The sequence below is a fragment of the Sphingomonas sp. Ant H11 genome (assembly GCF_000797515.1).
Lineage (GTDB): Bacteria > Pseudomonadota > Alphaproteobacteria > Sphingomonadales > Sphingomonadaceae > Sphingomonas.
This window is the reverse complement of sequence record NZ_JSBN01000017.1, coordinates 1-57,671: the sequence shown is the minus strand read 5'-3', so window position 1 is coordinate 57,671 and position 57,671 is coordinate 1. Positions and strand designations below refer to the sequence as shown.

General features: G+C 63.6%; 47 protein-coding genes and 6 pseudogenes (1 of these 53 running past the window's edge). 28 read left to right on the top strand and 25 right to left on the bottom strand.

Features of this window, described 5'->3' with window-relative positions:
* The 6 genes and pseudogenes from NW75_RS04810 to NW75_RS04785 form a co-directional block, all read right to left on the bottom strand.
* Positions 1-1,167, bottom strand: partial view of a CaiB/BaiF CoA transferase family protein gene (locus tag NW75_RS04810; RefSeq protein ID WP_033964083.1) — the 5' portion only. The gene continues 54 nt to the left of window position 1, outside the view; the window shows 1,167 of its 1,221 coding nt (coding positions 1-1,167); the start codon lies at positions 1,165-1,167; its stop codon lies off the left edge, out of view.
* On the bottom strand, positions 1,164-3,104 hold the full coding sequence (locus NW75_RS04805) for an acetyl/propionyl/methylcrotonyl-CoA carboxylase subunit alpha (protein ID WP_033964082.1): 1,941 nt from the start codon (positions 3,102-3,104) through the stop codon (positions 1,164-1,166). Before NW75_RS04805 ends, NW75_RS04810 begins: the two co-directional genes overlap by 4 nt.
* Position 3,105: 1 nt before the next feature.
* Positions 3,106-3,594 carry a nuclear transport factor 2 family protein gene (locus NW75_RS04800; RefSeq protein ID WP_033964081.1) on the bottom strand — a complete coding sequence of 163 codons (489 nt, stop codon included), beginning with the start codon at positions 3,592-3,594 and terminating at the stop codon, positions 3,106-3,108.
* A 9-nt stretch (positions 3,595-3,603) separates the two neighbouring features.
* A pseudogene (locus NW75_RS04795) lies at positions 3,604-5,204 on the bottom strand (carboxyl transferase domain-containing protein).
* A gap of 169 nt (positions 5,205-5,373) precedes the next feature.
* A pseudogene (locus tag NW75_RS04790) lies at positions 5,374-6,524 on the bottom strand (acyl-CoA dehydrogenase family protein).
* 602 nt (positions 6,525-7,126) lie between these two features.
* On the bottom strand, positions 7,127-8,221 hold the full coding sequence (locus NW75_RS04785) for a DUF3800 domain-containing protein (protein ID WP_033964080.1): 1,095 nt from the start codon (positions 8,219-8,221) through the stop codon (positions 7,127-7,129).
* 96 nt (positions 8,222-8,317) lie between these two features.
* Between NW75_RS04785 and NW75_RS04780 the strand changes: the two genes are divergently transcribed.
* The 6 genes and pseudogenes from NW75_RS04780 (at position 8,318) to NW75_RS04760 (ending at position 15,904) form a co-directional block, all read left to right on the top strand.
* Positions 8,318-8,956, top strand: a complete 639-nt coding sequence (locus NW75_RS04780; protein WP_137903314.1) for a DUF2026 family protein — start codon at positions 8,318-8,320, stop codon at positions 8,954-8,956.
* Positions 8,957-9,009: 53 nt separating this feature from the next.
* Positions 9,010-9,654 carry an abortive infection system antitoxin AbiGi family protein gene (locus NW75_RS04775; protein WP_033964078.1) on the top strand — a complete coding sequence of 215 codons (645 nt, stop codon included), beginning with the start codon at positions 9,010-9,012 and terminating at the stop codon, positions 9,652-9,654.
* A 167-nt stretch (positions 9,655-9,821) separates the two neighbouring features.
* The gene (locus NW75_RS04770; RefSeq protein ID WP_033964077.1) at positions 9,822-11,843 is read left to right on the top strand and encodes a hypothetical protein; all 2,022 of its coding nucleotides are present in this window, start codon (positions 9,822-9,824) and stop codon (positions 11,841-11,843) included.
* Positions 11,844-11,966: 123 nt separating this feature from the next.
* Positions 11,967-12,077, top strand: a pseudogene (locus tag NW75_RS28110) (hypothetical protein); the annotation flags it as partial.
* A 234-nt stretch (positions 12,078-12,311) separates the two neighbouring features.
* Positions 12,312-13,940, top strand: a complete 1,629-nt coding sequence (locus NW75_RS04765) for an ATP-dependent nuclease (protein WP_231564954.1) — start codon at positions 12,312-12,314, stop codon at positions 13,938-13,940.
* Entirely contained in the window at positions 13,937-15,904 is a 1,968-nt protein-coding gene (locus tag NW75_RS04760) for a UvrD-helicase domain-containing protein (protein WP_033964075.1), read from the top strand. The genes NW75_RS04765 and NW75_RS04760 overlap by 4 nt, the downstream gene beginning before the upstream one ends.
* Here NW75_RS04760 and NW75_RS04755 read toward each other — a convergent pair.
* The 4 genes and pseudogenes from NW75_RS04755 to NW75_RS04745 all read right to left on the bottom strand — a co-directional run bounded on the left by NW75_RS04755 (position 15,864) and on the right by NW75_RS04745 (position 20,257).
* Positions 15,864-17,010, bottom strand: a pseudogene (locus tag NW75_RS04755) (IS3 family transposase). The gene NW75_RS04760 and the pseudogene NW75_RS04755 sit on opposite strands and share 41 nt — an antisense overlap.
* A 200-nt stretch (positions 17,011-17,210) precedes the next feature.
* Positions 17,211-17,909, bottom strand: coding sequence for a TonB-dependent receptor (locus tag NW75_RS27220; RefSeq protein WP_443024441.1), 699 nt, complete (start codon positions 17,907-17,909; stop codon positions 17,211-17,213).
* Between the two features lie 48 nt (positions 17,910-17,957).
* Positions 17,958-18,080 (bottom strand): annotated as a pseudogene (locus NW75_RS27665) (hypothetical protein); the annotation flags it as partial.
* Positions 18,068-20,257, bottom strand: a complete 2,190-nt coding sequence (locus tag NW75_RS04745) for a TonB-dependent receptor domain-containing protein (protein WP_331385987.1) — start codon at positions 20,255-20,257, stop codon at positions 18,068-18,070. The pseudogene NW75_RS27665 and the gene NW75_RS04745, both read right to left, overlap by 13 nt.
* 423 nt (positions 20,258-20,680) lie before the next feature.
* Here NW75_RS04745 and NW75_RS04740 point away from each other — a divergent pair, with 423 nt between their 5' ends.
* The 4 genes from NW75_RS04740 to NW75_RS24940 all read left to right on the top strand — a co-directional run bounded on the left by NW75_RS04740 (position 20,681) and on the right by NW75_RS24940 (position 22,493).
* Positions 20,681-21,205 (top strand): RNA polymerase sigma factor, encoded by a 525-nt coding sequence (locus NW75_RS04740; protein ID WP_033964073.1) that lies wholly within the window; start codon positions 20,681-20,683, stop codon positions 21,203-21,205.
* Positions 21,202-21,993 carry a FecR family protein gene (locus NW75_RS04735; protein ID WP_033964069.1) on the top strand — a complete coding sequence of 264 codons (792 nt, stop codon included), beginning with the start codon at positions 21,202-21,204 and terminating at the stop codon, positions 21,991-21,993. Before NW75_RS04740 ends, NW75_RS04735 begins: the two co-directional genes overlap by 4 nt.
* 71 nt (positions 21,994-22,064) lie before the next feature.
* A complete protein-coding gene (locus NW75_RS24945; protein WP_197057713.1) occupies positions 22,065-22,229 on the top strand; it encodes a hypothetical protein in 165 nt (54 codons plus the stop codon).
* A 66-nt stretch (positions 22,230-22,295) separates the two neighbouring features.
* Positions 22,296-22,493, top strand: a complete 198-nt coding sequence (locus NW75_RS24940) for a hypothetical protein (protein ID WP_033964064.1) — start codon at positions 22,296-22,298, stop codon at positions 22,491-22,493.
* Positions 22,494-22,524: 31 nt separating this feature from the next.
* Here the strand turns inward: NW75_RS24940 and NW75_RS04725 are convergent, their stop codons facing one another.
* The 4 genes and pseudogenes from NW75_RS04725 to NW75_RS04710 form a co-directional block, all read right to left on the bottom strand.
* Positions 22,525-23,667, bottom strand: coding sequence for a serine hydrolase domain-containing protein (locus NW75_RS04725; RefSeq protein WP_081988634.1), 1,143 nt, complete (start codon positions 23,665-23,667; stop codon positions 22,525-22,527).
* A 236-nt stretch (positions 23,668-23,903) separates the two neighbouring features.
* The gene (locus NW75_RS04720; RefSeq protein WP_033964062.1) at positions 23,904-26,312 is read right to left on the bottom strand and encodes an ABC transporter permease; all 2,409 of its coding nucleotides are present in this window, start codon (positions 26,310-26,312) and stop codon (positions 23,904-23,906) included.
* 1 nt (position 26,313) lies between these two features.
* A pseudogene (locus NW75_RS04715) lies at positions 26,314-26,995 on the bottom strand (ABC transporter ATP-binding protein).
* A gap of 9 nt (positions 26,996-27,004) precedes the next feature.
* The gene (locus NW75_RS04710; protein ID WP_231564953.1) at positions 27,005-28,282 is read right to left on the bottom strand and encodes an efflux RND transporter periplasmic adaptor subunit; all 1,278 of its coding nucleotides are present in this window, start codon (positions 28,280-28,282) and stop codon (positions 27,005-27,007) included.
* 126 nt (positions 28,283-28,408) lie between these two features.
* Here NW75_RS04710 and NW75_RS04705 point away from each other — a divergent pair, with 126 nt between their 5' ends.
* Together NW75_RS04705 and NW75_RS04700 are read left to right on the top strand one after the other, a co-directional pair.
* The gene (locus NW75_RS04705) at positions 28,409-29,644 is read left to right on the top strand and encodes a sigma-54-dependent transcriptional regulator (protein WP_033964061.1); all 1,236 of its coding nucleotides are present in this window, start codon (positions 28,409-28,411) and stop codon (positions 29,642-29,644) included.
* The gene (locus NW75_RS04700; protein ID WP_033964059.1) at positions 29,634-30,821 is read left to right on the top strand and encodes a sensor histidine kinase; all 1,188 of its coding nucleotides are present in this window, start codon (positions 29,634-29,636) and stop codon (positions 30,819-30,821) included. The genes NW75_RS04705 and NW75_RS04700 overlap by 11 nt, the downstream gene beginning before the upstream one ends.
* Positions 30,822-31,051: 230 nt before the next feature.
* On the opposite strand, the gene NW75_RS04695 is transcribed toward NW75_RS04700, so the two are convergent.
* The gene (locus NW75_RS04695; protein ID WP_443024440.1) at positions 31,052-31,552 is read right to left on the bottom strand and encodes an FMN-dependent NADH-azoreductase; all 501 of its coding nucleotides are present in this window, start codon (positions 31,550-31,552) and stop codon (positions 31,052-31,054) included.
* Positions 31,553-31,726: 174 nt separating this feature from the next.
* On the opposite strand from NW75_RS04695, the gene NW75_RS04690 reads away from it, so the two are divergent.
* Positions 31,727-32,134 carry a winged helix-turn-helix transcriptional regulator gene (locus NW75_RS04690; RefSeq protein WP_033964057.1) on the top strand — a complete coding sequence of 136 codons (408 nt, stop codon included), beginning with the start codon at positions 31,727-31,729 and terminating at the stop codon, positions 32,132-32,134.
* Between the two features lie 77 nt (positions 32,135-32,211).
* Here the strand turns inward: NW75_RS04690 and NW75_RS04685 are convergent, their stop codons facing one another.
* Positions 32,212-32,919, bottom strand: coding sequence for an SDR family oxidoreductase (locus NW75_RS04685; RefSeq protein WP_033964056.1), 708 nt, complete (start codon positions 32,917-32,919; stop codon positions 32,212-32,214).
* Positions 32,920-33,050: 131 nt separating this feature from the next.
* On the opposite strand from NW75_RS04685, the gene NW75_RS04680 reads away from it, so the two are divergent.
* Complete coding sequence (locus NW75_RS04680; RefSeq protein ID WP_033964096.1) at positions 33,051-33,983, top strand: LysR family transcriptional regulator; 933 nt, start codon at positions 33,051-33,053, stop codon at positions 33,981-33,983.
* On the opposite strand, the gene NW75_RS04675 is transcribed toward NW75_RS04680, so the two are convergent.
* The gene (locus tag NW75_RS04675) at positions 33,953-34,864 is read right to left on the bottom strand and encodes a LysR family transcriptional regulator (protein ID WP_033964054.1); all 912 of its coding nucleotides are present in this window, start codon (positions 34,862-34,864) and stop codon (positions 33,953-33,955) included. The two genes, NW75_RS04680 and NW75_RS04675, sit on opposite strands and share 31 nt — an antisense overlap.
* A gap of 89 nt (positions 34,865-34,953) precedes the next feature.
* Here NW75_RS04675 and NW75_RS04670 point away from each other — a divergent pair, with 89 nt between their 5' ends.
* Positions 34,954-35,826: an aldo/keto reductase family oxidoreductase gene (locus NW75_RS04670; RefSeq protein ID WP_033964052.1), complete on the top strand. Its 873-nt coding sequence runs from the start codon at positions 34,954-34,956 to the stop codon at positions 35,824-35,826.
* 6 nt (positions 35,827-35,832) lie between these two features.
* Here the strand turns inward: NW75_RS04670 and NW75_RS04665 are convergent, their stop codons facing one another.
* Positions 35,833-37,092: an MFS transporter gene (locus NW75_RS04665; protein WP_033964051.1), complete on the bottom strand. Its 1,260-nt coding sequence runs from the start codon at positions 37,090-37,092 to the stop codon at positions 35,833-35,835.
* 149 nt (positions 37,093-37,241) lie between these two features.
* Between NW75_RS04665 and NW75_RS04660 the strand changes: the two genes are divergently transcribed.
* From NW75_RS04660 to NW75_RS25900, 3 genes are read left to right on the top strand one after another with little or no spacing between them, the layout of a single operon-like run.
* Positions 37,242-39,407, top strand: a complete 2,166-nt coding sequence (locus NW75_RS04660; protein ID WP_033964049.1) for a glycoside hydrolase family 65 protein — start codon at positions 37,242-37,244, stop codon at positions 39,405-39,407.
* Positions 39,408-39,439: 32 nt separating this feature from the next.
* Positions 39,440-39,733, top strand: a complete 294-nt coding sequence (locus NW75_RS25905) for a hypothetical protein (protein ID WP_231564952.1) — start codon at positions 39,440-39,442, stop codon at positions 39,731-39,733.
* Entirely contained in the window at positions 39,676-40,071 is a 396-nt protein-coding gene (locus NW75_RS25900; protein ID WP_231564951.1) for an HAD-IA family hydrolase, read from the top strand. The genes NW75_RS25905 and NW75_RS25900 overlap by 58 nt, the downstream gene beginning before the upstream one ends.
* Here the strand turns inward: NW75_RS25900 and NW75_RS04650 are convergent.
* Positions 40,062-41,069, bottom strand: a complete 1,008-nt coding sequence (locus NW75_RS04650) for a LacI family DNA-binding transcriptional regulator (RefSeq protein WP_231564950.1) — start codon at positions 41,067-41,069, stop codon at positions 40,062-40,064. The genes NW75_RS25900 and NW75_RS04650 overlap by 10 nt on opposite strands.
* Before the next feature lie 344 nt (positions 41,070-41,413).
* On the opposite strand from NW75_RS04650, the gene NW75_RS04645 reads away from it, so the two are divergent.
* Entirely contained in the window at positions 41,414-43,726 is a 2,313-nt protein-coding gene (locus NW75_RS04645) for a TonB-dependent receptor (RefSeq protein ID WP_033964046.1), read from the top strand.
* A 66-nt stretch (positions 43,727-43,792) separates the two neighbouring features.
* Here the strand turns inward: NW75_RS04645 and nikR are convergent, their stop codons facing one another.
* Positions 43,793-44,266: a nickel-responsive transcriptional regulator NikR gene (nikR, locus tag NW75_RS04640; protein ID WP_010406720.1), complete on the bottom strand. Its 474-nt coding sequence runs from the start codon at positions 44,264-44,266 to the stop codon at positions 43,793-43,795.
* A gap of 174 nt (positions 44,267-44,440) precedes the next feature.
* On the opposite strand from nikR, the gene NW75_RS04635 reads away from it, so the two are divergent.
* Positions 44,441-46,597: a TonB-dependent receptor gene (locus NW75_RS04635; protein WP_052192212.1), complete on the top strand. Its 2,157-nt coding sequence runs from the start codon at positions 44,441-44,443 to the stop codon at positions 46,595-46,597.
* Between the two features lie 160 nt (positions 46,598-46,757).
* Here NW75_RS04635 and NW75_RS04630 read toward each other — a convergent pair whose 3' ends face one another.
* From NW75_RS04630 to NW75_RS04620, 3 genes are all read right to left on the bottom strand, one after another.
* Entirely contained in the window at positions 46,758-47,006 is a 249-nt protein-coding gene (locus tag NW75_RS04630; protein WP_126845155.1) for a hypothetical protein, read from the bottom strand.
* Positions 47,007-47,032: 26 nt separating this feature from the next.
* Entirely contained in the window at positions 47,033-48,610 is a 1,578-nt protein-coding gene (locus NW75_RS04625) for a DUF4331 domain-containing protein (RefSeq protein ID WP_033964039.1), read from the bottom strand.
* Between the two features lie 135 nt (positions 48,611-48,745).
* Positions 48,746-49,444: a hypothetical protein gene (locus NW75_RS04620; protein WP_137902755.1), complete on the bottom strand. Its 699-nt coding sequence runs from the start codon at positions 49,442-49,444 to the stop codon at positions 48,746-48,748.
* Between the two features lie 238 nt (positions 49,445-49,682).
* Between NW75_RS04620 and NW75_RS04615 the strand changes: the two genes are divergently transcribed.
* Positions 49,683-50,150, top strand: a complete 468-nt coding sequence (locus tag NW75_RS04615) for a cupin domain-containing protein (RefSeq protein WP_197057712.1) — start codon at positions 49,683-49,685, stop codon at positions 50,148-50,150.
* A gap of 119 nt (positions 50,151-50,269) precedes the next feature.
* Positions 50,270-50,854 (top strand): RNA polymerase sigma factor, encoded by a 585-nt coding sequence (locus NW75_RS04610; protein ID WP_052192209.1) that lies wholly within the window; start codon positions 50,270-50,272, stop codon positions 50,852-50,854.
* 13 nt (positions 50,855-50,867) lie between these two features.
* On the opposite strand, the gene NW75_RS04605 is transcribed toward NW75_RS04610, so the two are convergent.
* A complete protein-coding gene (locus tag NW75_RS04605; protein ID WP_033964035.1) occupies positions 50,868-51,350 on the bottom strand; it encodes a hypothetical protein in 483 nt (160 codons plus the stop codon).
* Positions 51,350-51,859 (bottom strand): HupE/UreJ family protein, encoded by a 510-nt coding sequence (locus NW75_RS24935; RefSeq protein ID WP_197057711.1) that lies wholly within the window; start codon positions 51,857-51,859, stop codon positions 51,350-51,352. The genes NW75_RS04605 and NW75_RS24935 overlap by 1 nt, the downstream gene beginning before the upstream one ends.
* A 274-nt stretch (positions 51,860-52,133) precedes the next feature.
* Between NW75_RS24935 and NW75_RS25895 the strand changes: the two genes are divergently transcribed.
* The 6 genes from NW75_RS25895 to NW75_RS04570 all read left to right on the top strand — a co-directional run.
* Positions 52,134-53,414, top strand: a complete 1,281-nt coding sequence (locus NW75_RS25895) for a DUF4198 domain-containing protein (protein WP_231564949.1) — start codon at positions 52,134-52,136, stop codon at positions 53,412-53,414.
* Complete coding sequence (locus tag NW75_RS25890; protein WP_231564948.1) at positions 53,302-53,649, top strand: lytic transglycosylase domain-containing protein; 348 nt, start codon at positions 53,302-53,304, stop codon at positions 53,647-53,649. Before NW75_RS25895 ends, NW75_RS25890 begins: the two co-directional genes overlap by 113 nt.
* Positions 53,646-53,981, top strand: a complete 336-nt coding sequence (locus NW75_RS04585; protein WP_033964034.1) for a TrbC/VirB2 family protein — start codon at positions 53,646-53,648, stop codon at positions 53,979-53,981. Before NW75_RS25890 ends, NW75_RS04585 begins: the two co-directional genes overlap by 4 nt.
* Positions 53,978-54,265 carry a type IV secretion system protein VirB3 gene (locus tag NW75_RS04580; RefSeq protein WP_033964033.1) on the top strand — a complete coding sequence of 96 codons (288 nt, stop codon included), beginning with the start codon at positions 53,978-53,980 and terminating at the stop codon, positions 54,263-54,265. Before NW75_RS04585 ends, NW75_RS04580 begins: the two co-directional genes overlap by 4 nt.
* A 3-nt stretch (positions 54,266-54,268) precedes the next feature.
* The gene (locus tag NW75_RS04575; protein ID WP_033964032.1) at positions 54,269-56,641 is read left to right on the top strand and encodes a VirB4 family type IV secretion/conjugal transfer ATPase; all 2,373 of its coding nucleotides are present in this window, start codon (positions 54,269-54,271) and stop codon (positions 56,639-56,641) included.
* A partial coding sequence (locus NW75_RS04570; protein ID WP_033964031.1) for a type IV secretion system protein occupies positions 56,617-57,671 on the top strand: 1,055 nt, incomplete at its 3' end. The genes NW75_RS04575 and NW75_RS04570, both read left to right, overlap by 25 nt.

Sequence of the window (57,671 nt, the reverse complement as noted above, 5' to 3'; positions counted from 1 at the left end):
CCCCAACGTCTCGCTCAACGCCGCGCGCGTATCCGCCCCGGCACGCGGTGGCGCGCGATCGTAACGGGCTGGGGTCCCCGACAATTTGACCGGGAAAGCGACGACATTCAGCGCAGTGCCGTCCTGCCGCGCCATCGGCTGGACGATCGCGCGGTGCACGACATGGGCATCGGCCAGAATTTCGGGCAGGCCGTTGACCTTGCCCGCCGGGAGCTTGGCTGCCTCCATCGCCGCGACCAGATCGTCCGATCGCCACCGCGCAACGGCGGGGGCGAGGTGCGCGTGCAGCGCCGCACGATTGGCGCTGCGCAGCGCCACGCTGGCGAAGCGCGGGTCCTCACCCAGCGTGTCCAGCCGCAACACGCGCAGGAAATCGCGAAACTGCCGATCATTGCCGAGCGCGACGACGATCTCGCCGTCGGCGGTCGCATAGTCGCGATAGGGCACGATATTGGGGTGGTCATTGCCCATCCGCCCGGGCACCGCGCCGCCGTTGAGATAGTTGGACGCCTGGTTCGACATCATCGCCAATTGCGTGTCGAGCAAGGCGCAGTCGATATGCTGCCCCTGCCCTGTGGCGTCGCGGTGGCGCAAAGCGGCGAGGATCGCGACGGTCGCATAAGTGCCGGTGAACAGATCGACGATCGGCACGCCGACCTTCATCGGCGGGCCGTCCGCTTCGCCGGTGACGCTCATCAGCCCGCCCATCGCCTGGATCAGGAAGTCATAGCCGCCCTTGTCCTTATACGGCCCGTCCTGGCCGAAGCCGGTGATCGAGCAATAGACCAGGCGCGGGTTGATCGCCGAGAGCGCGGCATAATCGAGCCCATATTTGGCAAGCCCGCCGACACGAAAATTTTCGACCACCACATCGCTCTCAGCGACAAGGCGGCGGATCAGATCGGCCCCCTCCGGCTGGGCGAGATCGATCGCGAGCGAGCGTTTGTTGCGATTGGCGCACAGGAAATAGGCAGAATCGCCGGAGTCATCGGCGAGCGCAGGTGGCCCCCAGCGGCGGGTGTCGTCGCCCTGCCCCGGCTGCTCGATCTTGAGCACCTCCGCGCCCAGATCCCCCAGTATCTGCGTCGCCCACGGACCGGCGAGCACGCGCGACAGATCGAGCACCTTGACGCCGGCCAGCGCGCCGGGTTTCGGGCCCTCGGTCATACGCCGGTGTCGAGCCGCACCAGCACGACGCCCTCCTGCACTTGCCCGCCAATCTCTGCGTTCAGCTCGGCAATCGTGCCGTCGAACGGGGCGGTGAGGCTATGCTCCATCTTCATCGCTTCGAGCGTGACGAGCTTCTGGCCCTTGGTGACGGTGTCGCCTGCGGCCACGTCCACCGCGATGATGCGGCCAGGCATCGGCGAGAGGATCGCGCCGTCGGCGGCGGTGCCTGCTACATTACCGCGCGTCGCCGATGCCGCAAACCGCCACGTTGCGCCCTGCAGCGTTGCAAAGACGGCTTCGCCTGAAACGTCGAGAATCGGGTAGGCGCGCTGATCGTAGGTTATCAGGCCATCGGTAGCACCGACATATTCACGGTCGCGGTCCATCATTCGGACGCTGTGACACTCATGCCCATTCAGGCGAAACCCAGTGGGCGCGATGTTATGTCTCGCTGGCGCTATCAGTTCAACGGCGACTTGATCGAGTATCCACTGTGGAGGATCAACCTCATAGATCACGTCGTCCTGATGTTGCTCGATAAAACCAGTGTGAACTCTTCCGCGCATAAAGTCGGGGTTCACCAATAAGGCATGAAGAAACGTCGCGTTGGTACGCAGCGGCCAAACCTGTGCGTCACCAACCAATATTGCCAAACCTAGCGCCGCGTCGCGCCGACCTTCGGCGTGGCAGACGATCTTGGCGATCATCGGATCGTAAAAGGAAGAGACCTCGCCTCCTTCAGCAACGCCGGTCTCGATTCGGCCAACGAAGGGATAATCGTTTTCATATTCGACACCGCGCACGGGGTGCCGCCAGCGAGTGGATCGCACTTTATTTGGCAAACGGAAGCGATCCAATCTCCCCACGGACGGCAAAAATCCTTTTAAGGGATCCTCCGCATATAGCCGCGCTTCCATCGCCCAGCCATTGATCGACAGCTCGTCCTGCCGCTTCGGCAGCGCCTCGCCGCTCGCCACGCGTAGCTGCCATTCGACCAGATCGACGCCAGTGATTTCCTCGGTCACCGGATGTTCGACCTGCAACCGCGTGTTCATTTCCATGAACCAGATGCGGTCGGCGCGGAGGCCCTCGCTCGCATCGGCGATGAACTCGATCGTGCCCGCCCCGACATAATCGACCGCTTTGGCCGCCTTCACCGCCGCCGCGCAGATCGCTTCGCGGGTCGCGACGTCCATGCCCGGCGCGGGGGCTTCCTCAATCACCTTCTGATGGCGACGCTGAAGCGAGCAATCGCGCTCGAACAGATGGACGACATTGCCGTGCGTGTCGCCGAACACCTGCACTTCGATATGGCGGGGCGAGAGGATGTATTTCTCGATCAGGACATCGGTATTGCCGAAGGACGACGCCGCCTCGCGCTGACACGACGCAAGCGCATCGGCGAAATCGGCGGGATTATCGACGCGGCGCATGCCCTTGCCACCGCCGCCCGCCACCGCCTTGATCAGCACCGGATAGCCGACCTGTGCGGCCTCCGCCGCCAGCCGTTCGGGGGCCTGATCCTCGCCGAGATAGCCCGGCGTCACCGGCACGCCCGCCGCGATCATGCGTTCCTTGGCGGCATCCTTCAGCCCCATCGCGCGGATGCTGTCGGGCTTGGGGCCGACCCACACCAGCCCGGCATCGAGCACCGCCTGCGCAAAGTCCGCATTTTCGGAGAGGAAGCCATAGCCGGGGTGGATCGCCGCCGCACCCGTCGCCTTGGCTGCGGCGATGATCTTCTTGCCCACCAGATAGCTTTCGCGCGCCGGACTGGGGCCGATATGCACGGCGTCATCGGCCTGGCGGACGTGCAGCGCGTGCGCATCGGCATCCGAATAGACCGCGACCGTGCGGATTCCCATCGCGCGCGCGGTGCGGATGATGCGGCAGGCGATCTCGCCGCGATTGGCGATGAGCAGCGACTGGATCACCTTAGCCCTCGCAACCGGTGGTGCGCGACGACCAGGTCAAATTCTGAATTTTCCAATGGCCGTTTTCGCGCACCAGATCGAAATGGTCGTATCCGCAATGGTGCACCTTGCCGTCGATCAGGAAGGTGTAGGGCCCCCACACCATCGCGATGTCCCCGTCGATTTCGATCGCGGGGTCGCCAAGCCGCTCCTGAAAGCGCTCGGGCCCGGGCGTGAAGCGCGCCAGCAACTCTGCGCGAGTCTTGTGCGTGATTGTCGAAGCGCCCGCTTGTTCGGTCGCGATCGTCGCCGTCGCATCGGGGCGCAGTGCCTCGCCGATCGCCGTCGCATCGCGCGCGGCGATGCCGTTGAGGAGCGCCGTGACCGGGGCCATCACTTGCGCTTCCTCGGTTCCGGGCGGCGGCAGGCCGGTGCCCTTGGGCAGCGGCTGCACCGGCGTCGTCATCGGCGACATTTGCGCGGCGAGGGCGAGGGCAAAGATCAGGGGCATGAAGAGTCCTTACATCCGGAACACGCCGAACGCCGGGCGCTCGGGGATGGGGGCGTTGAGCGTGGCGGCAAAGGCGAGGCCGAGCACGTCGCGCGTCTGCGCCGGGTCGATGATGCCATCGTCCCACAGCCGCGCGGTCGCGTACCAGGGGTTGCCTTCGTCCTCATATTTCTGGCGGATCGGAGCCTTGAAAAACTCGGCCTCTTCCTCGCTCCAGCCATCAGCATCGCGGTGAACCGTCGCCAGCACCGACGCGGCCTGCTCCCCGCCCATCACGCTGATCCGGCTGTTGGGCCAACTGAACAGGAAGCGCGGGCTATAGGCGCGCCCGCACATGCCGTAATTGCCAGCCCCAAAGCTGCCGCCGATCAGCACGGTGATCTTGGGCACGGTGGCGGTGGCGACGGCGGTGACGAGCTTTGCGCCATGTTTGGCGATGCCCTCGGCCTCATATTTACCCCCGACCATGAAGCCCGAAATGTTCTGCAGGAACAGCAACGGAATGCGCCGCTGGCAGGCGAGTTCGATGAAATGCGCGCCCTTCTGCGCGCTCTCGGAGAACAGCACGCCGTTATTGGCGAGGATCGCCACGGGGATGCCCCAGATATGCGCGAAACCGCAGACCAGCGACGTACCGTAGAGCGCCTTGAACTCGTGGAACTCACTGCCATCGACCAGCCGCGCGATGATCTCATGCACGTCATAGGCGCGCGCACGTCGCTCGGCACGATGCCGTACAGCTCCTCCGCGTCGAATTTCGGCGGGCGCGGGTCCTTGAGGTTCACCGCCGCCTGGACTTGCGGCTGAAGCGTGGAAACGATGTCGCGCACGATCGTCAGCGCATGGTCGTCATTCTCGGCGACATGATCGACCACGCCCGAGTGGCGACCGTGGGTGTCGGCACCGCCCAGTTCCTCGGCCGAGATCACCTCGCCGGTGGCGGCCTTGACCAGCGGCGGGCCGGCCAGGAAAATGGTCCCCTGCCCGCGCACGATGATCGTCTCGTCGGACATGGCGGGCACATAGGCACCCCCGGCGGTGCAAGACCCCATCACGCAAGCGATCTGCGGGATGCCCTTGGCGCTCATATTGGCCTGGTTGAAGAAGATCCGCCCGAAATGGTCGCGATCGGGAAAGACCTCGGCCTGGTGCGGCAAGTTCGCGCCGCCCGAGTCGACGAGGTAGATGCACGGCAGATGGTTCGCCTCGGCGATTTCCTGTGCGCGCAGATGCTTCTTGACCGTCAGCGGGTAATAGGTGCCGCCCTTCACCGTCGCATCGTTGCACACGATCATGCACTGGCGGCCCGAAACGCGCCCGATTCCGGCGATCATGCCCGCGCCGGGGACTTCATCGTCATACAGGCCATTGGCGGCGAGCTGGCCGATTTCGAGAAAGGGCGAGCCGGGGTCTAGCAGTCGCTCGACCCGGTCGCGCGGGAGGAGTTTGCCGCGCGCGGTGTGGCGCTCGCGGCTCTTCTCATTCCCGCCCAGCGCGGCCCGCGCAACGTCGGCGCGGAGGCGTTCGACCAGTGCGCGGTTATGCGCGGCGTTGGCGCGGAAGGTCTCGCTTTCCGGCGAGAGCGCGGAGGTGAGGACGGGCGCGGTCACAGACCCTCTCCCATCGGGAGAGGCAGGGAGCCGCGAAGCGGCGGAAGGGTGAGGGTGACCGACGCCATGTTCCGATCGCCCTCACCCTTCCCCCTCGGCTGTGCCGAGCGGGCCCCTTCCCTCTCCCAAAGGGAGAGGGAGTGTACGTCCGTGCGCATCGCACTCCCCATCACGCCGCCCCGATCAGTTCGCGGCCGATGAGCATACGGCGGATTTCGTTGGTGCCAGCGCCGATATCGAGCAGCTTCGCATCTCGATAATAGCGTTCCACCGGCCAATCCTTGGTATAGCCCGCGCCACCCAATGCCTGCACCGCCTCATTCGCCACGCGCACGGCATTCTCGCTCGCCAGCAGGATCGCGCCGGCCGCATCGAAGCGCGTGGTCTTGCCCGCATCGCAGGCACGCGCAACGGCATAGACATAGGCGCGCGCCGAATTGAGCGCGACGTACATGTCGGCGATCTTGCCCTGCATCAGCTGGAACGCGCCGATCGGTTTGCCGAATTGCTGGCGCTCCCGGACATAGGGCACGACCACGTCGAGGCACGCCTGCATCAGGCCGAGCTGGATCCCGGCGAGCACGGTGCGCTCATAATCGAGCCCGCTCATCAACACGCCGACCCCGCCATTGACCGGGCCCATCACATTCTCTTCGGGCACTTCGCAGTCGGTGAAGACGAGTTCGGCGGTGGGGCTGCCGCGCATCCCCATCTTGTCGATCTTCTGGCCGATCGCGAAACCGGGCATGTCCTTTTCGATCAGGAAGGTGGTGATGCCACGGCTGCCCTCGCCGGTCTTGGCGTAGACGACCAGCGTGTCGGCATACGCCGCGTTGGTGATCCAGAATTTGGTGCCGTTCAGGACATAGCCGCCCTGCACCTTGTCGGCCTTCAGCTTCATGCCGACGACGTCCGACCCCGCGCCGCTTTCGGACATAGCGAGGCTGCCGACATGCTCGCCCGAAATCAGCTTGGGAAGATATTTGGCCTTCTGCTCAGGCGACGCCCAGCGCGCGATCTGGTTGACGCACAAATTGGAATGCGCGCCATAGCTGAGGCGACCGAAGCCGAAGCGCGGCTGACCTCTTCGCACGCCACGACATGTTCGAGATAGCCGAGACCCAGCCCGCCATCCGCTTCCGGCACGGTCACGCCGTGCAGGCCGAGCGCGCCCATTTCGGGCCACAGGCTTTGCGGGAACCAGTCCTCGGCATCGACCCTGGCCGCGATCGGCGCGATCCGGTCGGTCGCGAAGCGCTGGGTCGTGTCGCGGATCATGTCCGCAGTTTCGCCCAGCGCGAAATCCATCTGGCCTATCATGTGCCTCTCCTCATCCTCGCTTTGCGCCTCCGATAGCGCGTGTCGATTCAAATCGTAAGGCCTTGTGCCGACAGCGATTGAACGCGAGGAGCGATGGAGAAGATAACCCCTGCCCAGCAGGGCCCGGCGACTCGCACGAGCCTATTTCAGAGAGGGGTTGGAGCGGTGAAGGGAATCGAATAGGATAACCTAAGCCACTGATTTCGTTTTATTAAAGATGCGTTGAGATGGGCTAAAGCCCCCAATATGGCCCCCGGAACCGCCATATGTCCGGGTTCGAAGCACTATTTCACTGTTCTGGCTCCGAATTTGTAGCGACCCGCCTGGCGCTTGTCACCGCCGAAAATCCACCCCGTCAGCGTCAAGGGCTACTTTCAAGTCTTAAGTCGGCGCTTTTTCCGAGAGAAGATCTTCGCCGGATCTGCCCGATTCCTGTCTGGCAGGTTCCAAGTACGAATCGCGGGATAGCTGCCCTTCCTACGGATCAGATGTTTTCGCCCGCTGCCGACCAACTTACTCCATTCACTGACCGCCAGTTGAACGACCGCCTATGTCAGTACCTGCCGTTCTCCCGAAGCCGGGAGTAAACTCATGCACAGCGGCTATTTCGGCCGGCGCTTAAAGTGAGGCTCGAGCAGACCGACCATATGGTCGAGCATGTCTGGGCCAGTCCTGCGGGGCATCGGCCCGTCCGCGTAATCCTCGTGCGGCTTGACGCCGTTGAACGTGAGCTCACCTGCCCCGAGGGCGATCAGTTCGACCATGAACGGATCCTTCTCCCGGCCATCGAAGGAGAGCGACACTTTCGCGCCGAGACCGGCGATGACGTCGCAAAGCTGCACGGCGGCCGACTCATGGGAACGTACGGCGGTGGTGCTGCGAACTCGCAGCGGGAACTCGACGCTTGTTCCGTCGCCCATCTCCACCGGCCCGGGTTCGCAGTCGTCGCGCAGGATCGTATCCCAGACGTCGCGTTGACGCAGGAAGTTGCTGGACTCGTCGTGGACGACGTCGAAGTCCTCCGGCCTGCGCTGCCGCCAATGGACCACGGACGCCAGGACTGCGGTCAGCTGGATCTCGCTGCTATCGGTGAATGCCGCGAGGTCGACGTTGGCGAGTTCGAATCGCCGGGCGCCCTCTGCCAGCATGGCGAAGATGGTGGAGATCGGATGCTTGGAGCTGCTCGCCGTCCTGCCGAGGTGCTCACGGAGTGCGTCCATGGTCGTGCGGCTGGGCGTGCGGGCGAAGGCATCCCAGCGCTTGGCGGTCTCCTCGTAGAGGTCCTCGCTGCCGAACCGCAGAAAATCCCGGTGAATGGTGTTCATGTACCGCCGGGCGTATCCGTTGCCATAGTAGTCGTAGCCGCCCGCAGTGAACGTGGGTTCGACGAGATACTCGAACATCTTCACGATCAGCGAGAAGCGCTTGTCGATTACGTAGAAGAAGAGGCGATCCGCAAGCGCCGGGATCTCGGCTGCCAGGGTCCTGAGGCCGTTGCGGTGCGTGTCGCGCTTCCAGATGTTGACGAACTTGTACTCCGCGCCCTGATACCTCGGAAAGCAGCGGCGCAGGATTTCGGCCGCCCCATCGTCGCCGATAAGTGACGATGCGATGGTGAAATAGGGCTGTTGGGGATTGTAGAGGTCGCCACCGGTATAGCCGGATTCATCAATGTAGATCGTGGTCATGGCGATCATGTAAGAACTTGCTTGAGCCGATGTAAGCATTGTGTTTCCGATGCGCTCTCGACCCAACCTGCGGAACCGAGCCGCCCGAGCAACTTAGCGAGCGCCATGAGTAATTTCCTTCTGCCGATGTCAGAGTTCAATCGCATCCATCAGGTCATCCATGGCACAATCAAGGATGAGGGCAACCCGGGGAAGGGATGCACCCTATTCGCATGCATCGGCGCATTGATCTTGAGCAAGCACTACAAGATCCCGGCCCGGGCGGTGGCGGGAGGCTTCGCCATGTGCGTGGAGCCCGAGAAAAACATGTTCTTCGGACGCGACGGCGACAGCGACGGCGGCGGAGTCGTCGAGTTCGACGAGGACGGTTTCCACATGTGGGTGCAGACCGAGAACTACATCATCGATTTCATGTCGCCGCTGTACCATGAGGCGTTCCAGGACGTTCAACGGGACGTGGTCATCCCGCGGCGGATGTTTCAGAAGCGGATCAAGGACGAGGCGGAGAATCTGGACGTTCTGAATAGGGCGGGCGATTTCTACACAATGCCGGATCCCGACCTTAGCGAACGACTGATCGACAGCATTCTGGAGCGGCCGCTAAACACGGATATTATCCATATCGCCGAGACATGGTTCGGCACCCGACGTGGCAAGCAGAAGCCCTCCCTGACCATCGGAAGCAATGACGGGATCGTGCGCGAGTTGACGCTGCCGAACACCTTGGCGCGTGGCGCATGGTGAGCGTCGATGCCTAGGTTCCACCCGTTTCCGTCCTGTCCCACGAGGGCGAGGTCATGCTGATCGGTAACATTGATCCATCGTGGAAAGACATGTCGAAGTACGTGGTCCATTTCGCGAAGGCAGATCCGCCGAAGACGGCCTACGATAACGCGATTTCGATCCTATACGGGCGGCGCATCATCGCGGCGAACGCGTTTGGGGCCGGTCGCAATCTTGCGCCAGCACGGAAATCGGTGTGCTTCAGCGAGGTGCCGCTCCACCACCTGAAGCGGCTGGCAGATGTTCGAGGGCGGCACGGCATCGGCTTCCGGAAGGAATACATTGTAGATCGTGGCGGCGGTCCAATCCTCTATGCCTACAAGGACACGAAGCAGGCGCAGGCGATCAAGGCGATGGTGCATGCGGCGGCGCACGACGCCAATTCGCCGGTCTGGGATGTCGCGCCGTTCGTGGATCTGCCCGGCATCTACGGCAAGTCGATGTACCTCTATGAGTGGGAGAGGGAGTGGCGGCACGTGGGCGACTTGGACTTCTCGGAAACCGACCCGGCTTTTCTCATCATTCCCGAGGATCTGCATGAGACCGCGCGAGACTTCTTCCACTCCGCGAAGATCGACGATGTGGGGCCGAGCTACGAATGTCCCTTCATCGATCCCTACTGGGGGGAGGACCGGATAACGGCCGCCCTGTATTCCTGAGATCCTTGACATGCAGGGTGTGGGGCGGTCTGGAAGGGCCCGCTCGACTATCTCTGTGTTGCAAACTACGCTCTCGTTTCCCGCAGCGCGATCGCGGCTCGCCAACCCTTATCGAGACAGGCGGGATGACGCCGAGGTGCAGCGGTTAACGCCTCAACAAGCTGCCGATGGTGCCTTCGCAGATGACAGCCGACTTCAACATCTCTCCCGGCATCCATGCCATGTTGCATCGCTACCGACCGGACAAGCGCCCGGGGAAGCGGGTTATCACTCTCGAGAGTCCGGATTCCTTCAATCAGGAATGGATCGAGGAGGTGGCTCGAGAACTGGAATTGCCGGAGGTGACCGCACAGCTCGATGCGGGCGAGGTCGCCGCCCTCGCGTTGGCGGCGGCCTCGGCTCGCCGGAGGTTTGGCGACGATGCGGGGACCACGCACGCACTCCAGCGATTGCTCGAATCGCGCGCGGGCGACCTCGATGCCGACATCGCGCTCGTGGCGATCACCGGACACGGTCAGCATCGCGACATCTTGAAGACCTTCCCCGACATGGTGGAATCCTCCGCCATGATCGAGGCGATCATCGAGGCGGCGTCACAAGGGGCGATGGCAGGATTGCATCGCTACGTTGATATGAGCGCCCTGATGATCCGCGATATGAACCAGGCGAGGCTGGCGCTGCCTGTTTCGGAGACGAGGCGGGACGACCTCCTGCCGACCTATCTCGTGGCGGCGACGGCTCGCGGTCTTGGGTGGACACGCTGGGTAAAGCTCTTCGCGATCCTGTGCGATGGGACCGAGCTCGCGGACGAGATGGGGCCGCCCCATCCTGAGAAGCGCAATTGGGAAACCGATGAATCGATGGGGATGCGGCGCGAGGCCTGGAGCGAGATACTGCCCGACCTTCCGGTCCGGCAGGTCGCGCGGCTCATCCTCGATCTCGAGGGAGTGCTTTCAACCTCGGGTCCGGACGTTCGGGCGGTCTATGTCCGGCGTCTGCGCACCGCCATTGGCGATGATGACGATCTGCGCAGGGCCACCGTGGAGGCGCTGCTCAGCCGCAGCCCGCCGCGGCAGCACGACCTGGCGCTCTTCGCGGCCACGCGGTTGGTAGAGGCCAGCGACAAGGCCTTCGTCTCGGAACTCGTCGATCACCCTGACCGCGAGGTTGGGTATCTCGCCGACATGGTTCGCCACGCGGTCTTCGGAGCGGTGGCCGCCGATGACACTTGGCCAGCGCCCGGTGTCAGCACCATCACTGACCGCCTGTTCCAGATCGGACTCATGCCGGCAGCGACGGAGCACCCGCTCACCTGGATCGGGGATCGGCTCCTCGAGCGGTTGATCGAACAGACCATCGCCGGCGAAGAGCGCAGGTTCGCGCAGGAATATCGCGACCACAGTGAGGAGGGTGAGGAGGGGCTGCTCCGCAGCTTCTTCTCAGATCTCGCCAACCGTCTGCGCGACCTTGGGGAGGGGCTTCGGGCGACCGCGAGGGCCACCGGCTCGGACCGGACCGCGAGCATAGAGCTGAACTACCGTCCGGTCGACAAGTCGGAGGAAGGGAAGCCGGGGGTGAACCCGCGTGGTGACGCGGAGCCTCCCTCATTTTCCGCAGACCTCTGTCTGATCATCGACCCGCATCTCGACGGACGACCGCTCGGCAAGCGTGCCACGCTGGTGCAGGCGAAGCGGCTCCGCCTGAAGGACACCACCCGGCCCGAGCGCGGCCTCACTTCGTCCTTCAAGCTGGATCCCAGGCAGATGACGGACCTGATCCGACAGACCGGCTCGTCGTTCTACCTGTTCCAATGTCCCGGGCTCCTCGATAGGGGCATCCCGATTATCCCGACCCAGCTGGTCGAAGACCTAGCGCGGCATCACGCCCCGAGTGCCGCTCAAATCCCGGCGAACCTCGTCGGCTCTGCTTCGCGCCCGCTGGCTGAATGGCTGACGTACGTGGTCTTGGGATTGCGCACAGGCGATCCGCTGGCCGAACTCGTGGCAAAGGCCGAAGGCGGCGACGGGCGCCGCCCGCGCCCGCTGACGAGGTTCGGCACGGTCGAGATAGTGATCCGGGTCGCGAGCCGAAGTCGAAGGCCGGAGACGGTTTCAGGTGAAATCACCGAAATGAACGAGGTTATTCCCGGAGAGCGCCAAAAACGACCCCGTGATCGCGCCCGCATCTGAAGTTTAGTGAGGTGCGCCAAAATGGATGAAGATCGACTGCGCCAATATCGGTGCTTTGCCGCCACAAGAACGCTATGGTTTCATGGGAGGGATGTATCTTAGCGGGCCTTCCGGGGAGGACATGTGCGGCTGGCCGAAATACGGATCGAGAACTTCAGAACTTTTGGCGAAGGGGACGCCGCGTTTCGACTGACCTTGCCGGCCGGCATCGCGGCACTGGTGGGAGAGAATGATTCCGGCAAAACTGCCATCGTTGATGCTATCCGGCTTGTGCTGGGTACGCGGGGCCAGGATTATTTCCGGGTCGGTGAGGTGGATTTCCATCAGCCGCCGGACGGCGGCGTGGCCAGGAACGAGATCCGAATTCTCCTGCGGTTCGATGCGCTCAGCGTCGGCGATCGTGGGGCCTTCCTGGAGCATCTCACTTATCTTGATGGCAAGGCCCATCTGTTCTTGCATTGGCAAGCGGTGGCGGGCTCCCGCGGCCCGTCGAGACGTTTCACGACTGTAGAGTGCCGTTCCGGCGCCACGGGCGGTGGTCCGGCGCTGGAGGCCTCGGCACGCGCGCTCCTCTGCGCGACCTATCTGCGACCACTCCGCGACGCCAATCAGGCTCTTTCGGCCGGCCGCGGCTCGCGGCTGGCTCAGATCCTCCAGCAGACCGAAGAGATCGAAAGCGTCGGCGAGGATTTCAATCCCGAAGCTTTCCCGGAAGATCCAGCGACGCTGAGCGTCCTCGGCATCGGCGACTTCGCCAACGAGTTGCTGGAACGTCAGGCCGGAATAGGCAACGCGCGCGCGCGCCTCAACGACGACTATCTCGCCAAGCTTTCGTTCGAAGGCGATGTGCTTAGGGGCGCGATCTCGGTCAGCGGCGCTCGCGGCGACAAATCCGCACGGCTGCGGCAACTCCTAGAGAAGCTGGAACTCGATCTGCGCAACGATGGTGTCGCGGACCCGCCCCCGGGGCGCGGCCTTGGCTCCAACAATTTGCTGTTCATGGCATCCGAACTGCTTCTTCTCAGCCAGGAAACTGACGGCTATCCCGCATTGCTGATCGAAGAGCCTGAGGCCCATCTTCATCCCCAGCGCCAGCATCTGCTGATCGATTTCCTGAAGCAAAAGGCGATCGTAGATCGAGGTGCCGAGCATGGGCTTCAGGTTTTGATGACGACCCACAGTCCATCGCTTGCATCGTCGCTGAAACTGGAAAATCTCGTGCTAGTTCGCAACGGACGAGCGTTCCCTCTGGGCCCCGATCACACCCTGCTCGCGCCGGACGATTATGCGTTTCTCGAGCGGTTTCTGGACGCCACGAAGGCGAACCTCTTCTTCGCTCGCGGCGTCATCATCGTGGAAGGCGATGCCGAGAATATCCTCCTGCCCACGCTCGCCCGGCTGATCGGAAGAGATTTGGCGCGCCATGGTGTGTCGGTCGTTAACGTTGGAGGTACGGGTCTCGGCCGATATGGGCGGATTTTCCAGCGCCGCGCGGCGGACGAACAGGGGCTACTCAACGTTCCGGTGGCCTGCATGACCGACATGGATGTGATGCCCGATTGTGCGCCGGCTATACTCGGTCTTACCACTCTGGACGGTTCGGTGCCCGCGAAGAGCAGCAGACGGTGGCGCAAGAAGGACGACTTCGAGGGCGATGGCCTTGAGAATCAACGCGCTTCAATTGCGGCCCGCGCCACCGGCCAATCGGTCCGCACCTTCGTAGCCAACGAGTGGACCCTCGAATATGACCTCGCGCATTTCGGCCTCCCTAGAGAGGTATGGGTTGCTGCGGATCTCGCGATTGCCGACGAACGCATCCATGCGGGGCGAGCGACGGTGGCCGAAGTCGTGCGCACCTCGATCCGCAGCTTCCGCGACCTGTCTGACCTGGCCCCTGAGAGCCGCAGCACGTCAATATATGCGAAGTATCGAGGCGGAGCCTCCAAGGCGATCGCGGCGCAATATCTGGCGGCGTTGCTTGATCGCGCGGCGGACAGGGGCCGTCTGACTCCGGCCTCACTTCGCGAGCTCCTACCACCCTATGTCCGTGCGACGATCGACTATGCCACGGGCAATATCGGCGATGCGCTGGCGTGATCGGCATAGCGGAACTCCTGGCGCGGCCCGTTAGCGACGAGGACATCGCCGTTGCCTGCGCTAGCCTCGGTTTGCCGCCCTTGGCGTTTCACGGCGCTGGCGGAGAGGATGCGCGCCTTGCCGTTTTGCGCTCAAACGGATCGATCGACGTCGCAGCTTGCCCCGGCAGCGGAAAGACGACGCTGCTCGTCGCGAAACTCGCGATCTTGGCGAAGCGCTGGACCTCGCCCGCCGCAGGCGTCTGTGTGCTCTCTCACACCAATGTGGCACGGCTGGAGATCGAGAAAAGGCTTGGTGCTGACCCCGCCGGCCGGGCGATTCTTTCTTATCCGCACTTCATCGGCACCATTCACGGGTTCGTGAATCAGTTCATCGCGCTTCCCTGGCTTAGATCGCAGGGGATCGACGTGGTCGCGATCGACGACGACATCTGCCTCCGAAGGCGGCTGCACAAGCTGACCCCGCCCCAACGTTCTCGGGTTTTGCAGACCAAGCGCCGGGAGGGGCTCCTTCGGATCGTCGACGCCAACCACGATGTTGGCGACGTCGCTTGGGGCGGTGGACCGCTTGGGAAGCACACCGCGACCTATCAGGCGTTCGTTGCTGCGTGTCAGGCCACGACAGCGGAAGGATATTTCTGCCACGATGACATGATGATCTGGGCCGCACAGGCCCTCGATCGCAATCCCGAGCTGCGAAACGCGGTCCGTCAACGATTCCCGGTGCTGTTCCTGGACGAGGTTCAGGACAATGATGATGTTCAATCTGCGATCCTCCACCGGCTGTTCATGGATGACGATCGGCCGGTCGTGCGTCAGCGCTTCGGCGACATGAACCAGGCGATTTATGGGAGCGCGTCCGCAACAGATCTGAATGGCACGAACAGCAATGTTTTTCCCAACGCGGCAATTTCTATCCCTGTGGCCAACAGCCATCGCTTCGGCACCCAGATCGCAACGCTGGCCGATGGGCTCGCCCTGTCCCCTCCTGGCCTCATCGGCCTGCGCGAGCATCCTGAGCCCGAACGGGGCAGACAGGCCGCGATCTTGCTCTTCGGTACCCAACAGGCCACGGCTGTGCTGCCGGCGTTTGCGCATCTTCTGACTACGCGGTTCAGTCCCGCAGAGCGTGCGGCTGGCGTCTTCGCTGCAGTCGGTGCGATCCATCGCGACACCAATCGACCGGACACGCCAAATTGCGTGGCCCACTATTGGGACGGTTACGATCATGAGCTGGCCCGCGTCGAAGGGAGGCCCGCCACCTTGATCGGCTATCTCAGGCGCGGTGTCCGGGACGCGGCCGGAACGGGAGATGTTCGACCCATAACCGAGAAGGCCGCCGACGCCGTGCTGCGGCTGGCGACGATACTGAACCCGTCCGTTCGGCATCCGAATCTGGCCAACCGCTTCCGCCAGCTAGGCCGGCTTCTCGAACACGATGCTGCGACACTCCGACGATTTCATCTTTTGTGCTGGAAGGTTGCGAGCGGCGAACTGCCTACGAACGCCGGGGTGTGGCAGACTTGGAAGAAGCCGATCACGGATATTGCCAACGCTTTGCTGGCGGGCGCCGCAGCGGAAAGCGCGGATGATTTTATGGCGTGGGAAGACGAGCGTGGAGCGGTCGGTGCCCTGGTAACGCCGGGCAACATCTTCTCTTACCCGAAACTGGAGCCCGCTGTTCAGATCAAGGTCGGCTCGATCCATTCCGTCAAGGGTGAGACTCATCTCGCAACGCTCGTCTTCGACACTCATTACAAGGGGTCGCACCTCACTCGGATCAAGGACTGGCTTACGGGCGCGAGATCCGGATTGACCGCCAACAAGCCCGAGCTGCGCAAGAGCCTGAAGCAGCATTATGTTGCGGTGACTCGTCCTTCCCATTTGCTTTGCCTGAGCTGCTGCCGGTCCCATGGACACCAAGTTAGGCTACATGAGCCTGCTTCTCGAAGTCCATGGGGCTGAGATAGCCCAAGGTCGAGTGCCTGCGCGTGGGATTGTAGAAGCGTTCGATGTAATCGAACACGTCCTGCCTTGCCTGATTGCGCGTGCGGTAGGTTTTGCGCGCGATCCGTTCGGTCTTCAGCGAGGAGAAGAAGCTCTCCATCGCCGCGTTGTCCCAGACGTTGCCGGACCGGCTCATCGAGCAGGTGACGCCATTGTCGGCCATCAGTCGCTGGAACTGCTCGCTGGTATATTGGCTGCCCTGGTCGGAGTGATGCAGCAGCGCATCGGGCTTGCCGCGCCGCCAGATCGCCATGACCAGCGCATCGGTGACGAGCTGCGCCGTCATCGTGTCGCTCATCGACCAGCCGACCACCCGCCGCGAGAACAGATCGATCACTGCGGCCGCGTACAGCCATCCTTCGGCGGTCCAGATGTAGGTGAAGTCGGCCACCCACTTCTGGTTCGGCGCGTCGGCGCTGAACTGCCGATCGAGCACGTTGCCCGCGATGACCGAGCGTTCGCCATGATCCTTGGGCAGACCGCGCGCCTAGGCCGCGCCATCAGGCCGTGCATCCGCATCAGCCGTTCGACACGATGCAGGCCGCATGAAAGGCCTTCGGCCAAGAGATCGTGCCAGACGCGACGCGCGCCATAGGTTCGGTAGCTGGAGATGAAGCTGGCGCGGATCTTCCCTGCATACGCTTCGTCGCTCAGCGACCGGGCGCTTGGCGCGCGTACGAGCCAGGCGTGGAAACCACTGCGCGAGACATCGAGCGCCCCGCAAAGCCACGACACCGGCCAGATCCCTCGATGCTTTGCGATGAACCCGAACTTCATATCGAGTCCCTGGCAAAGTAGGCCGCGGCTTTTTTTAGGATGTCACGTTCGGCCTTCATCCGGGCCAACTCGCGGCGTAGCCGCTCAATCTCCTGCTGCTCGGGCTTCATCTGACCGTTGCCCGGAAACGCCGACTGGGGATCAGCTTCCGCTTCGCGGACCCATTTGCGCAGCACGTTCTCGTGCAGGTCCAGATCGCGCGCGGCCTGCGCTACCGCCACGCCGCGATCTCGGACCAACTTCACCGCCTCGAGCTTGAACTCTCGGCTGAACTTCCGTCGTTGCATCTACACCCTCCGGTTCCGAAAGCACCTTATCTTGGTGTCCACGAAACCGGCAGCAGCTCACGTGCATCAGTTTCGGGGGGATGAATTTCTGCAAATTACGTATTTTGTAGCTACCTCTATGAGGCACCATCCCGACCGAAAATGATGCCGCGCAGCCTTGTCTCGCTGCGCGGCCAAACTGTCGGCAAAGGGGGTGCCGATCAGAAGCGTTTGGTGATGCTGACGCCGATTATGCGTGGATCGAGCGTGAACACATTGGTTGTCAGGCCCGAATCGTCGCTATTGACGAAGGCATCGGTGATCGGCGTCGAATTGAACAGGTTCTTCACATAGACCTGCAACGTCATATCCCATTTGCGCTGGTCGAGCGTGAGAGAGATATTGGTGTTATTCCATGCCCGTAGCCGGTCGATCGCGGTGTTGTAGATCCGCGCCCAGCTTGCATCTTGGCGGTAGAAATCGGCGCGCGGCGTCAGCGCCCAATCCTCGCTCTCGAACGTATATTGAACACCGAGATTTAACGTCCAGTGCGGCGCGTTGGGCAATTCGTGCCCGCTCACATCCGCTGCAATCCCCTGCCCGTTATTGGGCGCGGTTTTCAGATCATAAGCGCCATATTTCGCCGCCAGCGTATCGCCCGGCTTGAAGCTCCCGAAATTCAGTCCCGCAACCCCGCCGCACAACAGGGCCAGCACAAGAGGGGGAGCCGACGGATCCTGAACGATGTTCTTGACGATCGAGGTCGGCGCGATGCAGCTTGATGTCAATTGCACCCACGGGCGCACCAGCGTCCAATCAGGGTTGCCCTGCGTTCGATTCATGACGTCGATCGACGACGAGCCTTTGCCGAGCCGCGTACCGAGATAGCCGACATTGGCGTTGAATTGCAGATTTCGCACAGGTCGCCACGTCGCTTCGAGTTCTGCACCCCATGTCTGCGCATTGAAATTTTCGTTCAAAGCCGTGCGATCGACGATCTTCGAAATCTGATACCCTTTGTAATCGTAGAAAAATGCCGAACCGTTGAGCGTCAGTCGACCGTGGTCGAACGTATTCTTCAAGCCAACCTCGAAAGCGTTGACATATTCCGGTTTGTAGGTGGTCGGTTGCGGGTAGAATTCGAGATATTGCGGGTCGCATTGATGCCAGGCGGATTCGTGCCGCCCGCCTTATAGCCGCGCGAATAAGATCCGTAGACCAGCGTGGAATCGGTAAAGGCCAGTTCAGGCGACCAGTCCACCGCCAGCCGCCCTGTGAAGCGACGCCACGATTGGTGAATGTCGGGTTGGGCGGGATAGCCGGAATTGACGTAGCCCCCGCCCGATATACCCGGTGAAAGCAGCAATTGTGTGGGAACCGGCGTCGTAACCTTACGATCATCGGTATAGCGCAATCCCCCGGTGACCTTGAGATTGGGCGTGGCACGCCAGTAAACCTCGCCAAAGGCCGCGTAGGAATCGACCTTGTAGATATTGTCGCTCCGGAAATAATTGTGCCCCTGGCCATTGATCCGGTCGATCGGATTGGGATCGATATAGATGCAGCCTGTGGTTGCCCCTGCCGGACAGGCGGGAGGCGGCGTGTCGGTACTGACCGGTCCGTTGAAATACCCTTGGGCGATCGCTGTAAAAAAATTGGAAAAAGACGTAATAATCTTCATTGATTTTGAAATGGAGATAGTTCGCACCGAAGCTGAAATTGAACGGCCCGGTGTTGGACGATTGCAACCGGAATTCCTGCGACCATTGTTCGTGCGGGAGTTGACCATGTCGACTGCAACCAAGGTATTGGATGCGCCAAGCTGTGGATCGTTGAACACGCCGCCTGGCGTGAACCCCTTTACCTCCGGCGTGAAAGTGTCGAGACTGAAGAGGCCGATCGAATCGTTGATAATCGGCACCGAATTGAACCGGTTATAGTCCTGGGTCGAGTGGTAAAAATCCTTGGTGTACAGCGACTGCGAATACAGTTTCAGGTTGCTGCGCACGCCCCATTCAAAATTGAGCTGAAAGATATCGTTGCGCGCCCGAAAAGTCGGATCATACTTTGTCGCAATCTCGCGCAAGTTGCGCGATTGCACGACCCCGGCATAGGGATCTCGGGTCGGATCGGCGAAGGTCGCAAGCCCGGAAAAGTCCGGCAGGAAGCCCAATTGGACCAGCCCGCTGGCGGCAGCGACATAGGGCAGGCTCAGTCCGTTCGGCACGCCATAGGCACCCGCGTCATAGAGCGAACCGTTGGCGCACCCTTGGCTTAGCTGGGCACGGATGGGAAACCCGTTGGAAACTTCCGGCACAGCCAGCCCTCCAACCGTGCTGGGACCGGGATCGTAGTGGCACAATTGCTTGCCGGTGCGGGACCGATCGTCCTTTTCGTCGAAATGCTCCCAGACGAGACTGGCGGTGAAATCGTCGACGGGTCGCCACTGTGCCGTCGCGCGCAGCGACCAGAGATCACGACCATTGACCGCCCGGTCGGTTACCGTGTTGTAATCGAACCCGCTGCGATTGGTGTAGGCACCGGCGACGCGCACCGCGAAGGTATCGGTCAGCGGGACGTTGAGCATGCCGCTTACGCGGCGCGTATCGTAATTGCCGACCTCTCCCTTCAAAGAGCCTTCGAACCGGTTGCTTGGCTTGTTCGGGAGCATGTTGACGACGCCCGCAGTGGCATTGCGACCATAAAGCGTGCCCTGTGGCCCCCGCAGCACCTCGACCCGCTCGACATCGAAATATTCCTGCTCGAACAGGCGATTTCGCAGTAGCGGTGTATTGTTGTAGCTGATCGCGACGGCAGGATCGGTGCTTACCGAAACGGCCTTGGTGCCGACCCCGCGGATCGAGAAATTGTAGCCGCTAAAATTGTTCTTCGAGAAGTTGACGTTCGGCACTGCGCGTTCGAGCTCGGCACCCCCTTCGATCTTATACTGGTCGAGCGCCTTGGCGCTAAACGCAGACACCGCGATGGGGACCTTCTGGATCGATTCCCGCCGCTTCTGTGCAGTCACGATAATATCCTGGCCTATAGCGTCGGACTGCGCTTGCTCAGTCGGCACGGCGACCGGCGTGGCTGCCTGGCCGTTTCCCTCAACGCTCCCAAGCGACCCCGGCTGGATCACAAAGACTTTGCCCTGTCGGCGATAGGTCAGACCGGAACCGCGCAAGATCGCGCTCAACGCCGCTTCCGGGGTTGCGGCACCAGCGATCCCGTGACTCACCTTGCCTTTGGTCAGCGCGGCATCCGCCATGATCGTCAGCCCGCTTTGCAAGCCAAAGTCGCGCAAGGCGAGATCAAGTGACTGCGGGCGAATATGATATGGCGTCTCGGCAAAGGCCGGACTTCCACAGGTTGATACAATCAATCCTGCCAGCGCGATTCCGCACAACATAGATCGACGAACGCGCAAGGACCCAAAGGTCATCATCCCCTCCTGTATTGCGTTTCGACTTGAGCCGAATCCGCTTCCGTACGACTATGACGCGACCATGAGCCTGGTGGGGGGATCATCCTGAAAAAAACGAAAGATTCCAGCAAACGGTGTCCCGCGACGAGAAAAGCCCTCTCCTGATCCCCCCGACCATAGCAGAGCACCGTCTATCATCTGGGACATGCCGAATTGTCCGGCGGAGCGAGGCGCATGAGTGGAGATCGACCGGGAAAGGCTGATCGCATGTCGGCGGACAACAGGCCGCAGCACACCTATGACCTGACGGAATGGATGAATCGCTATGGGCCAGGCTTGCGCCGCTTCCTGGCCCGGCGGGTCAACGCAGCGGATATTGACGACCTTGTTCAGGATGTTTTCCTGCGCATGCAAACCGCCCAGTCAAACCAGCCGATCGAGCATGCCGAACGCTATCTTTTCCGGGTCGCACAAAATGTCCTCATCAGCCGCTATCGCGCCGATGGCGGCCGTATGCGGCCGGTGCTCGGCTCGATCGAGGGGACCACGGCAGAACCCCGCGACGACATTTCTCCCGAACGCATTGCGATCGGGAGAGAACAATATGCCCTGGTGATTCAGGCCATTGCGAACCTGTCCCCGCGCGTACGCGCCGCGTTTGTCATGCACCGGTTCGAGAACATGACATACCAGACGATTGCCGTACGCATGGGCATAACCAAAAATTCGGTAAAGGAGTTGATCCACCGGGCCTTGCTCCGTCTGTCCGACGTCATGGAGGACATACAGTGACGATCGAGCCTAAACGTCTCGAAGATGGCTTGCGTGCCGAGGCGACGCGTTGGTTCAGCGCGCAGCGCTCCGGCGACATGGCGGCGGAAGAACGGGAAGCGTTCGCGGATTGGCTCCGCTCCAACCCGGGTGCTCACGCCCAGCTTGAGCGGCTGCAACAGCAATGGGACGCCCTGGATTCGATCGCCAACGACCCGGCAGTCCTGGAAATACGCGAGCACGATGTTCACGCATACAATCGTCCGGCGCGTTTCAAGGCGTTGCTGGCGCTTGCCGCGGCGGTGCTGCTGCTGGTGTCCTCCTCGGTTACGTTTCTGCAATATGGCGACCCAGTGCGATCCTGGTTCGGTTCGGAGGGCGAGTTGTTCCGCACCGGCACCGGGCAGCGCACGACCGCAACCTTGACGGACGGCTCTGTGGTGACGCTCGATGCGGAGAGCGAACTGCGTGTGGTCGAAATGGGTGCCCGTCGCCGCTTGCGACTGATACGGGGGCATGCCTTCTTTCAAGTCGCCAAGGACCGCGTCCACCCCTTTCTCGTCGAAGCAGCCAGCAAGACGATCCGTGCAGTTGGAACCGAATTCGACGTCCAGCTCGATGATCAAGCGAAACTGACCGTGACGCTGATCGAAGGCAAAGTCCGCGTCGAGCAGCCCAATGGATGGGTCCGGCCCGGTCGGCGCGTCAATATGGTGGCGGGTGCGCGCCTGATCGCGAAATCGGATCATGCCTGGAACGTGACACACGTCGATACGGCGAGCGAGACGAGCTGGCTGACGGGTCGTTAACCTTCATTCGCGAGCCGCTGGCGGAAGCGCTGAACGAGGTTAACCGTTACTCCGCGCGCAAGATCGTCTTTGTGGACGGGCCCGCACCGGCGACCAATATTGTCGGGGTGTTTGCCGCCGGCGATGTCGACAGCTTCGTTACGGCGCTGGAGTTGAACGGAATCGCGCGGGTCTCCGATCGCACCGACACGAAAATAATGGTCACCCGCTCCGCTCGAGATGGAAGGGGAGATTGAGCCATCCGACGGCGGCTGGTGCAGAAAAGGTACGGTCGCTGCCCCTGCCGGACAAACCCCGACCGGTTGGCCATCGAGTATCTGCCGACATTCGCGCGAAACGGCGTGATCCGGGACCGTTTCGTCATGCCCGATCAGGTCCCCCGCATGCCAACGCTGGCGAAGGAACCGGGGCGCGAGAATGCCGAAGCCGTCTCAGCGGACCGGGTCTCGATGCCGGGCACCACACAACCAGCCGATATCCTGTGGATGCACCTTTTTTAGCACGAAGCGCTGATCGGTTTCGGGGCGCTCCTCACGAGCGGTCGCCGAGCTTGATCGCTTTGAGCAGCGCGTCGGTCATCACCTTTGGATCTGCTCTACCATTTTGATTGGTGAGAACGATTGTCGAGAGGGGTTCGTCAAGGTCGCGGCGGTACCAGCAAGAGAAACCGGCGGTTCCCCCGCCGTGCGAGACGATGGTCCTTCCATCCACCTCGTCGACTTCCCACCCAAAGCCCCAACCGGCGGGCTGACCGTTCGACAGGCTGGCGCTACGCCACATCTTCCGCCGAACGCCCGAGCTCAAGATTCGCCCCTGATCCAGGGCAACGGACCAGCGATTGATATCGGCTACGGTCGACAGGAGGCCGCCGGCTGCCCAAGTCGATCCGGCCGCGCTGCGCGGAGGATCGTCGTCGTAACGCCCTTCGCTCCAGAAATGCCCTGAAGCACAACGGTTCCTGCATGGGATCCGATCGCGAGGGCCCGTCGACGACATGCCGGCTGGCCCGAAAAAGCGCTGCCGAAGCAGGTTCCAATAGTTTTCCCTGGTGACCGCTTCGGCCGCCATCCCGAGAAGAATGAAGCCGGTATTGTTGTATTCGTGCCGCTCGCCGGGCGCGAAGCTGTTGGGCCGGTCCGCCACCAGCGCGAGGATTTGCCTCGGCTTGAGCTCCTGCGGCATAAGCAGGCGGAAATTGTCTCCATTGAGATATTCGGGCAACCCGGACGTGTGGCTGAGAAGCTGCGAAAGCCGAATATTCCGCCAGGTCGCGGGGATATCCGACACATAGGTCTCGATTGGCGCGTCGATACGCAGCAGACCTTCCTCTTGAAGTTGAAAGATCAGCGACGCTGTGAAGGTCTTCGTCAACGAACCGATCTCAAAGATCGTCTGCGCATCGGGAACGGACGCTGCATTGCCCTTGGTGCCCGCGCCTCCAGCAGCCACAATTCGGCCCTTTCGAACCGCTCCGGCCGCGATCCCGGGCGCAGCGTCGAGCGGGATCTGCGAAAGAATTGTCTCGGCTCGACGCACGGCCAAAGCCGGATGCGGCATCAGAAACGGTGTCGCGGTGAGCCCGGCAAGAAAAGCTCGCCTCGAACCGCTGGCAGCCGCATTCCGCGTTCGCAAAAACCCATCGTCGGCAGAGCACGTCCAATTACGCTTCAGCATCAATAGAATGCTCCATTGGTCGTAATCGCGAAACGGGTTCTCATGGACGCTGAAACTGCATCGGTTGACGCATCAGTCAAACATCGATTGCGATCGTTCCCGACGACCCGAACGCATCGGAAGGCGGTTCGAGCGCGTATCGATCATTCGGAGGATTTTGAGGGCTCGGATGCGCGAGGGTGCAGCTTGACCAAGCCGCACCCCGCCGGGCAGTTCCCCTGCTTTGCCCGGGCACCTTATTCGTGGCGCAATGCGCGGGCCGGCTCCGCGCGCGCGACGCGCCATGCTTGGCCAAACACGGTCGCGGCCGCGATCAACACCGCGATCAGCGTCGCGCCAACGAAGAACAGCGGCGACAGCGCAATCCGGTCGTCAAACCCGCCGAGCCAGCGCTGCATGGCGACAAAGGCCAGCGGCCAGGCCACAAGATTCGCCAGCAGCACCGGCCGCATGAACTGAACGATCAGCAAACGCAGCACTTCCGCGGTCGACGCGCCGAGCGTCTTGCGGATGCCGATCTCCTTGACGCGGCGCGCGGTATCGAAGGCGGCCAGCCCGTAAAGGCCGATGCACCCGATCAGGATCGCAAGCACCGCGCCGATTGTAAACAACCGCGAGCGCTGCGCATCGGCCTTGTAGTAGCGCGCGAACAGGTTGTCCTCGACCGAGCGGGCGCGGAACGGAACCCCGGGCGCGACGCGCTTCCACGCCGTCTCGAGTGCCGCCGTCATCGCTTTTGGATCTCCGCTATACCGCACCGCTGCGATCGGCGAGATGACCCCGACAGTGTCGTAATAATAAGCGACCGGGTCGACCGGGTCACGCGGACTGCGGAAGCGGACATTGTCGACCACGCCGATGATCGTCGACCATCGATCGCCATCGCTGATCGTTTGCCCCACCGCCGCCGTCGGCGACGAAAAGCCGAGCGCCGTCACCGCCTTGCGGTTGATCACCAGGTTGGGGCCGATTTTCTTGCGCTCCGCCGGGGAAAGAAGAGCGCGATCGTCGGCATGCGCCGCGTCGAACAGGCGCCCGGCAATGCGCCGGGCACCGTAGACCGCGAAATAGTCGCGCCCCGTCCCGACATCCATCACCGATATCTTCCGGTCGGGCGCACCTGGCCGACTGTAGCCCGAGAAATTGGTCGTATCCTGATCCCCCGGCGCATTGTTGCCCACCGTTACGCCCGTCACGCCCGGAACCGCTGCCGCGCTGCGTAAGATGTCCCCGCGCTGCGCCGCATCGAGCCCGCTATTGTTGAACGAGCGAATGAGCAACAGCCCTTCCCGATGGAAGCCGAGGTCGGCGTCGCGGATGTGCGCGGTCTGCGCCAGCATCGTCCCGGTTGCGATCGCAAAGGCGATGGCGATGGCGAACTGGACGATGACCAGCGCGCCACGCAACCGTGCTCCGGCGCGGCCACCGCCCGGTGCGCGCGTCGAGGCCAGCACCGCAGCGGGACGGAAACCCGACAGGACGAAGGCGGGGTACAGACCGGCCACCAGCGCGATCACCAGGACCAGCGCGATCATGGGAAGTACGATCCCGTCGCGCCCGAAATAATGGAGCGCGAGTTGGGTGCCCCCGAGCGTATTGACGAATGGCAGCGCGATCTCGGCCAGCGCAAAGCCGATCAACGCCGCCACCGCGACGGTAGCAAGCGCCTCGAACAGGAACTGACCGATCAGCGCGCGCCGCGTGCCGCCAACCACCTTGCGGATCGCCACCTCGCGCGCCCGGAGGCCGGCACGGGCAGTCGCCAAATTGACGTAGTTCACGATCGCGATGACCAGCGTCAACAAGCCGACCACGCCCAGCGTCGTCACGATCGCGCGATCGCCGGGGCTGTAGAGGTGCATCGCCGTCAGCGGGCGCAGCGACTGAAAATACTCGCCCTTCTTGATGTTGTCGCCGACATAAGCATGCCGATCAAGGAAGGTGGGCAATTGCGCCTCGAAGGCGCGCGCGCTGGCCGTATCGGGAAAGCGCAGGAGCGTGGTCAATGACGAGCTGCCCCAATGCTCCCACCATTCGTTGCCGAAGCGGGCGCGCACCAGTTGCGCGAACATCTCGTCCTTGAAGGTCACATTGTCGGGCATGTCGCGCAGCACCGCGCCGACCCGATAGGGATAGACCGCACCATTGATCGCGAGCTGCAGCGTCTGGCCGATCGCCGGCTGGCTACCGAAATATTTCCGGGCGGCACGCTGCGTGATCACCAAGCCGTTGGGGTCGGCAAGGGTGCGGGCCGGATCGCCCTCGATTGCCGGAAATTGCATCAGATCAAAGAAATTCGGATCGACCGCGCCAAGCTCCTCCGACGTCGCTTGCGCGCCCTGTCGGACCGTCGCTGCAGTCGGCATGAAGCGGGTGCCGACCAGTTGCGGATAGTCGGCGCGTAACTGAACGAGTTCGCTGCCCATCGTGTTGGGATTGGGGTCAGGCGGATATCCCGGCATGACATAGCGCTCTTCCATTACCCACAGTCTGTCCTGCTCGGGCAAGACGCGGTCAAAACCGCTTTCGAACTGCACGAACAGGTAAAGGACCAGGAAGGTCGCGATACCGAGGGCCAGTCCGCCAATGTTGAGCGCCGCGAACAACCGGTGGTGGGCGAGCGAGCGATAGAGCGAGACCAGCATCTTACGCTGCCCGACGCGCGGAGGACAGGATGCGACCGTCGAGCATGTGTACCGTTCGCTTGGCGATATCGGCGTGCGCGGGGGAATGGGTGACCATCACGATCGTCGATCCGTCTGCGTTGAGCTGACCGAGAATGTCCATCACCTGCGCGCCATTCTCGGTGTCGAGATTGCCGGTCGGCTCGTCCGCGAGGATCAGCCGCGGCTCGCCGACAATGGCGCGGGCGATCGCGGCGCGCTGCTGCTGTCCGCCGGAGAGTTGATGCGGGTGGTGCCGCTGGCGATGCGCGACGCCGACACGATCCATCGCCGCAGCGACGCGGTCCTTTTTTCTCGCCCGTCGGCATTGCGCGATAGGCGAGCCCCAGGGCGACGTTCTCGGCGATCGTCAATTCGTCGATCAGGTTGAAGCTCTGGAACACGAAGCCGAGGCGATCCCGCCGCAGTTTTGCAAGCGCGCTCTCCGGTGCGCGGGCGATGTCGGTACCCTCGAACAGATAGCGACCGCCGCTCGGGCGATCGATCGTGCCGATAATGTTGAGCAAGGTCGATTTTCCGCAGCCCGATGGCCCCATGATCGCGACGAACTCGCCGGCCTCGACGGCCAGTTCGATCCCGCCAAGCGCGGTCGTCTCGATCTCGTCCGAGGCATAGGTACGGCTGACGTCCTGGAGCTGGATCATGGGCAAATCCTATTTGAGAAGAAGGGTCTGGAAGGGTGCGTAGGAGGTCAGTGCGGTGGTCACGATGCGGTCGCCTGGTGCGAGGCCAGAAATGACCTCGACCTGATCGGGGTTGCGCCGCCCGGTAACGATCGCGCGCCGTACCGCTTTCGAATCGCCGTCGAGCACGAAAGCCATGGTCCCGCCGGCATCGAGCCAGCCCCCCGAAGGCGCGACGATGGCGGGCCGGTCCGCGCCGAGGATGAGCCGAACGTCGAGCGTCTGCCCGCGGTTAAGCGCGACCGGCGGGCTCGTCCTGAACGCGAGTTCAACGCGGAAACGCCCTGCCGTCACCTGGGGCAGCACCTTTAACAGGGTCATCGGATAGCTTCGACCGTCGAGGTCCGCGACCGCACCAAGGCCGGTGTGGACGCGCCCCAGATAGAATTGATCGACGTCGGCGATCAGCTTCCACTGGCCTTCTGAATCGATCTGTCCAACGGGATCGCCGCTCTTGAGCATCTGTCCCGGCTGCAGCGTGAACGCAGTAAGCCGCCCGCCGACCGGCGCGCGTAATACCAGTGCCGACAGGCTCGCGCGTACCATCGCCAGGCTCTCGCGCAACTGCTGGGAGGTCGCAGCGATGCCCGAGGATTGGGCGGCGAGCGTGACCGCCGCCTCGCTCGTGCCGCGCTGGAGCGTGGCGACGCGTGCCTGTTGATAGGCGACATCCTCGCGCACGGGGTCGATCGCGGCGCGGGCGATGATGCCCTTGTCGAACAGCACCTGTCTCTGCGCGAGCAGGGTCTGCGCCTTGGACAGCGCGTTGCGCGCATCTGCCAGGTCGCGCGCGCCGTCCTGCCGCGTGTTCTGTACCGTCAGTCGCTGGCCATTTATCGCACTCAGCTGACCGATGATTTCGGCCGAGCGGCTGGCGACGTCGAGCGCGAGCGAAGGATTGGACAAGCGCGCGAGCGGGGTGCCCGCGGCCACCATCGCGCCGTCGGCGGCCGCCAGTTCCGCGACCTGCCCGCCCGAGATGGCGGTGACGAACACCGTCCGCAGCGGCGCGACTTCGGCGCGTAACGGCACGAAATCGCGAAACGGCGCGCGCGTTACCGCTCCGGTGCGGATCGCTGCGCTATCGACGCTCAACGTATTGGAGCCGGGCATCAGCAGCCACAACACCAAGGCCGCGATCACCACCACCACGCCAATCGCACTCCGCACAATCACTCGCCAACGTTTGGCGTGGGGGCGCTCGATGCGACGGTCCATCGCTGCGCCAGATTGGGTCATCTGCGTCATGCCGACACCATAACGGATGCATCGCGACGGGCCTAAAGCGCGGAAATCCGGCGTTTCTGGCAGCAATCGCGCCGTGCGTTTCCCATATCTGTACGGACTGTCCGTTTCCGGACACTATGCAACACCATGTCAAGCGAATCGCCCGCCATCCTGATCGTCGAAGACGATGCCGACGTCGCGAAGGCCGCGCGGTTGTTGCTTGAACGCCAGGGAATGACCGTATCGATCGCCGCCGATCCTGCGGCTGCCTGGGTGTATCTCGCCGAGCGGCCTGCCGACGTCCTTCTGCTCGACCTCAACTTCGCGCGCGGGCGCACCAGCGGCGAAGAGGGTTTTGCGATGCTCGACCGCCTAATTGCGGCCGACCGCCACGCCGTGGTGATCGTCGTCACCGGTCACAGTGGCATTGCCGTCGCGGTACAGGCGATGCGCCAGGGGGCGACCGACTTTGTCATCAAGCCGTGGAACAACGAACGTCTGCTTGCGACGGTCCAGCGCGGCGTCGCGCTGCGCCGTGCGAAGCTGGATGCCGCAACAGCGCCACCGATCGACGACGGCCTGTTGCTCGGCGAAAGTGCCGCGATCGCGGGCGTGCGCGATCTGATCGCCCGTGTCGCGCCGACCGAAGCTCCGGTCCTGGTCAGCGGGGCCTCCGGCACCGGCAAGACCGTGATCGCGCGGCTGATCCATCGAGGATCGGGACGCGCTGACGGGCCGCTGGTTACGCTCCACGCGGAGACCGCCGACAGCGCGACGATCGCGGAACGGCTCGCCGCCGCTCTCGCCGGTACGCTGGTGATCGACCATATCGATCGCTTGCCGCGCAGGTTGCAAAGCGACCTTGCCCAACAGGTCGACGGTGCGCGTGTCATCGCGACGACCCGACTGGATCGCGCGGAACTGCGCGCGGCTGTCGGCGAAGACCTGTTGTACCGCGTCAATACGATCGAAATCCGCGTGCCACCGCTAGCCGAGCGCGGCGGCGACGCGCTGCTGCTGGCGCAGCATTTTCGTTCCCTGTTCCAACATCGGCATGGCAAGCTTGGCGGACCGATTGCTGACGCTGCCGCGAAAGCGATCGCGCAATCTGCCTGGCCCGACAATGTGCGCGAGCTGCGCCTTCTGATGGAACGCGCAGTGCTGCTCGGCACGGACGACGCGCTTGGACTGGACGATATCGCGCGGCCGCCTGCGCACGACGCCGAACGGCCGCTACAGCCGGGACGATCGCTCGCGCAGAGCGAGCGGGCGATGATCGATGCAGCGCTCAAACGCTACGCGTTCAACGTGAGCCGTGCCGCAGAGGAACTCGGACTGACCCGCGCGGCCTTATATCGGCGGATGGCGCGCTATGGCCTCTGACGGCATCCGTCGCACGATCCGAGCGCTGGTCCTCGCGCTGGCGGGTGGGATCATCGCACTGGCAGCCACCCACGGCCTGTACGCGACCGCGCTGCTCGCGATTGTGGTCGCAGCCTGGACCGCGGTGCGCAATGCGGTTGAGCAGGGCGCGCCCTCGCCCGCCCTCGCACCACCGGCTCCGTTGCCAGTAAAGTCCGACCCTGAAGCACTCCAGCGCCTCACCGCCTATCTGGACCTCTCGCCGGCCCCCTTGGTCTCGCTAGATGGTGACCGCCTTCGCGCGGTGAACCGCGCGGCGCGGCGCTTGCTGGGAACGAACGACCTGGTAGCCGAACCTCCACCCGCTCTCCTGGGGATGCTGTCGGACACCCGACCCGGCCGAACCGCCAAGATCGACCTGGACGACGCCGGGGAGATCAGGAGCTTCGCGCTCACCACGGGGGACCTGGCGCTGTCAGGCCGAATGCTGCGAATCGGCGCGCTGATCGACATCGATACCGAGTTGAAGGCGGCGGAGGCGGCCGCTTTGCGCGAGCTCGTCCAAGTGCTGAGCCACGAGATCGTCAACGCGCTAACTCCGATCGCGTCGCTCGCCGCGACGGCGGTGGCGATGCTCGATGATCCCGTGCCACCGCTGCCCGAGTTGCGCGAGGCGATCGAAACGGTCGCACGGCGAGCGGCGAGCCTGCATCGCTTCGGGGAGAGTTACCGCGCGCTGGCACGCCTGCCCACCCCCGCCCTGCGGCGCACCGCGCTTGCCGGTTTTGCAAATGATCTCGCCATGCTCTTCACGTCGCGCTGGCCCGCGATCGAACTGGCGGTGGAAAAGCACGAGGCCCCCGCGCATCTGCTGATCGACCCGGACCAGCTCACCGCCGCGCTCTGGGCGGTTCTGCAGAACGCCGCCGAGGCGCTGGACAATGCGCCCGACGCCAAAATCCACCTGATATTCAAGGCGCGTGTCGGTCGGACGCTGATCGGCATCGTCGACAACGGACCGGGGATATCTGCGCGTGACGAGAGCGACATTTTTCGGCCGTTCTTCACTACCAAGGCAGAGGGCAGCGGAATCGGCCTGTCGCTTGCGCGCCAGATCCTGCGCGGCCACGGAGGCGACCTTGCCCTGGCCTCGTCTCGCGTCGGCAAGACCGAGTTTGAAGCGACTATCCCCGCATGAAGGCACTGCGCGACGCCGCGCAAATCGGTATTCGGCGGAGCGTGACAAGAGCAGACGCCCGTCGCCAGTGGCGGTCGTCCCGTTCGCTACCCCCCGATCTTCCGAAACCAGTCGTTCCCCAGGATATCGAGGGTTGGCTGCCCCTAGAGCCGTCGGATTTAGATCCAGTCGGCGCAATAAGTGGCCCCGCGCACGGGTCAGGCTTGCCTGTCGTGCACGAGGCCATCCCCTCAGAGCGCGACCACCGGGTCGGACGACAGCGACATCTGGCGGGCTTGAACGAGGGCACTCTCGATCGCGCTGCGTCGCGCCTCCTCGCCGCGGCCCAGCCCTTCGGCAACGATGACTTCGACATCGACACCGACAAAACTGAAAATCGAGCGCAGCAGCGTTTCGGCATGCTCATATGCCGAATAGGGGGATCCCTCGCCATAGACGTTGCCGCGCGCGAGCGCGACGATCACGCGCTTGCCCGTGACCAGGCCGACCGGGCCGTTCTCACCATAAGCGAAAGTCTTGCCCCTCACGGCGATGCGATCGACCCACGCTTTCAACTGGCTGGGGATCGAGAAATTGTAGAACCCGGCACCAATCACCACGATGTCGGCGTCGAGAAATTGCTGCACGTCCTCACCGCTCTCCAGCGCCAGGAAAGCATCGAGAGTCATGTGCGCGATCGGCTCGGCGGCAAGGTCGCGATAGGTGACCTCAAGGGTTGGATCGGTTTCCAAAAAGACGCGCCACCACGGCGGCGGAAATGGCGCGGCTCGCTGAACCCTCACCCATGATGCTGGAATCGAGATGAAGAAGCTTCATTGATTGTCTCCGGTCTGGATTTGTGACCTGGAGCAGGTATGGAACCGAGGGCGAACCGCCAAGAACGCATATTTTTAGGACCTGGTCACATGGATATGCCCGCCACTCCAGGCATCAACGCCGACTGCCGGAGAATGAGCAGCGTGCTGTCTCTCGTCGGCGACAAATGGACGGTGATGATCGTCATGGTGCTTGCCGAACGACCGCGCCGCTTCAACGACATCAAGCGGACGATCGGCGGGATCTCGCAGCAAATGCTGACCCGGACACTGAAAGCGCTCGACCGCGACGGCATGGTCAGCCGGACGGTACATCCGACCGTGCCGCCACAAGTTGAATATGCCCTGACGGATTTGGGGTATTCGCTGTCGGAGCCGCTGCGCGCGCTAGGAGCCTGGGCGGGAAAGCATCTCGAACTGATCGACGAAAACCGCCATCGCTATGACGGGGCGCGGAAGATCGAGGCCGAGACTCCCACGCGGGCGCAAAGACCATAACGCGGCCGTTGCGCCCCGCCCTCATGGTCTGGAAGAGCGCATTGCGAGCATCACCCAATCCCCGATCGATCCCGTGATCACCACGGCACCGACGCGCCAAAGCGGTCGATGAAGCGCAGCCCCGGCGTACCCCTTTGGGCGAGCAAAGTGTCGGCCAGTTGCGGCATGGTCTCCGCGATGCTGAAGGGCGCGTGCGGTCCGCCAAGCGCGGTGCGGATCCAGCCTGGTGCCATCAGCACCATCGCACGTGGATCGCCGGCATGGCGGGCGGCAAAGCTGCGCATAGCTTGGTTGAGCGCGGCCTTGCTGCCGCGATAGACCTCAAAGCCACCGTTTGTATTGTTGGCGATGCTGCCCTGGCCCGACGACATCACGCCGATCAGGCCCGTGCGCGGCACAAGATCCTGAAGGCCTTCCACCGCCCGCATCACGCCGAGCGTGTTGGTCAGCATGACGTGCACAAATTCGTCGGTGGGGACCTCCGCGATCGTCTCCATCGCGTTGCGGTTGGCGGTGCCCGCGTTGACGAACAGCAGGTCGATGGCGCGATCCGCGAGGCGGTCGTGCAACGCCGCGATCTGGGAGGGTTCGGTGACGTCGAGCGCTTCGATCGCAACCTGGCCCGGATGGGCCTCGGCAAGATCGTGCAAATCGGTCCGGTCCGTCTCTCGCACCGTACCGATAACGTGCCAGCCCTTTTTGACGAACTCCGCCGCCAATGCGTGGCCGAGGCCTCGGGATGCGCCCACCAGAAGGAGCGTGCCGCGATCGGTTGAAATGGTCATGAGGGTCTTCCTTTGTTGCTCTGCCGGGCCCGATGTCGAGGATGCGCAGCGCACGCGCCAGACGCATAGAATGCAAAGAACAATTGCGTCTGACGCCATGTCTGGCATGCAGATCCGGCTAGGGGATGGGGATGCCGCCAATCGATCTGAACCTGCTGACCGCGCTTGATGTGCTGCTCAGCGAATGCAGCGTCACCGCCGCCGCCCGGCAGCTCGGCCTAAGCGTTTCGGCGATGAGCCGGACGCTGGCGCGGCTGCGCGTTGCGACCGGCGACCCGTTGCTGGTCCAGGCCGGACGGGCGCTCGTCCCGACGCCCTATGCGGAACAATTGGCTGAACGCGTCCACAGGATCGCGCAGGAAGCGCGGTCGGTGCTTACGCCGACGATCGAACATATCGATCCGGCGACACTCGTGCGGACCTTCACGATTCGCGCCAATGAAGGGTTCGTCTCGGTGTTCGCGGCAGCTTTGGTCGCAGCGATCACCACGGCGGCACCGCACGTGCGGCTGCGCTTCGCGCCGAAACCGGACAAAGCGGCGGTGCCGCTGCGCAACGGCACGATCGACGTGGAAATCGGCACAGTGGAAGCCTCGGCTCCCGAGCTGCGCAGCCAATTGCTGTTTCGCGATCGCTTCGTCGGTGTGGCACGGCGCGGGCACGCGCTATTGGACGGCGCAATCACGCCACACCGCTACGCAGCGTGCCGCCACGTTATCGCATCGCGGCGCGGCGCGTCGAGCGGACCGGTGGACGACGCACTCGACGCACTTGGGCTGCGGCGCGACATCGTCGCGATCGTATCGAGCTTCCTCGACGCGCTCGACATCGCCCGCCGTTCGGACCTTATCGCGCTGGTGCCGCACGCGTGCCTGCGAGGCGGAGCGGCGGCAACGGAGGGCCTCGTAGCGTTCGAGCTGCCGGTGACGACGCCGGATCTTTCGATCAGCGTGATGTGGCATCCGCGCCTCGACGCCGATCCGGCACACCGCTGGCTGCGCCAAATGCTGATCGCGACGTGCCGGCAAGCGGTTCAACCGGACGGGGCCAGGCGGGCGACGTAATCGATAAACGCCCGGAGCGGCGGTGGCACGAGCTTGCGACTGGAATGGTAGAGAAAAGGACCGGGAAAAGGCTGCCACCACGCCTCCAACACCGGCTCGAGCGCATGGCTCGCCAGAGGCGGCCGAAGCCAGTCTTCGAAAAGGTGGATCACGCCAACGCCGGCGATGGCCGCTTCGACGCCGAGATCTATAGCTCCCCCAACGCCAACGACCAGCCGGGCCCGCGGCTCGATCCGAACGATCTCGCCGTCGCGCTCGAATTCCCAGGGAGACGTCAACCGACCACTGGCGAAGCGACCGAGAATGCACGGATGCCGGAGCAAGTCGCGCGGGTGCGAAGGCCGACCATACCGATCCAGATGCTTCGGGGAGGCAGCGGTCGCGAAGCGTTGCACTCGCGGCCCGATCGGCAGCGCGATCATGTCCTGTTCCAGCTTGTCGTCGTAGCGAATGCCCGCGTCGCAACCCGCCGCCAACATGTCCACAAAACCGTCTTCGGCGATGATCTCGACCTTTATGCCGGGATGGGCCTGGAGAAAACCGGGCAGGATTGCCGACAAGATCAGCCGCGCCGCGCTAACCGGTACGTTCAGCTTGAGCGTGCCGGTCAGGCCATCGCGCAAGTCTCCCACCGCGCCAAGCGCCGCTTCCACCTCGCCCAGAGCAGGCGCGAGCCGTTCGAGCAGGCGCGCGCCGGCCTCGGTTGGAGCGACGCTGCGCGTCGTGCGGTGGAGCAGCCGGACCCCGAGCGACGCCTCCAGCCGACGCACGGCCTCGCTCAACGTCGAGGCGCTGACACCCGCAGTTCGGGACGCTTCGCGAAAGCCGCGCGCGCGCGCCACCGCCAGAAACGCGTTCAGGTCGGTCAGGCTCTGGTTCATTGTCTGCCTTTCCGCACAGCCCGTGCTGATCATGCCGGATTATCACCATAGTCGCCATGCCCTAGCTTGAGCAGGAAGGAGACAATCCCATGCACCCGATTGATCAGGCAGGCAGCTTCACCCTTGGCGACCGCGCGGTAAGGCGGATGGGATATGGTGCCATGCAACTCGCCGGGCCGCACGTATTCGGGCCGCCGAAAGACCGCGACGCCGCGATTGCAGTGCTGCGCGACGCCGTGGACGCAGGCGTGAACCATATCGACACCAGTGACTTTTATGGCCCGCACGTCGTCAATATGCTCATCCGCGAGGCACTATCGCCCTATGCCGAGGATCTTGTTCTCGTCACGAAGGTCGGCGCGGTACGCGGGGACGATGGTTCCTGGAACCTCGCAGCCTCGCCCGACGACCTGCGCCGCGCGGTTGAAGACAACCTGCGCCATCTGGGGCTGGACACGCTTGAGGTGGTCAATTTCCGTTCCATGCTGGGCGGTGGCAATGCAGGACCGGCCGAGGGCTCGATCCGCGTCCCCTTCGAAGCCCTTGTCGGCATGCGTGAGGAAGGTTTGATCCGTCACCTTGGTCTCAGCAACGTGACCGCAGCACAGGTTGCGGAGGCGAGAGCGCTCGCGCCGATCGTCTGTGTGCAGAACCAGTACAATATCGCCCATCGCAGCGACGACGCGCTGATCGACGCGCTGTCAGAGGACAGCATCGCCTTCGTACCGTTTTTCCCGCTGGGGGGCTTCAGCCCGTTGCAATCGTCCCGATTGAACGCGGTCGCCCGCGACCTCCGCGCGACGCCCCTGCAGGTGGCGCTCGCATGGCTGTTGCGGCGCTCGCCCAACATCCTGCTGATCCCCGGGACCTCGTCGACCGCGCACTTGCACGAAAACCTGGCTGCCGCCTCGCTGAACCTGCCGGACGACGCGCTGGCGACGCTTAATGGGATTGGCAGCTAGGCAACCCTATCCTTCCTTGATTGCCCGAGGGGTGTTGGGGTGTGTCGCCAGTCGCTGGATCATCGTTGCCGCACCAATCAGCAGCACGATCGGCACAAGCAGGACATAAAACCCAACCGTTCCGCTGAACGCCGCCAGGAGATGCCCGACGATGAACGACCCGGTGGTGCCGCCCAGCGCGGAAAAGACGACGATCAGGCCAACCATCGCGGGCTGCTCCTGCGGCCGCATCGACGACAGGATCGCCGAATTCAGCGCCGGGTAGATCGGCGCCATCAACAAGCCGATCATCGGCAAAAGATACGCCGCGATCGGCGCTCCCGCCCAGCCGGTTACACGGCCATGATGCCCGGCGGCGAGCGGCAGCACCGCCAGCATCAGCAGCGCCATCCCGGCAAGACAGCCGCAGACCAGCGGAAACCAGCCGGTCCGCCGTACGACGACGCCAGCCCCCAGCCGCCCAAGCGCCAGGCACACCGCGAAGATCGACGCCGCCTGCACGCTCATTTGCGCCGACAGACCGAGCAATTCCCGATTGAAGGTCGGAAGCCACGACCCGATGCCTTGCTCGACCAGCACATAGCAGAAGATCGCCGCGATAAAGCTCAGCGTCAGCGGCCGCCAGGCGAGCGCGAGCATTTCGCCGAATTTCTGGCGCGCACTCTCGGGTGAAGTGCCCGTCGATTCGATCGCTGCGCCCTCGTCAAAAGGGGTTAGAGCCAACAGCACCAATGCAACCCCGCTTGCCGCCGCGAGCCCGTAATAGACGTTCAGCCACTGCGGGTCCGCCGGATTGACCGGGTTGATGAAGGCCGCGAAGATCCAGTATCCGCTCAGCACCCCGAGCATGAACACGCCCTCGATCACATTGAGCAGGGAAGCGTGCTGCGTGCTGTCCTTGGTCAGCAGGCCAACGAAACTATAGACCGAAACCTTGGCCACGCCGAAGCCGACCCCGACCGCAAGGAACATCAGTCGGGTGGTCCAGAAACCCGGTGCCAGCGGCATCGCCAGACATGCAAGCGCTACGACCCCGAGCGCGACGACCATCGCGCGGCGCAATCCGAAGCGCGGAAGCTGCGCGGCGAGCAGAAAGCTCGTCGCCGCGATCGACAGGTCCTTGAATCCCTCGAGCGAACTCGCCGCGCCCTTGGTGATATGGAAGGATTCGATCGATTGCAGGATCACGGTGCCCACGCTGTTGAGCAGCACGGCAAAAACCGCATAGGTCAGGGCAAGCCCGACGATCAGTCGTGTTCGGTTCATGGTCCTCCCCTGCCGGAGCGCCGATCCGGCTTATTGTCTTGACCACCTCCTATTATGAAATGCATATCAATGGCAAATCGGGCGCGCATGCGCCGTGTCAGGAGAGAGTTTGCGTGGGGCGGTCATTACCGGAAGCGTCGTTTGCTGCCATGCGTTTTGCGCGCGATGGCTGGTGCCTGGCTGCCGAGGGGCAGACACTGCAGCTACACCATGTTCCCGCGCTCTTTTCGATCGGCAACGGCTTTATCGGGATGCGCGGTCCGGGAGACGGGGCAGATGCGCCCAGGGTCTATCTCAACGGCGTTTATGAACGCATGCCGATCGCCTATCATGAGGCGGCACACGGCTATGCGCGGGAAACCGACCTGCGGCTCGCGGTGGCGGATGCAACCCGACCAGCGATCCTGATCGAGGGCCAGCGCGCCGAGGCGGCGAGCAGTGTCACGCTTGATCTCACGCGTTGCGTCCGCGCCGAAACGGTGCTGGCCGGTGGTATCGACGTAACGATCGAACAATTCGTGGCGATGGCGCAAACCGCTCTCGTCCTCACCCGCGTCCGGTTTCCCGCAGGTAAAGACGTGGTGGTGACCCCCTTGGTGACGCCGCCTCCTGGCAGCGAGGCACCCGTCGCTGCCGAGCCGCAAAGCGACGCGATTTACGATCCGCGCATCGCGCCCACGCTTGCGGACAGCCCGTGGCGCAAGCTCGATCTCCGCGCCGGTCCCGGTATCGCCGCGCGCACCGACCGCCTGCACCGCAGCGGCTTCGTGGTGGCGAGCGCGATGCAGGAAATCGGACGCCGTACCGCCGGCAATCTGGTCGAGGTCGATTTCGTGTCGGGCTATCAGGCCGCGCGCGACGAACCCGTACTGGAGCCGCTGCTTGCCACGCTCACCGCGGCGCAAGCGCGGGGCTATGACGCGTTGCTGGCCGAACAAACCGCATGGTTCGCCGACTTCTGGTCGAGCAGCACTGTCAGCATTCCGGACCAGCCCGAAACCGAACTGGCGATCCGCTATGCGCTTGCGGAATTGACGATGGCGGTCGGGCGCGACGGCAAGACCTCGATCGGGGCCAAGGGACAGACCGGTGAGGGCTACGAAGGCCATGTCTTCTGGGATGCCGATCTCTACGTGCTGCCGGTATTTGCCTTCACGCAACCGGCGATTGCCCGGGCGATGCTGGCATGGCGGATTTCGGGTCTGGATGCCGCCCGCGACAATGCCCGCGCTATGGGCCAGACCGAGGGTGCGCTCTATCCTTGGCGGACGATCGGCGGGCACGAATGCTCCTCCTATTTCCCCGCCGGGCCTGCGCAATATCACATCAACGCCGACATCGCCTACGCGCTGGAAACCTATCTTGCGGCGACAGGCGACCGCACCATTCTCGACCAAGGCGGGGCGGCGATGCTCGTGGAAACTGCGCGGATCTGGCTGGCGATCGGATACCATGACCGCGATCGCGACGACGCCTTCGTCATCAACCGCGTGACTGGACCCGACGAATATTCAGCGATCGTCGACAACAACCTCTATACCAACTTGATGGCCGCGCGGCATTTGCGCTTCGCCGCGCGCGAAGGGCTGTCGCTGTCGCTGCTGGATGCAGCGGAAGCCGCGCGGATGGTGCGCGCGGCCGACGCGATGTTCCTGCCGTTTGACGATGCGCGGCACGTCTATGCGCAGGACGATGGCTATTTTGACCTCGATCCATGGCCGTTCGCCGACACCCCGCCGGAGAAATATCCGCTGCTCCTGCACTTCCACCCGCTCGCCATTTATCGGCGGCGGGTGTCGAAGCAGGCCGATGCGGTGCTGGCGGTGGCGCTGCTGCCAGACGTCTTTACCGACACCATGCGGCAGCGGATGGTGGAGACCTATGAGGCGACGACGACCCACGATTCGACGTTGTCCGCCAGCGCCTTCGCCACCGCCGCGGCGCGGGCCGGTGATGGTGCGCGCGCCGCGCATTATTGGCGCGTCGCGGCGCTGACCGATTTGTCCGATCTGTTCGGCAATACCGATCACGGGCTGCATATGGCCGCCCTGGCGGGAAGCTGGACGACGCTGGCGATGGGCTTTGCCGGGATGCGAGTCGAGGGCGACACGCTCTGTTTCGATCCGGTCGATATCCCCGGCCTGCCCGAATATGGCTTTTCGATCACCTATCGCGGCGCGCCAGTCGAGGTGACGGTCTCCGGTGCCACCGCGCGCGTATCGGTACGGGGCGACCACGCCGTGCAGATCCGCATCGCGGGCGTCGATGTGGCGACGTCCTCGGAAATTCAGAGCGCGCGAGCGACCGTATCATGACCTTCCGCGCCGCACTTTTCGATCTGGATGGCGTGCTGGTCGACAGCGCGCGTCTGCATTTCGTCGCGTGGAAACGGATCGCCGATGAACTCGATATTCCCTTCGACGCGGACGATAATGAAGCGCTGAAGGGCGTCGATCGCATGGGGTCGCTCGAGCACATCCTGCGGCTTGGGGGCCGCACGCTGGACCTGCCCGCGAAAGAGCACCTCGCCGCCCGCAAGAACGGCTTCTACCTCGATGCCCTGACGACGATGAGCGACGCGACGTGCTGCCCGGTGCTGCGGCATTGCTGGCGCAGGCGCGCGAACGCGGGTTGCTGCTAGGGGTCGCCTCCGCCAGTCGGAATGCCACGGTCGTGCTGGAGCGGGCCGGGCTCTCGCGCGCCGTCGATTTTATCGCGGATGCGGCAAAAGTCGCGCACTCGAAACCTGCGCCGGACATCTTTCTTGCTTGCGCAACGGGCTTGGGCGTGGGGCCGGCCGAGTGTGTCGGCTTTGAGGACGCGGCGGCCGGCGTGGACGCGATCAAGTCCGCCAACATGGTGGCGATCGGGATTGGCGACCGCGAGATTTTGGCCAAAGCCGATTTGGTCTTCGCGGCAACCGCCGATGTCGATCTCGACCGCGTTTTGCGGCTGTCCCCGAGCGCGCCTCAGGTCTGACGGACGATCAGCCGCGTCGGCAACAGGCTCGATTTGGGCCTGCCGCCTTCGAGGATCTGCATCAGCTTTTCGACCAGAATTGCGCCCGCCAAATGGGTTTCCTGCTCGATCGTCGTCAGCGCGGGCGTGAAATCGGCGGCGGGTGGAATGTTGTTGTAGCCGCACAATGCGTAGTCGGTCGGCGCTTCCAGTCCGAATTCGCGGAACGCGGCAACGATCGCGATCGCGGCGGTATCCGAAAAGGCGAAAACGGCGTCGGGCGGCGGATTCTTGTGCAGCCACGCCACCATGCTTTGATAGGTGGAGGCATAAGCCATCTGCTCGACATCGAGATGCGCGACGCTGACATCGCCATGCTTGGCGGCAACCTCGCGCAGGCCGTCGAAGCGCATGCGGATTTCGGAATGGGCGATGTTGCCGACATACAACCAGCGTTTGGCCTGGCGTTTGACGAACAGCTCACCGGCAAGCTGCCCGCCAAGCCGATTGTCGCTGCCGACCGAGCAATAGGGTTCCTTGGGATCGACCCCGCCCCACACGACAAACGCCGCACCGGCGCGCGCAAGATCGCGCAGCATCGGTTCGCGCACACCCTGGCCGAGGAAAATAAAGCCGTCCGCCACGCGCGAACTGATCAGGTCGAGATGGCTTTGCACGTCGGTGAGGCTGGGGGGCGACAATAACAGGTCCTGGTTGCGGACCGACAATGCCTCCGAAACGCCTGCCAGCAATTCAAAGATGAACGGGTCGGCAATCCGCCCCGCGCGATGCGATCCGAAATCGAGCACCACCGCGACAGTGTCGTTACGCGCCTGCCGCAGCTTCTGTGCGTTGCGATTGATCGCATAGCCATGTTCGCGCGCCACGCGCAGGACACGCTCGCGCGTTTCCGCATTGACCAGCGGGCTGTTGTTGAGAACGCGCGACACCGTTGGCTTTGACACGTTCGCAAGCTGGGCAATGTCCCCCATGTTCAAATCCATGGCGCGTCGACGCAAGACAGGGCTCCTCATTTCCCGGGCAGGCAGGCGGTCGTTGAAACGGATTCCCGATAGACGGTGAAACTGCCCACCCCGCCTGAATGCGATGAAATACGCATGGACGGGAAGGTGATGCAACACGTGCTTCTCACGAAGCGGGCGAGCTGCCGTTTGGGTTTGCCCCGCCAAACCCCGGCCCTGGCAGGTCGAGCGGCAACGCTAGCGCCTTATACGATTGTTTTGTCGCCATATTTTTCAACATTCCGCGAACTGTAACAAACCATTGAAATGCAATTCATAGACGTGTATCCCTCCTGTCATAGCCGGTTCCCGAGCAGGAATGCGGCGTGAGGGAGAGGAAGATGAAAGTTTCGCGCAATCGCTCTTTGGTCGCCGTTTCGGGGGTCGCGCTGGCGATCGCACTGGCCAGCCCCGCTGCCGCCCAGGACGTCCCTTCGCCGACAGCGCAACCAGCGGTCAGCGCACCGGCTGACACAGCCGACCAAACCGACATTGTCGTCACCGGGCGCCCCGCGGGCAGCGGAATCAACAAGCTCGAGGCCGGTTACTCGATCACCACCCTTTCCGCCGACGACTTGAAGCTGCAGGCCCCGAAGAGTTCGGGCGACGCGCTCAAATCGATTCCCGGCGTCTGGGTGGAAAGCTCTGGCGGCGTCGGCACCTCCAACATCTTCGTGCGCGGCATCCCCAGCACCGGGGACGCACCGTTCGTGACGCTGCAGTTCAACGGGATCCCGGTCTACGGGGTCAGCAGCCTCTCCTTCATGGACCAGACGGGGTTGGTCCGGATCGACGAGACCGTCGCCGGAATCGAGGGCGTCAATGGCGGCCCGCAGTCGCTCTATTCGGACGGCCAGGCCGGTCTCACCACCAATTTGCGCCTGCGTGAAGGCGGCGAAGTGACGCATGGCAGCATCGGCGCGTCGATCACCGACTATAGCGCCTGGCGAACCGACGGCTATCTCAGCGGCAAGGTCGCGGACGACCTCTATTACATGGTCGGCGGCTATATTTCGCGCGGGGACAGCGTGCGACGCGCTGGGTTCGACACCGAAAAGGGCCAGCAATTCACCGCGAACATCACCAAGAAGTTCGCGGGCGGCAAATTCAACATTTTCGCGCGCTACACCGACGATCACGGTGAATGGTTCCTGCCGTTCGCGGCCAACGTGCCGGGTCTCGATCTGGGGCGCTACAACCAGCTCAACCAATATACCCGCTATGCGACGATCATTTCGCCCGGTGCGGCGGGCAGCGGTGCGACCGAGCGAGTCGATCTCGCCCAGGGGCGCGGCTGGAAGGGCGTCGTAACCGGTGCCAGCCTCGATTACGATTTCGGCGGCGGCCTGTCGGTCACCGACCGGTTTGGTTTCACCAGCGGCACGCTGCGCACGGCTGGCCTGGTTCCGGCGGGGGCAGGCGCGGTAACGGTTGCGACCGCCCTGGCGACTGCCGGCACGCCCGGCCAGACCACGGTGCGCACGCTCAATACCGGGCAAACGCTTGCCGCGACCGATTATGTCCAGCAATTCGGATCGTGGTTGGTCGAAAAGAAGCTGCAAAACGTTTCGAATGAAGCAGTGCTGAACTTCAAGCGCGGTGCCAATACGCTCAACCTCGGTTATTATTTCTCGCACTTCACCTCGGATGACGCATGGAGTCTGGGCGGCAATCGCTGGGCGCAGGTTGGCGGGTCGGGCGATCTCGTCAATCTCAATAATGGAACCCTGTCCGCCTTCGACATTTCCGATCGCGGCCGCGCCGATGTGAACGCGGTCTATCTGTCGGATTCGTTCAACATCACCGAAGCGCTGCGGATCGACGCAGGGGTGCGCCACCAGTGGACCGATATCGATTTCACCATCACCGGTAACGGCCTCCCCAACGCAGCGAAAATCCACCGCGAAGCCACGCCGTGGACCGTCGGCGTCAACTACCGTGCGCTGCGCAATCTCGACGTCTATGCCCGGATATCGCAGGGGTATCACTCGCCGTCGTTCGACGATGTGCGGTCACAGCTCGGCAATACCGGGCCGCGGCTCGACCTGAACTGGAGCGTGCGCTCCTATGAAGGCGGTGTGAAGTATCGCGGCGGCGGTTTCGAGGCCGCACTGACCGGCTTTTATGACGAGGTCGTGGGCGCGGTGTACAATGACGTTGGCGTACCCCCGCAAATTGCAGGTTCGAAGACCAAGGGCATCGAGCTCGACGCATCCTACCATCATACGAGCGGCCTCGGCTTTACCGGCAACGCCGTGCTCGAAGATGCGAAGACCGACACGCCAGGCATCCCGGCTATCGACGGGAAGAATGCGCAACGTATTCCGTCTTATCAGGTTCGCGTGACGCCGACCTATACCACCCGCATCGCGGACGACAGCGACCTAACGCTCTATGGCACCTATGAAGCGATCGGGAAGCGCTACAGCGATCTCGCCAACACCCAGTTGTTGCCTGCTTATGCGACGGTCAGCGCGGGGCTTCGCGCCAAGATCAAGGGCTACACCTTGCAGGTAGCAGGCGACAATCTGACCAACTCGCATGGCCTGACCGAGGGCAACCCGCGCTTCCTGGCCGGGCCAGGGGCCGCGCTGCCCGACGTGCGCCCGATCTTCGGGCGGTCGTACCGGGTCACGGTAAGCTACGCCTTCTGATGAAGACGGCCGAGCGGCGCGCCGACCATCGGCGCGCCGCTCATTTTATGCGCGCGGCCGGTCCGCTCAGCCGTGCAGTGGCGACAAATGGCTTTTGCTGGCGTGGTGGTGCGCGCCTTCGGTGTGGTGATCGCCATTGGGTTCGACCGCCACCACATTGACCGAGCCGAAACGCACGCCCCGTTCCGCGCGGATCAAATCCGCCAGCGCCCGAACGGCAAGCGTCGGCCCCTTCAAAATAACCGTCTCGAACAAGCTGGTATGATCCAGAATGATCTGCGTCGACGAGACGATGAGATCATGATGCTGATGCTTGATGTCGAGCAACCGTTGCGCGAGCAAGCGCGTGCTGTGGCTATAGACATAGGCAAGGTTCGCGACACACTCCCCCTCCGTCGTCGAGTTGCGATGATGCGTCTCCACGGCCTCGCGCACCAGATCGCGAACTGCCTCCGAGCGCGTCTGATACCCCTGCTCCTTGAGCATCGCATCGAACAGCGGCGCAATCCTGAGATCTAGCGAAACGGTGACGCGTTGCATCGTTGGGGAGCTCCTATTGTCCCCACATATCGCAGTGGGAGACCGCACGGTATTTTTATCCAACGCAGCTCCCCCGAATTTCTTTGCAAGCGGAGGCAACCAAATCGACGGCGCGAAACGTACCCTTTCACGTGTGAACTTTTTTAAAAAACTGCATACAAAAGGGAAACGCCCGTGCCACAAAAGACCCCGTCCGCAAGCGCGATCCAAGCCGCGCGGGACCGTGGCACCGGGCGATCGCTACAATGGCGGGAGCTGCTGTGCGGGGCGGCCACCTTGCTGATCGCGCAATCGGTCGTCACGAACCTCGCCGCCGCGCAAGATATGCCGCAAGCCCCCGATTTTCCGGCGCCGACCGACGCCCAGCACCCCGACGACATCATCGTCTACGGTCGTGCCATCGCCCAGATCGGCATTGCCACCTCGGGATCGCAGGGTGTTGTCGGCTATAAGGATTTCGCGGACAAACCGCTCTCGCGGGTTGGCGAGTTGGTCGAGAATGTGCCGGGCGTGATCGCGACCCAGCATTCGGGCACGGGCAAGGCCAATCAATATTTCCTGCGCGGCTTCAACCTCGACCACGGCACCGATTTCGCAGGGTTCGTCGATGGCGTGCCGATCAACATGCGCACGCACGGCCATGGCCAGGGCTATCTCGATCTCAATTTCCTCATTCCCGAGCTGGTCGAACGGATCGACTATCGCAAAGGCCCCTATTTTGCCGATGTCGGGGATTTTTCGGCCGCAGGCACGGTCAAATTCACCACCGCCGACCACCTCGCCCAGCCGATCGCGCAAGTCACCGCCGGGAGTTTCGGCTATTATCGGGCGTTGGCGGCGGGCAGCACCGGGGTGGCGGGCGGCGATCTGCTGCTCGGGCTCGATGGCACGGTGTCCGATGGGCCGTGGGTGCTGAAGGAACGGCTGCGTAAGGTGAATGCGCTTGCCAAATATACGCGCGACGGCTTCAGCCTCGGCTTGACCGCCTATCACGCGACCTGGAACTCCACCGATCAAGTGCCGCTCCGCGCGATCGACAGCGGCTTGATCAGCCGCTTTGGCAATATCGATCCCTTTCTTGGCGGCGAAACCACGCGGATCGGGCTGACCGGCAACGGCCATTTCGACAATACCGAGGTTTCGCTCTTCGGCCTCTATTACCGCTTCCGCCTGACCTCCAACTTCACCTATTTCCTTGATGATCCGGTCAATGGCGACGAGTTTCAACAGCGCGACCAGCGCGGCGTTTTCGGCGGGTCGATCCGCCACACCATGCCGACCACCATCGCCGGCCTGCCCGTGACGTTCGTGATCGGTGGCGACACGCGCTACGATCATATCGGCAAGATCGGCCTGTATCACACCGTCAAGGGCGTGCCGATCGGCACCGTGCGGCAGGACCGGGTGGAGGAATATAGCGCTGCCTTATATGGCGAGGCGACTGCTGCCCTGACCCCGCGCCTGCGCCTCGTCCTCGGGTTGCGCGGCGACCTTTACGGCTATGATGTGCACGCACAAACGCAGGCCGCCAATTCCGGAAGCGGATCCGACACCATCCTCGGGCCAAAGGCTGCGCTTGCGTGGCGCGCGACCGACCATCTCGAACTCTATGCCAATTATGGCGAGAGCTTTCACTCCAACGACGTGCGCGGTGCCGCGATCACGGTAGACCCGAAGAGCGGCGCGCCCGCCGACCGCCTGCCGGTTTTGGTGAAGGCGCGCGGCGTCGAGCTGGGCGCGCGCGTGGAGTATAAGCGCTTCACCGCATCGATCGTCGGCTATTATCTGACGCTGGGGTCTGAACTGGTCTTCTCGGGCGATGACGGGACGACCGAACCCAATGACGCGACCCGTCGCTATGGAACCGAGGCCACGCTGTTCTGGCGGCCGACATCGTGGCTCGCGCTCGACGGATCGGCGGCCTTCACCCATGCGCGCTTTCACGACGTGGCGGTCGGGCAGGATCGCATTCCCAATTCGGTCGGCAACGTCCTGGCCGGCGGCGCGGCGGTCGATTTCGGACACGGAATCACCGGGTCGGTACGGTTGCGCCACTTTGGCAGCGCGCCGCTGATCGAAGACGGCAGCGCCCGCTCGCAGCCGACCACGCTCGTCAATTTCGGGGGATATTACACGCTGGGCCGGTTGAAACTTGGCGTCGATGTCCTGAACGTGTTCGATGCGAAAGACGCGACATCACCTACTTTTACACCTCGCGCCTGCAGGGCGAAGCGAGCGGCGGCGTCGACGATTACCACCTGCACCCGGTCGAACCGCGCCAGGTGCGCGTCAGCTTGCGCTACGGATTTTAGCGTCCCCCGTTCGCCCTGAGCCTGTCGAAGGGCCGGCTCCGCATGAGATTTGCCAGAGGGGGATGGGGCTTCGACAGGCTCGGCCCGAACCGAAGATAACAAAAACGGCCGCTGCGGTTGAACCGCAGCGGCGTCGCCTTGGACAATCGGGCCGGGCCACAAAGGCCCGACCCAACCGTTCATTTCGGCAGGGTTTGTGGTGTCGCCGCCGGATCGACCGGGATGATGTCGCCGGGCTTAACCGCCGCCGGGGTCGCGTTGGGCGACGCCTGGAAGGCGCTGTTGAATCCGGTCCCGAATTGCTCCTGGAATGCCGGGCTTGGCGTCGGCGTGGGTGTTGGCGTCGGCGTCGGGGCGTTATACCCAGAACAACCGGCCAGTCCGAGCGCCAGTCCGGAGACCGACAGGATGAGCGCGATTTTTCTCATGCTTCCATTCCTTTCGGAGACGGCGGTCACTGGCCAACCCGGTGCGCGGAGAGCGGCGTCCCAGGCAGCGGGGCGTTCAGATAGGGGAAGGTTCCCTGCACATCATTGGCGCTGATCGGCGCACCGTCGGTATACGGCACCTGTCCGGTCGGGGCATCGCCGGGCTTGCACAGGCCAAGATCCGTCGGAGCACCGTTCGCGCCGATCGGCACGGGGTAGCACAACGCGCCCATCGCAACGCGCAGCGTGATATCGACCGTATCATCGCCCGGACGACGACCGTTCGGGTAGCCGGCCAGATCGCCGGCTGCGACGCCGAGATTGGCCTGCTTCGCCTGCGGCGTGACCGGAACATTGGTGTTCAGGCGCATCATTTCCGAAGCCGTGACGGTGCCGAGCTGGTTCAAATTCTTGAAGCCGGTGAGGAAGGTGGCCACAAGATCGGCACGCGGGAAGTTGGTCGGAGCGAGCGTCTTGAAGTTCGCCTTGGCCAATTGGTTTACCGGCGCGAGGAAGAGCTGGTTGAGCACCTCGGGATAGGTCGGATTGGTGACATAGGTGCCGAACTGCGCATCATCCTTGGGGTCCGATGCGTTGAACTTGTCCTTGTCGGGCAGGCCGATGACAAGCTCGTTCACCAGCGGCATCGCCAGGCGCGACACCTGGGTGTACGCACCACCCGACAGCGTCGGCGCGGCATAGCTTGCCTTGGGATCGACCAGACGCGCCTGCGGCAGGCTGGCCGTCTGCCATCCGCCGATCACGCCGTTGCTGCCCTGGGGCGTCAGGCAGCTGATCGGAACTTCCATTGCGATGCTGGTGACGTTCTTCTTGCCGACCAGTTCGTCATTCGCGCGGTTCTGGGTGATGCCCAGCGGAAAACCGCCCTTGTCGCCCGCGCCCGGTGCCGAATCGCCCTCGATCGGCACGAAGTTGACCATGTCGAAGATGCCGCCGAGATTGACCGCGAACGCTTCGGCGCGCTGACCCACGAACACACGACCCGGCATGCCGCAACCGGGAATGTTTACGTTGTAAACGAACTGCTTGGCATAGCTGTTATAATCGGGGAACGTCTTCACGCCGGTATTGTCGAGCGGCTTGGTGAAGGTCGTCCCGCCACCCGCGGCGTTGGTGATCGCAGCGCGGGTGCCGGTGTGGCGATCGCCCGTGATCAGCGTAACGGTATAGGATTCGACTTCGGCGGTATTCGGGTCGGTGGTCTTGGTCACCGGGCCGCTCTGGCGCAGCGCGGTCGCCACATTGGTGCCGCCGATGTTGAGCATCAGGCCGCCATTTTGCAGCGTGTTGCTGAACTTGAACTGATAGGTCAGATGTTCCTTGGCATCGCCGACATTGTCGATGTGGATTTCATAAACCGCATCGGGGTCCATCGTGAAATAGTTGGGGCCGCCGCCCGGATCCTGCAGCGGCTGATAGTTGGCGATCAGCGTGACATATTGATCCCGGCCGGGCTCGTAGCTGCGGAACATGTAGAAGTCGGTCGAATCGGTCTTCGGCGACTTGGTGATGCCGGGGGCTTCACGGTGGCTGGAGGCAAAGCTGGCGGAGGCATCGGTCACCAGGACCGTGGTCGCCAACATGAGCCCGACGAGTTTACGTGTGCGTGCTTTCACTGCTATCTCCGGGGATATGGATCGATCCCCGATTGGGACCGCACCTTCGTTACGCAGCCGTGCGAAATCCGGATCACCCCGCTAAAAATATTGTGGCAAAAATTACGAGCTGGTCGTGAGGTCGCCCCAGCGCCATTGGCCGGAGCCGATCACGATCGTGATCGTTTTGCTGGCGCTTCTGATAAACAGAAACTGCGGGCCGACGTTCAACGCGGCGAGGCATTCCGGCTTGGCAGCCAGCACTTCGCGCAGCACGATCTCCCGCAGCATCGCCGAGCCGGGATCTGCCTCGGCGACGATCCAGCGACCGTCCCACAGCAGCAATGCGCCAGCGACCGACGTCGATTGGATCGGAATGCGCTCCAGCGCGCGCTGCGCAAGCGGGTTGGCCTGGAGGTCGCTCGCGAGATCCTGCGCCAGGCTACAGGGCGCTTCCGAACCGTGTTGCCCCGATAGCGGTTCGAAAGCCGCGAGGCTGGCTTCATCCTGTTCCTGCATCGCCGCGAGATCGGGATCGGTCGCGATATGCGCCACCGCATGCGGCGCGGGCTCGACCGGCTTGTGCTCCGGTATCGTCGTCTTTGTGGTGCGTTTTGCCGGGCGTGCTGTCGCGATTGCCGGGAGCTCGAAAACCGAGAGCTGCGCCGATGTGCCGTTCGCGCGGCTGGTTCCGGCACGGAGTACCGACGTGCCAACGGGAAATCCCCATAGGACCAGGATCAGCTCGAACGATATGACGCAGAGCGACATGCCGATCGCCGCCAGGCGACGGCGCGTTATCGCCTGCACAGGCCATGACAATGTCGATCGCCACATGCTTGTCGCGTCACTTCGCGGGACCGAATGAGATCATGCTGCGTTTACGAAGCGATCGACCAAATGGATGCTTTGCCCATGGCCACACCGAAGCCGCGCGGCCCTGGGTTACGGCGTACCGGAATGTGGATCGCGCGACATGGCTATGGTAGCGCATCGCAATTGGGAAATTTTGCGTAAGAGCCTTGGAATAGTGGGTGAAGGGTACCGGTTCAATATGACGATGGCTGAAGACGCGGGCCCCGAACGCGGGCGATCGGATACATCCGCTTCCGTCGATTCCGGTGGCGATCCCCGCTGGCAACAAATCGAAGCGCGCATTGCCGCGTTGGTGGCGGCGCGTCCGCGCTTAACGATTACCAAGGACTCGGCTGTGTGGCTGAGCATCGGCCCGAAGGTGCTGAAGCGCCAACTCTATGTCGATGCCAATGCCGGATGGGAGTCCTATTACCTGAAGCTTGAACCCGGTGCCGAGGTGCCACCGCACTCGCACGCCTCCGTAGAGGAGTGCCTGGTCCTGTCCGGCGAAATCGAGGTCGATGGCGACATCGCACGCGAGGGCGATCTCCATATTGCCTTTACCGGGCATGATCACGGCACGCTAACCAGCCGCGACGGTGCGCTGCTCTATATTCGTGGCCCGCTGGCCCCGCTTGACGAAGACACGCCCGGCGACCCGTTCGACCTATAATCCCCGGGGTTACCCTAACCGGCCTCACCCGCCCCGCATCCTTTCGGATTGCCCGCCCGTATTGGGGATGTCGGTGCCTTCAGGCAGCCCGACACGATCTTGGGACGGGTGGGGGTATCATGTCGAGTGCACTGCAAACTGCGGAACAGACCGCCGCCATCGACAGGTTCGACCTCGCTCTTTCGCGACTGCTCAGCGCCACTGCCGCGGGTGACCACCGCGCGTTTCGCGCACTCTATCAAGCAACCAACCGCCGCCTGTTCAACATTGCGTTACGGATCGTCGGCCAGCCCGTGATCGCAGAAGACGTGACGCAGGACACCTTCGTCCGCGTCTGGTCGCAGGCCAAGCAGTTCGATCCGGCCAAAGGCCCGGCAATGGCATGGATATCGCGCATCGCGCGCAATGCGGCGATCGACCATGTCCGCCGCAACCGCACACAGTTGGAAGACATTGCCGATCATGTCGACCACATCGCCTCACTTGCGGACCCGGTGATCGAGCGGCTCGACATGTTCAGCGGCTTTTCGAAACTGGGCGACAAGCAACGCGAGGTTCTGACGCTCGCCTTGGTCTATGGCTACACGCATGAGGAACTGGCTACGGTGCTCTGCGTCCCCGTCGGCACCGCCAAAGCGAGAATGCGGCGCGGGGTGCAACAATTGCGGGTGTTTTTCGATCAGGCAGTGGCGCTGTCCTCCTGACGCCAAGCCAGGCTCACTCCATGTGATCGGGCTTGTAGCCCGGCGTCGGCGTCAGCATCAGGACCATTTCCATCACCCCGATCGCCAGCAGCCAGCTTGCCGCCACTTTCAGCGCGATTCCGCGCCCGGTCAGCACCAGCCAGCGCGCCGGAACGCACAACAGCACAAGCGGGACCGCGACCAGCAGGTTTGCCGCGCCCCCGCCGACACGCGCCACCAGACAGGCCCACACGCCTGCGTTAAGGCCCAGCACCACAGCGGTGGCGCGGTTCATGCCGCGGGGCAGATGGACGCAGCCCGCCAGCACCACCGTGCTGACCCAGCAGCCCAGGAAAATTGCGTCGGCGTGATCGGGCGTGACCGGCAGCAGCAAGGCGGCGGCACATCCGAACAGCAAGGCCGCTACAGCGATCCCCCAGATGCGGGTCGGCACGAACCCCAGCGCCAGCGCCAGCGCGACGCACAGCATCGCCGATGGAAGCAGACCGTCGCGCATCACAGCAACACGCGGGCCAGGAAATACAACCCCGTCACGCCAATGCCCGCGCCCAGACCTTTGACGAACAGCGCGCCGCGCCGCGTGTCATTCAAGGTCCCGACCGCGATACCGGCGATATGCAGCAGCCCGGTACTGAGCACGAAGCCCGCGCTATAGCCGATCGGATCGGCGGCGGACGGCAGTTCGCGGCCATGCGCATAGCCGTGAAACAGCGCGAACACGCCCACCATCACACACGCCAGCCACACCGGCGGGCGCAGGCCGAACGCAATCGCCATGCCCAGCATCAGCACCGACAGCGCGATGCCAAGCTCGACCGGCGGCACCGGCGCGCCGACCATCCCAAGGATCGCCCCGCCCGCCATCATCGCGGGGAAGATCACCGGCAAGGCGACCAGTAACGGTCGCCCCAGGATCGCGCCCCACAGACCGACCGACACCATCGCCAGCAAATGATCCATTCCGCTGAGCGGATGGAGCAACCCGGAAACGAACCCGCCCGCCAAACCCGTACCGGTATGCGCGCTGGCGGCGTCGCGAGCACGCTCGCCAGGGTGACCGCACAGGCCAGCGGCACAAGCGGCGACGGGCGTGTGGGCGCGACCGGATTGTTTACCCGGCGCTGCACCAAAATCCGGCCCTGCTCCGTAAAGACAACATCGCTTGGGAGAATTCCAGACCGTGTCATTATCCAACCTTGTCGCCCGGGAATGTGCCAGGCTTACGGGCCAGCGCGCCAAATCGATGCCTTTGCGCCGGATGAAGCTGCGTCGCGGGACCATGTGGCGCTTAGGCGCAGTGGCCGTTTTGGCGGTGCCCGGTCTGGCACTGGCGCATGATTTCTGGATCCAGCCCAACGCCTTCTGGGTTCCGACCGGCGGCACCACCACCATGTCGATTTTGGTCGGGCACGGCAGCTATCGTTCGAAATCGCTGATCGAGGCGAACCGCATCACCCGGTTCGACCGGTATGGCCCCGACGGCCACAGCGACCGGCGCCCCGAGCTGAAGCTGGGGTCGGCCACGACCGATACCACGCTCCATTTCGGACCATCCGGCGAATATCTGTACGCGCTGGCGACCAATGCGACGCCGAGCGAACTGCCCGGCATCCGCTTTACCGATTATCTGAAGGTGGAGGGATTAACCCCCGCGCTCGCACTGCGCCAACGCACCGGCATGACCGATGCCCCCGGACGCGAGCTGTATTCGCGTCGCGCCAAGGCGTTGATCCAGGTGGGCAACGCGCCCGCCACCGACGTGGCGACCCGGCGCATCGGCCTCAGCCTGGAACTGGTGCTGGAGCGCGATCCCTACACCTTGCCGCCGGGGGCCGATTTACCGGTGCGCGTGTTTTACGAAGGCAAGCCGCTGGCGGGCGGCACGGTCAAGCTGAACAACCTCGATTTCGACGAACGTCCGCTCGCCACGCATGTGACCGACGCCGCCGGGCGCGCTTTATTTCGCGTGCCGCGCATCGGAAACTGGCAGCTCAACGTAATCTGGACAAAGCCGATCAAGGGCAATCCCAAAGCGGATTTCGAAACGACATTTTCGAGCCTGACCTTCGGCTATCCCCGGCCCCCGATGTCGCGCCGCGCGCGTAAGGCGACGGCTGGCTCCGGGCGCTATCAACCGCGGTTGGCGATACCATCGCCCCGCAGCGAAGGATCGCGAGACGATGACGCGAAGCGGCGTGTGGAGCATAAGAGCTGCGGCAGCGACCGCGCTCGGCTTCGCCGTGCCTGTATCGGCGCAAGTGATCGAAATCGGCACCGACGGCCAGACCAGCGTCTATACCGGGCCGACACAATTCACCGCCGAGGGCAGTCGCGCGATCGTGCCGCCGGCCCCGGTGCGCGAACCCCGCGCCTCCACCAACTCGACCGCGCAAGCCGCCACTCGCGCCGGGCTCGCGACGGGGGTCAGCCCAGCGTTGATCGAAGCCGTGGCGTGGCAGGAATCGCGCTTTCGCGCCGGCGTAGTGTCGCGCGCCGGCGCGATTGGCGAGATGCAGTTGATGCCCGCCACCGCCCGCGCATTGGGGGTGAACCCGTATGATTCGGAACAGAATTATCAGGGCGGCGCGCTGTATCTCGCGCGGTTGATGCGGCGCTATCGCGGCGATCTCGTACTCAGTCTCGCCGCTTACAATGCCGGTCCGGGTGCGGTCGATCGCTGGCGCGGGGTGCCGCCTTACCGTGAAACGCGCGCTTATGTCGGGGCGGTGCTCGGGCGGCTCGGCAGCACGGTCGAGGGCGTCGCCCCCAAGTTCAAGCAGAGGAATGATCGATGATATCGCTTCGGCGCACTCCTATTCTTGCGCGTCCCGTCGCGGCAGGCCTTGGCCTGCTGTGGAGCACGATGGCGCACGCGCAATCCGCCTCGCTCGACCCGTCGGGATCGGGCGTGATCGTGTCTGCGGTCGATTGGGTGCAGGGCACGCTGCTCGGCGCGGTGGCGACCTCGCTGGCGGTGATCGCGGTCGGCGCGACCGGGTTGGGGATGCTCACCGGCCGCATCGACTGGCGGCGCGGCGCAACGGTGATCCTCGGCTGCTTCATCGTGTTCGGGGCCGCCGCGATCGTCGCCGGAATCAAATCTGCCGCAACAGGGCCAGGGCTGTGAACGCGCCGCTCGCCCGCGATCCAGTGTTCGGTGCGCTGACCCGCCCGCAAATGTTCGCGGGCGTCACTTACAGCTTCTTCGTGCTCAACGCCGTCATCACGATGGAGGCGTTTCTCGTCACCAAATCGTTTTTGGTGCTGCTGCTGTCGCTCGTCATCCATCTGGGCGGCTATCTCGCGTGTCTGCGCGAGCCGCGCTTCTTCGATTTGTGGATGACCAAGCTCGCGCAATGCCCGCGCGGGCGCAACCACGCCTATTGGCGTTGCAACTCTTACTGTCCCTGAACGATGCTGGCGCGCACCTCCCCGGTTGACCAGCCCCCGAGCTTCGCCCGTGAACGCTCGGCGGGCGCGTATTTGCCTTATGCCCGCGCACTCGACGATGCGACGATCGAGCTGCGCGACGGGCGGATGATGCAAGTCGTCCGGCTGACCGGCTTCCCGTTCGAAACGGCGGATTCGGAGGAGCTGAATTACCGCAAAACCCTGCGTGACACGATGCTGCGCGGCATCGCCGATGCGCGCTTCGCGCTGTATCATCATGTCGTCCGCCGCGAAGTGCAGCCGGTGTTCGAAGGGACCTTTGCCGATCCCTTCAGCCAGTCGCTCGACACCGCGTGGCGCACCAAGCTGTCCAGCCGGAAACTCTACGTCAACGACCTGTTTATCACGCTGGTGCGGCGTCCGCTGCCGGGGCGGATCGGGGTGCTGCAAAATCTGTTGCGGGGGAGTGGGCGCGCGGAGAGCGATGCGCGGCGGATGCGCGATCTGGTCGCGCTCAACGCCGCGCGCGACATTCTGCTCGCCTCGCTCGAACCCTATGGCGCGCGCTTGCTCACCAGCTATGCCGGGCCTGCCGGACGCTGTTCGGAACCGCTCGAATTTCTCGCCTTGCTCTATGGCGGCGATCTTCGCCGGGTGATCGAGCCGGGCGGCGATTTCGGCCATTATCTGCCCGATCGCCGGATCAGCTTCGGTGCCGACGCGCTCGAACTCGCGGCCACTGGCGATGCGCCGCGTCGCTTCGCCGCGATGGTTTCGATCAAGGATTATCCGGCGCAGACCGTGCCCGGCATGTTCGATGATTTGCTGCGCTTGCCCGCCGAAATGGTGCTGAGCGAGAGCTTCGCCTTTGTCGATCGGCAAGCGACGCTCGACCGCATGAACCTTGCTTTGCGCCGGATGAAGGCCGCCGATGATGAGGCGCTGAGCCAGCGTTACGAGCTGGCATCGGCCAAGGACGATGTCGCAGCGGGGCGATCGGGCTTTGGCGAGCATCACCTGACCGTCATGGTCAAGGCCGACACGCTCGACGCGCTCAATTTCGCCGCCGCCGATGTGCAGACCGCCTTTAGCGAGTTGGGCGTGATCGCGGTGCGCGAGGATGTCAATCTCGAAGCCGCCTATTGGGCGCAGTTCCCCGGCAATTTCAAATTCATCGCCAGGCGCGCCCTGGTGTCGAGCGGCAATTTCGCCAGCCTTGCCAGCGGCCATTGTTTCCCCTCCGGCTCGGCGCAGGGCAACCATTGGGGGCCTGCCATCACGGTGTTGGAAACGACATCGGCTGGCCCCTATTATTTCAATTTCCACAAGGGCGATCTTGGCAATTTCACCGTGATTGGCCCGTCGGGCGCGGGCAAGACCGTGGTGATGGGCTTCCTGCTCGCCCAGGCGCAGAAGCTGTCGCCGCGCACGGTCTATTTCGACAAGGATCGCGGCGCGGAGATTTTCCTGCGCGCGATTGGCGGGCGCTATGATTTGCTGCGCCCCGGCCAGCCGACCGGGCTCAACCCGCTGTTGCTGGAGGACAACCCTGCCAACCGGCGCTTTCTGTGTGATTGGGTGGCGAAGCTCGTGTCGGGCACTGGCCCCGCGCTCGACGCGGAGGATCTGGCGCGCATCGCCGATGCAGTCGACGCCAATTTCAGCCAGCCGCGCGCGCTCAGGCGGCTGCGCTATTTCGTCGAGCTGTTCCGCGGGCGCGGACGCCCGACCACGCTCGATCTCGCCGCGCGGCTGGCGGCGTGGTGCGGCAAGGGCGATTATGCGTGGCTGTTCGACAATGAGGAAGACGCGCTCGATCTCGACGTAGCGACGCTCGGCTTCGACATGACGCAGATCCTCGACGATCCCGCTGCGCGCACGCCGGTGATGATGTACCTGTTCCACCGCGTCGAACAGCGGCTGGACGGCACGCCGAGCATCATCGTGATCGATGAAGGCTGGAAAGCGCTCGACGATCCCGCGTTCGTGGTGCGCATCAAGGATTGGGAAAAGACGATCCGCAAGCGCAACGGTATCGTCGGTTTCTGCACCCAAAGCGCATCGGACGCGCTGGCGAGCCAGATTTCCAGCGCGATCATCGAACAGGCCGCGACGCAGATCTTCATGGTCAACCCCAAGGCGCAGGCGGTCGATTATTGCGACGGCTTCGGCCTGACCGCGCATGAATTCGACTTGATCCGCACGCTGCCCGACACGGCGCGCTGCTTCCTGATAAAGCATGGCAATAACAGTGTGATCGCCCGGCTCAATCTGGGCGGCATGCCCGATTTGCTGACGATCCTGTCGGGCCGCGAAAGCAGCGTGCGCCGCCTCGATGCGATCCGCGCCGAGGTTGGCGACGATCCGGCGCAGTGGCTGCCACGGCTGCTGGCCTGACCGTCATGTCGAACGCCTGCCCCGCCGCCCCGCCCGATGTCCATCTGGTCCATGCGCTGCTGCGCGTGACCGATTGTCAGGTACGTGCGCTGGTCCACACCGGCTATGATGGGCTGTTCCAGAGCGGGGGCAGCTTTGCTGCGGTGCTCACCACGCTGATGACGCTGTATGTCGCGCTGATCGGCTATCAATTGATGCTGGGCCGGGGCGGTTTGCGTATTGGCGACGTGACGCTGTCGGTAGTGAAGCTCGCCGCGATCCTGTCCTTCGCGACGCAGTGGGACACCTATCAGGCGATCGTGGTGCGCGTGCTGTTCGACGGCACCGCGCAGATCGCGACCGCCATGCTGCATCTCGATTCGGCGACCGCAAGCGGCGGCGACATCTTCGACCGGTTGCAGCGCGCCTTCGATATTTTGAGCGCCGCGCCCGCCCCGCCGGTGCCCGCCAAGCCGACAGGTCCGCTCGCCGCCGTGCCGCAGATCGCCGCACTACAGTCGTTGCCGCTGCTGGGCGGCGGGGTGAAGGTGCTGGCGCTCAAGGCGGCCGCCTCCATGCTGCTGTTTTTCAGCCTCGGCCTGTTGCTCGCCACCAAGGTCGTGCTGGGGGTGTTGCTGGCCATCGGCCCGATCTTCATCGCGCTGTTGCTGTTCGACGTGACGCGCGGGCTGTTCGAGGGGTGGCTGCGCGCGACGCTCGCCTTTGCCTTTGCCCCGATGATGACGGTCTTTTTGCTGGCGGTGATGCTGGAGATACTCGAACCGTCGCTGGCGGCGATGGTCGAGCAGCGCGCGGTTGGCGCGGTGCACGCTGACACCGCCTATAGCGTCCTGCTGCTGGTACTGGTGTTCGCTGCGGTAGCGACGGGCTTGCTGATTGCCTCGGCCACCGTGTTCCGCGGCTTTCGCTTGCCCGAGCGCAAGGCCCCTGCCGCGCCGCAGGTGCCATCTCCCGCACAGGCCCGGTCCACACCAGCTCCGGAAGCGCTCGCCTCCCCCCGCGCGCACCAGTGCCGCCGTCGGCGCTGCCG

Excerpts from the sequence above, each read along its gene's own strand:
- NW75_RS04605 (WP_033964035.1), bottom strand. The coding sequence starts at position 51,350 with ATGCGCGACGGTCTGCTTCCATCGGCGATGCTGTGCGTCGCGCTGGCG.
- NW75_RS04690 (WP_033964057.1), top strand. The coding sequence starts at position 31,727 with ATGGATATGCCCGCCACTCCAGGCATCAACGCCGACTGCCGGAGAATG.
- NW75_RS04575 (WP_033964032.1), top strand. The coding sequence starts at position 54,269 with ATGCTGGCGCGCACCTCCCCGGTTGACCAGCCCCCGAGCTTCGCCCGT.
- NW75_RS04630 (WP_126845155.1), bottom strand. The coding sequence starts at position 47,006 with ATGAGAAAAATCGCGCTCATCCTGTCGGTCTCCGGACTGGCGCTCGGA.
- NW75_RS04770 (WP_033964077.1), top strand. The coding sequence starts at position 9,822 with ATGGTGCCTTCGCAGATGACAGCCGACTTCAACATCTCTCCCGGCATC.
- NW75_RS04615 (WP_197057712.1), top strand. The coding sequence starts at position 49,683 with ATGGCTGAAGACGCGGGCCCCGAACGCGGGCGATCGGATACATCCGCT.
- NW75_RS25895 (WP_231564949.1), top strand. The coding sequence starts at position 52,134 with ATGTGGCGCTTAGGCGCAGTGGCCGTTTTGGCGGTGCCCGGTCTGGCA.
- NW75_RS04680 (WP_033964096.1), top strand. The coding sequence starts at position 33,051 with ATGCCGCCAATCGATCTGAACCTGCTGACCGCGCTTGATGTGCTGCTC.
- NW75_RS04710 (WP_231564953.1), bottom strand. The coding sequence starts at position 28,282 with ATGACGCAGATGACCCAATCTGGCGCAGCGATGGACCGTCGCATCGAG.
- NW75_RS04800 (WP_033964081.1), bottom strand. The coding sequence starts at position 3,594 with ATGCCCCTGATCTTTGCCCTCGCCCTCGCCGCGCAAATGTCGCCGATG.
- NW75_RS04740 (WP_033964073.1), top strand. The coding sequence starts at position 20,681 with ATGTCGGCGGACAACAGGCCGCAGCACACCTATGACCTGACGGAATGG.
- NW75_RS04645 (WP_033964046.1), top strand. The coding sequence starts at position 41,414 with ATGAAAGTTTCGCGCAATCGCTCTTTGGTCGCCGTTTCGGGGGTCGCG.
- NW75_RS04625 (WP_033964039.1), bottom strand. The coding sequence starts at position 48,610 with ATGTTGGCGACCACGGTCCTGGTGACCGATGCCTCCGCCAGCTTTGCC.
- NW75_RS04660 (WP_033964049.1), top strand. The coding sequence starts at position 37,242 with ATGCGTTTTGCGCGCGATGGCTGGTGCCTGGCTGCCGAGGGGCAGACA.
- NW75_RS04665 (WP_033964051.1), bottom strand. The coding sequence starts at position 37,092 with ATGAACCGAACACGACTGATCGTCGGGCTTGCCCTGACCTATGCGGTT.
- NW75_RS04700 (WP_033964059.1), top strand. The coding sequence starts at position 29,634 with ATGGCCTCTGACGGCATCCGTCGCACGATCCGAGCGCTGGTCCTCGCG.
- NW75_RS04705 (WP_033964061.1), top strand. The coding sequence starts at position 28,409 with ATGTCAAGCGAATCGCCCGCCATCCTGATCGTCGAAGACGATGCCGAC.
- NW75_RS04785 (WP_033964080.1), bottom strand. The coding sequence starts at position 8,221 with ATGATCGCCATGACCACGATCTACATTGATGAATCCGGCTATACCGGT.
- nikR (WP_010406720.1), bottom strand. The coding sequence starts at position 44,266 with ATGCAACGCGTCACCGTTTCGCTAGATCTCAGGATTGCGCCGCTGTTC.
- NW75_RS04585 (WP_033964034.1), top strand. The coding sequence starts at position 53,646 with ATGATATCGCTTCGGCGCACTCCTATTCTTGCGCGTCCCGTCGCGGCA.
- NW75_RS04685 (WP_033964056.1), bottom strand. The coding sequence starts at position 32,919 with ATGACCATTTCAACCGATCGCGGCACGCTCCTTCTGGTGGGCGCATCC.
- NW75_RS04720 (WP_033964062.1), bottom strand. The coding sequence starts at position 26,312 with ATGCTGGTCTCGCTCTATCGCTCGCTCGCCCACCACCGGTTGTTCGCG.
- NW75_RS04775 (WP_033964078.1), top strand. The coding sequence starts at position 9,010 with ATGCTGATCGGTAACATTGATCCATCGTGGAAAGACATGTCGAAGTAC.
- NW75_RS04780 (WP_137903314.1), top strand. The coding sequence starts at position 8,318 with ATGAGTAATTTCCTTCTGCCGATGTCAGAGTTCAATCGCATCCATCAG.
- NW75_RS04610 (WP_052192209.1), top strand. The coding sequence starts at position 50,270 with ATGTCGAGTGCACTGCAAACTGCGGAACAGACCGCCGCCATCGACAGG.
- NW75_RS04745 (WP_331385987.1), bottom strand. The coding sequence starts at position 20,257 with ATGGCGGATGCCGCGCTGACCAAAGGCAAGGTGAGTCACGGGATCGCT.
- NW75_RS04725 (WP_081988634.1), bottom strand. The coding sequence starts at position 23,667 with ATGCTGAAGCGTAATTGGACGTGCTCTGCCGACGATGGGTTTTTGCGA.
- NW75_RS04675 (WP_033964054.1), bottom strand. The coding sequence starts at position 34,864 with ATGAACCAGAGCCTGACCGACCTGAACGCGTTTCTGGCGGTGGCGCGC.
- NW75_RS04670 (WP_033964052.1), top strand. The coding sequence starts at position 34,954 with ATGCACCCGATTGATCAGGCAGGCAGCTTCACCCTTGGCGACCGCGCG.